The 48,866-nt window shown below is 68.1% G+C and carries 44 protein-coding genes, 1 other RNA gene and 1 pseudogene; 22 read left to right on the top strand and 24 right to left on the bottom strand.

Annotation, left to right across the window (positions count from 1 at the left end; translation table 11 throughout):
* On the top strand, positions 1–3,276 hold a 3,276-nt coding region (locus NG1_RS30705), incomplete at its 5' end, for a non-ribosomal peptide synthetase (protein ID WP_157114333.1).
* A 7-nt stretch (positions 3,277–3,283) separates the two neighbouring features.
* Here NG1_RS30705 and NG1_RS30700 read toward each other — a convergent pair.
* On the bottom strand, positions 3,284–4,099 hold the full coding sequence (locus NG1_RS30700; RefSeq protein WP_062976664.1) for a helix-turn-helix domain-containing protein: 816 nt from the start codon (positions 4,097–4,099) through the stop codon (positions 3,284–3,286).
* Between the two features lie 129 nt (positions 4,100–4,228).
* Between NG1_RS30700 and NG1_RS30695 the strand changes: the two genes are divergently transcribed.
* The 3 genes from NG1_RS30695 (at position 4,229) to NG1_RS30685 (ending at position 6,256) form a co-directional block, all read left to right on the top strand.
* Positions 4,229–4,636 (top strand): hypothetical protein, encoded by a 408-nt coding sequence (locus tag NG1_RS30695; RefSeq protein ID WP_062976663.1) that lies wholly within the window; start codon positions 4,229–4,231, stop codon positions 4,634–4,636.
* 322 nt (positions 4,637–4,958) lie between these two features.
* Positions 4,959–5,534: a GNAT family N-acetyltransferase gene (locus NG1_RS30690; protein WP_062976661.1), complete on the top strand. Its 576-nt coding sequence runs from the start codon at positions 4,959–4,961 to the stop codon at positions 5,532–5,534.
* Positions 5,531–6,256, top strand: coding sequence for a hypothetical protein (locus tag NG1_RS30685; protein WP_062976659.1), 726 nt, complete (start codon positions 5,531–5,533; stop codon positions 6,254–6,256). The genes NG1_RS30690 and NG1_RS30685 overlap by 4 nt, the downstream gene beginning before the upstream one ends.
* A 6-nt stretch (positions 6,257–6,262) precedes the next feature.
* Here NG1_RS30685 and NG1_RS30680 read toward each other — a convergent pair whose 3' ends face one another.
* The 3 genes from NG1_RS30680 to NG1_RS30670 form a co-directional block, all read right to left on the bottom strand.
* The gene (locus tag NG1_RS30680) at positions 6,263–6,724 is read right to left on the bottom strand and encodes a GNAT family N-acetyltransferase (RefSeq protein ID WP_062976657.1); all 462 of its coding nucleotides are present in this window, start codon (positions 6,722–6,724) and stop codon (positions 6,263–6,265) included.
* Positions 6,725–6,772: 48 nt separating this feature from the next.
* Positions 6,773–7,342 carry an NUDIX hydrolase gene (locus NG1_RS30675; RefSeq protein WP_062976656.1) on the bottom strand — a complete coding sequence of 190 codons (570 nt, stop codon included), beginning with the start codon at positions 7,340–7,342 and terminating at the stop codon, positions 6,773–6,775.
* A 173-nt stretch (positions 7,343–7,515) separates the two neighbouring features.
* Entirely contained in the window at positions 7,516–8,403 is an 888-nt protein-coding gene (locus NG1_RS30670; RefSeq protein WP_062976673.1) for an alpha/beta hydrolase, read from the bottom strand.
* A 36-nt stretch (positions 8,404–8,439) separates the two neighbouring features.
* Here NG1_RS30670 and rnpB point away from each other — a divergent pair.
* Positions 8,440–8,855: RNase P RNA component class A (gene rnpB, locus NG1_RS30665), an RNA gene on the top strand.
* Positions 8,856–8,904: 49 nt separating this feature from the next.
* Here the strand turns inward: rnpB and NG1_RS30660 are convergent.
* Positions 8,905–9,300 (bottom strand): hypothetical protein, encoded by a 396-nt coding sequence (locus NG1_RS30660; RefSeq protein WP_062976654.1) that lies wholly within the window; start codon positions 9,298–9,300, stop codon positions 8,905–8,907.
* Positions 9,301–9,753: 453 nt separating this feature from the next.
* Between NG1_RS30660 and NG1_RS30655 the strand changes: the two genes are divergently transcribed.
* Both NG1_RS30655 and NG1_RS30650 read left to right on the top strand, forming a co-directional pair.
* Positions 9,754–10,068, top strand: a complete 315-nt coding sequence (locus NG1_RS30655) for a hypothetical protein (RefSeq protein WP_245660131.1) — start codon at positions 9,754–9,756, stop codon at positions 10,066–10,068.
* 15 nt (positions 10,069–10,083) lie between these two features.
* The gene (locus NG1_RS30650) at positions 10,084–11,535 is read left to right on the top strand and encodes an RNB domain-containing ribonuclease (RefSeq protein ID WP_174315420.1); all 1,452 of its coding nucleotides are present in this window, start codon (positions 10,084–10,086) and stop codon (positions 11,533–11,535) included.
* Between the two features lie 16 nt (positions 11,536–11,551).
* Here NG1_RS30650 and NG1_RS38595 read toward each other — a convergent pair whose 3' ends face one another.
* The 5 genes and pseudogenes from NG1_RS38595 to panB form a co-directional block, all read right to left on the bottom strand.
* The gene (locus NG1_RS38595; RefSeq protein ID WP_168434114.1) at positions 11,552–12,412 is read right to left on the bottom strand and encodes a CHAD domain-containing protein; all 861 of its coding nucleotides are present in this window, start codon (positions 12,410–12,412) and stop codon (positions 11,552–11,554) included.
* 21 nt (positions 12,413–12,433) lie between these two features.
* Positions 12,434–13,381, bottom strand: a pseudogene (gene pip, locus NG1_RS38590) (prolyl aminopeptidase); the annotation flags it as partial.
* Between the two features lie 13 nt (positions 13,382–13,394).
* Complete coding sequence (locus NG1_RS30640; RefSeq protein ID WP_062976650.1) at positions 13,395–13,844, bottom strand: hypothetical protein; 450 nt, start codon at positions 13,842–13,844, stop codon at positions 13,395–13,397.
* Between the two features lie 91 nt (positions 13,845–13,935).
* Positions 13,936–14,733, bottom strand: a complete 798-nt coding sequence (locus NG1_RS30635) for a phosphotransferase (RefSeq protein ID WP_062976648.1) — start codon at positions 14,731–14,733, stop codon at positions 13,936–13,938.
* Between the two features lie 77 nt (positions 14,734–14,810).
* On the bottom strand, positions 14,811–15,668 hold the full coding sequence (gene panB, locus NG1_RS30630; protein WP_062976669.1) for a 3-methyl-2-oxobutanoate hydroxymethyltransferase: 858 nt from the start codon (positions 15,666–15,668) through the stop codon (positions 14,811–14,813).
* A 182-nt stretch (positions 15,669–15,850) separates the two neighbouring features.
* Here panB and NG1_RS30625 point away from each other — a divergent pair, with 182 nt between their 5' ends.
* From NG1_RS30625 to NG1_RS30615, 3 genes are all read left to right on the top strand, one after another.
* The gene (locus NG1_RS30625) at positions 15,851–17,395 is read left to right on the top strand and encodes an alpha/beta hydrolase (RefSeq protein ID WP_084499319.1); all 1,545 of its coding nucleotides are present in this window, start codon (positions 15,851–15,853) and stop codon (positions 17,393–17,395) included.
* A gap of 165 nt (positions 17,396–17,560) precedes the next feature.
* On the top strand, positions 17,561–18,898 hold the full coding sequence (locus NG1_RS30620; RefSeq protein WP_062976646.1) for a glutamine synthetase family protein: 1,338 nt from the start codon (positions 17,561–17,563) through the stop codon (positions 18,896–18,898).
* 57 nt (positions 18,899–18,955) lie between these two features.
* Entirely contained in the window at positions 18,956–22,018 is a 3,063-nt protein-coding gene (locus NG1_RS30615; RefSeq protein WP_062976644.1) for a bifunctional [glutamine synthetase] adenylyltransferase/[glutamine synthetase]-adenylyl-L-tyrosine phosphorylase, read from the top strand.
* A 33-nt stretch (positions 22,019–22,051) separates the two neighbouring features.
* Here NG1_RS30615 and NG1_RS30610 read toward each other — a convergent pair whose 3' ends face one another.
* Entirely contained in the window at positions 22,052–22,387 is a 336-nt protein-coding gene (locus NG1_RS30610) for a winged helix-turn-helix transcriptional regulator (RefSeq protein WP_040865767.1), read from the bottom strand.
* A gap of 106 nt (positions 22,388–22,493) precedes the next feature.
* Here NG1_RS30610 and NG1_RS30605 point away from each other — a divergent pair, with 106 nt between their 5' ends.
* Together NG1_RS30605 and NG1_RS30600 are read left to right on the top strand one after the other, a co-directional pair.
* The gene (locus tag NG1_RS30605) at positions 22,494–22,820 is read left to right on the top strand and encodes a YciI family protein (protein WP_062976642.1); all 327 of its coding nucleotides are present in this window, start codon (positions 22,494–22,496) and stop codon (positions 22,818–22,820) included.
* A 2-nt stretch (positions 22,821–22,822) separates the two neighbouring features.
* Entirely contained in the window at positions 22,823–23,470 is a 648-nt protein-coding gene (locus NG1_RS30600; RefSeq protein WP_062976641.1) for a cysteine hydrolase family protein, read from the top strand.
* Positions 23,471–23,546: 76 nt separating this feature from the next.
* Here the strand turns inward: NG1_RS30600 and NG1_RS30595 are convergent, their stop codons facing one another.
* A complete protein-coding gene (locus NG1_RS30595; RefSeq protein WP_157114332.1) occupies positions 23,547–23,936 on the bottom strand; it encodes a hypothetical protein in 390 nt (129 codons plus the stop codon).
* Between the two features lie 47 nt (positions 23,937–23,983).
* On the opposite strand from NG1_RS30595, the gene NG1_RS30590 reads away from it, so the two are divergent.
* Positions 23,984–24,928, top strand: coding sequence for an endonuclease/exonuclease/phosphatase family protein (locus NG1_RS30590; protein ID WP_063910480.1), 945 nt, complete (start codon positions 23,984–23,986; stop codon positions 24,926–24,928).
* 151 nt (positions 24,929–25,079) lie between these two features.
* The gene (locus NG1_RS30585; RefSeq protein ID WP_062976635.1) at positions 25,080–26,519 is read left to right on the top strand and encodes a neutral zinc metallopeptidase; all 1,440 of its coding nucleotides are present in this window, start codon (positions 25,080–25,082) and stop codon (positions 26,517–26,519) included.
* Between the two features lie 3 nt (positions 26,520–26,522).
* Here the strand turns inward: NG1_RS30585 and NG1_RS30580 are convergent, their stop codons facing one another.
* From NG1_RS30580 to NG1_RS37195, 5 genes are all read right to left on the bottom strand, one after another.
* Positions 26,523–26,975, bottom strand: coding sequence for a 6,7-dimethyl-8-ribityllumazine synthase (locus NG1_RS30580; RefSeq protein ID WP_040865773.1), 453 nt, complete (start codon positions 26,973–26,975; stop codon positions 26,523–26,525).
* Between the two features lie 9 nt (positions 26,976–26,984).
* Positions 26,985–27,872, bottom strand: coding sequence for an alpha/beta hydrolase (locus tag NG1_RS30575; protein WP_062976633.1), 888 nt, complete (start codon positions 27,870–27,872; stop codon positions 26,985–26,987).
* The gene (locus tag NG1_RS30570) at positions 27,869–29,239 is read right to left on the bottom strand and encodes a M20 family peptidase (RefSeq protein WP_062976629.1); all 1,371 of its coding nucleotides are present in this window, start codon (positions 29,237–29,239) and stop codon (positions 27,869–27,871) included. The genes NG1_RS30575 and NG1_RS30570 overlap by 4 nt, the downstream gene beginning before the upstream one ends.
* Positions 29,236–30,900, bottom strand: a complete 1,665-nt coding sequence (locus NG1_RS30565) for a CocE/NonD family hydrolase (RefSeq protein WP_062976627.1) — start codon at positions 30,898–30,900, stop codon at positions 29,236–29,238. The genes NG1_RS30570 and NG1_RS30565 overlap by 4 nt, the downstream gene beginning before the upstream one ends.
* Positions 30,901–31,026: 126 nt before the next feature.
* Entirely contained in the window at positions 31,027–31,164 is a 138-nt protein-coding gene (locus NG1_RS37195) for a hypothetical protein (protein ID WP_157114331.1), read from the bottom strand.
* 413 nt (positions 31,165–31,577) lie between these two features.
* On the opposite strand from NG1_RS37195, the gene NG1_RS30560 reads away from it, so the two are divergent.
* Entirely contained in the window at positions 31,578–32,021 is a 444-nt protein-coding gene (locus NG1_RS30560; RefSeq protein ID WP_062976625.1) for a TY-Chap domain-containing protein, read from the top strand.
* Between the two features lie 61 nt (positions 32,022–32,082).
* Positions 32,083–32,817 carry a DUF4191 domain-containing protein gene (locus NG1_RS30555; protein ID WP_040865776.1) on the top strand — a complete coding sequence of 245 codons (735 nt, stop codon included), beginning with the start codon at positions 32,083–32,085 and terminating at the stop codon, positions 32,815–32,817.
* A gap of 62 nt (positions 32,818–32,879) precedes the next feature.
* Here the strand turns inward: NG1_RS30555 and NG1_RS30550 are convergent, their stop codons facing one another.
* Entirely contained in the window at positions 32,880–33,335 is a 456-nt protein-coding gene (locus NG1_RS30550; RefSeq protein WP_062976623.1) for an RDD family protein, read from the bottom strand.
* Between the two features lie 251 nt (positions 33,336–33,586).
* Between NG1_RS30550 and glnA the strand changes: the two genes are divergently transcribed.
* The 6 genes from glnA (at position 33,587) to NG1_RS30520 (ending at position 39,936) form a co-directional block, all read left to right on the top strand.
* A complete protein-coding gene (gene glnA / locus NG1_RS30545) occupies positions 33,587–35,023 on the top strand; it encodes a type I glutamate--ammonia ligase (protein WP_062976621.1) in 1,437 nt (478 codons plus the stop codon).
* A gap of 309 nt (positions 35,024–35,332) precedes the next feature.
* Positions 35,333–35,674: a hypothetical protein gene (locus NG1_RS30540; protein WP_157114330.1), complete on the top strand. Its 342-nt coding sequence runs from the start codon at positions 35,333–35,335 to the stop codon at positions 35,672–35,674.
* A gap of 37 nt (positions 35,675–35,711) precedes the next feature.
* On the top strand, positions 35,712–36,059 hold the full coding sequence (locus tag NG1_RS30535) for a hypothetical protein (protein ID WP_245660130.1): 348 nt from the start codon (positions 35,712–35,714) through the stop codon (positions 36,057–36,059).
* Between the two features lie 125 nt (positions 36,060–36,184).
* Entirely contained in the window at positions 36,185–36,502 is a 318-nt protein-coding gene (locus tag NG1_RS30530; RefSeq protein WP_062976614.1) for a hypothetical protein, read from the top strand.
* Positions 36,503–36,599: 97 nt separating this feature from the next.
* Complete coding sequence (locus NG1_RS37190) at positions 36,600–38,906, top strand: hypothetical protein (protein ID WP_157114329.1); 2,307 nt, start codon at positions 36,600–36,602, stop codon at positions 38,904–38,906.
* 115 nt (positions 38,907–39,021) lie between these two features.
* The gene (locus NG1_RS30520; protein WP_157114328.1) at positions 39,022–39,936 is read left to right on the top strand and encodes a hypothetical protein; all 915 of its coding nucleotides are present in this window, start codon (positions 39,022–39,024) and stop codon (positions 39,934–39,936) included.
* A gap of 15 nt (positions 39,937–39,951) precedes the next feature.
* Here NG1_RS30520 and NG1_RS30515 read toward each other — a convergent pair whose 3' ends face one another.
* The 6 genes from NG1_RS30515 to NG1_RS37625 all read right to left on the bottom strand — a co-directional run.
* Complete coding sequence (locus tag NG1_RS30515) at positions 39,952–40,689, bottom strand: hypothetical protein (protein WP_062976608.1); 738 nt, start codon at positions 40,687–40,689, stop codon at positions 39,952–39,954.
* A gap of 86 nt (positions 40,690–40,775) precedes the next feature.
* Positions 40,776–42,971, bottom strand: coding sequence for an elongation factor G-like protein EF-G2 (locus NG1_RS30510; RefSeq protein ID WP_062976606.1), 2,196 nt, complete (start codon positions 42,969–42,971; stop codon positions 40,776–40,778).
* 614 nt (positions 42,972–43,585) lie between these two features.
* The gene (locus NG1_RS30505) at positions 43,586–45,010 is read right to left on the bottom strand and encodes a WGR domain-containing protein (protein ID WP_062976604.1); all 1,425 of its coding nucleotides are present in this window, start codon (positions 45,008–45,010) and stop codon (positions 43,586–43,588) included.
* 255 nt (positions 45,011–45,265) lie between these two features.
* Complete coding sequence (locus NG1_RS30500; protein ID WP_157114327.1) at positions 45,266–45,616, bottom strand: hypothetical protein; 351 nt, start codon at positions 45,614–45,616, stop codon at positions 45,266–45,268.
* Positions 45,617–45,698: 82 nt separating this feature from the next.
* Positions 45,699–46,826, bottom strand: coding sequence for a DUF6301 family protein (locus NG1_RS30495; protein ID WP_062976600.1), 1,128 nt, complete (start codon positions 46,824–46,826; stop codon positions 45,699–45,701).
* A gap of 43 nt (positions 46,827–46,869) precedes the next feature.
* The coding region (locus NG1_RS37625; protein ID WP_169812352.1) for a hypothetical protein at positions 46,870–48,866 on the bottom strand (1,997 nt) is incomplete at its 5' end.

Genomic DNA, 48,866 nt, shown 5'->3' with positions numbered 1-48,866 from the left:
AGGCTGGCCGCACGGGTCTCCGCGTTCGCCGCGCGCCACCAGGTGCCGGAGAAGGCGGTCTATCTGGCCGCGCACTGCCTGGCGCTGCGGGCGCTCACCGGCCGCACGGACGTCACCACCGGCGTGGTGAGCCACGGTCGCCCGGACCGCGCCGGCGCCGAACGCGTGGCGGGGCTGTTCCTCAACACGCTGCCGATCCGGCTGGACAGCACCGCGACCACGTGGCGCGCCGCGGTGGAGCAGCTCGCGCGACGCGAACGTGAGGCCTATCCGTTCCGTCGCTACCCGCTGCGATCGATCCTCGCCGACGGCGGGCCGGTCTTCGAGACGGCGTTCAACTTCGTCAACTATCACGTCTTCCAGCCCATGCTGGTGCTGGACGGCGTGCGCCTGCTGGACTTCGACGCCCGCGAGGAGACCAACTTCCAGCTGCTGGTGACCGCGGCGACCGACCCGCGCGACGGCCGGATGTGGTTGCGGGTCGACGGTGATCACACGCTGACCGCCGAACAGTGCGAGACCGTGGCGCTCACCCAGCTGCGCATGCTGGCGGGAATCGTCACCGACCCCGACGCGGTGATCGACCGCGGCGCAGGCCCCGCGACCGCCCGCGACGTGGGCACGCTGGTGGCCGAGGCGGCGGCGCTCCATCCCGCCCGCGTCGCTCTGGCCGGCGACGACGAATCGGTCAGCTACGACGAGATGATCGAAAGCTCCGATCGGCTGGCCCGGCGCCTGGCCGCACTCGGCGTGGCACCGGGCGACCGGGTCGGCATCCTCATGGGGCGTCGTCCGCGACTGGTGTTGCTCGTGCTCGCCCTGACCAGGATCGGGGCCGCGTGCGTCCCGCTGGACGTCAGTTACCCGCGGGCCAGGCTGAACCTGATGATCGACCGCGCCCGCCCGCACCGGGTGATCGCCGATGGCGCCTACCGCGACATCGTCGACGACGCCGCCTTGGTCCTGGACAGCGCCGCGCTCTTCGACGACTCCGCGCCCGAGCCGGAAGTGGAACTGCCCGATCACGTTTCGCCCGACGCGGTGGCCTATGTGCTGTTCACCTCCGGGTCGACCGGTGAGCCCAAGGGTGTCGCGATGCCGCATCGCGGCCTGACCTCCCTGGTGGACTGGCAGAATCGCGCGGCCACCGGCACCGGTCTGCTGAGCACACTCCAGTTGGCGCCGTTGAGTTTCGACGTGTCGTTCCAGGAGATCTTCACCACCCTCGCGGCCGGCTCCACCCTGCGGGTGAGTTCGGCCGATCTGCGATCGAACGTCGAGCAATTGCTGAACACCGTCGTGGAGGAGGGCATCGAACGGCTGTTCCTGCCGTACGTGGCCTTGCAGGCGTTCGCCGAGGCCGCCGTGGGACACCGGATGTTTCCGACCGAACTGAAGGTGCTGATCTCCTCCGGCGAACAGTTGCGCATCACCGACGAGATCCGCGCGCTGTGCAAAGTGGTTCCGGGCCTGGTGCTGGAGAACCAGTACGGTCCCACCGAATCCCACGTCGCGACCAAGTTCACGCTCACCGGTCCGGCCGACGAGTTCCCCGCGCTGCCGCCCATCGGCCGCGCCGTCGACGGTGACACCGTGGAACTGCTCGACAGCGCGCTGCGGCCGGTGCCGGACGGCGTGATCGGCGAGATCTATCTCGGCGGCCGCAGCATCGCCCGCGGCTACGAGGGCAGGCCCGCGCTCACCGCACAGCGGTTCGTCGCCACGCACGCGGGCGGAATCCGGTACCGCACCGGCGACCTCGGTGTCCGGCTGTTCTCCGGCGACATCGTCTGCCTGGGCCGCAGCGACAGCCAGGTCAAGATCCGCGGGTTCCGGGTGGAGCCCGCCGAAGTCGAGCTGTGCATCCTGAGCCTGGCGGAGAAGTTCCCCGGCATCACCGAGGCCGCCGTGGTGGCCCGCGGTTTCGGCGGTATCGACGGCTCGCTGATCGCGTTCTTGGTCGGCGCGGCCGAACAGACCGACCTCGCCGCACTGCGGCACGACCTGCGCTCGATGCTGCCCGCGCACATGGTGCCGTCGCGATTCGCCTGGCTCGACGAACTGCCTCGCACGCCGAGCGGCAAACGCGACGACGCGACGCTGCGCGCCTACGGTGCGGATGCCGCGGAGTCGGTGTCGGCGCGGCGAGAGCCCGCCGACGACTACGAGCGGTCGGCGGTCGAACTACTGGCCGAGTACGCGGGCCTGCGCTCGATCGGCGTGGACGACGACTTCTTCGCGGCGGGCGGCACCTCGATCGGGGCGATGCGCGTGGTGATGGCGCTGTCGCGTCGATGGGGCGTCGAGGTGCCGCTGGACGCGTTCATCGGCGCGCCCACCGCCGCCGGGCTCGCCACGCTGGTGCGCGCGGGCGCCGTGCAGCGCACGTTCGACCCGCTGGTGCCGATCAGCGTCGCCGGGGTCAAGCCGCCGCTGTTCCTGGTGCACCCGATCGGCGGCAACGTGCTGTGCTACCTGGCTCTCGCGCGTCACCTGGATCCGGACCGCCCGGTGTACGGGCTGCAGGCGGCGGGCGCGGATTCGGGCAGCGCGCCGGAGAAGTCCATTCCCGCGATGGCGGAGTCGTACCTGGAGGCGGTGCGGCGAGTGCATCCGACCGGCACGTATCACTTGGCGGGCTGGTCGTTCGGCGGCTATGTCGCCTTGGAGATGGCCCGCAGGCTCCCCGAGGACGAGGTGTCCAGTGTGACGCTGCTGGACACGATGGCGCTGCGCGCGCGGACGCGAACACCGATCCCGGAGGAGAAACTCATCCGGTGGTTCTTCCTGGAACTGCTGTGGTACGCGCGCGGAAGCCAGTCGGCGCTGGTCGATTTCGAGCCCGACGTGCACAATTCCGAGGATTTGTTCGCGGCGATGCTGGCGGAGTCGGTGCGCTCGGGCATCCTGCCCGCCGACAGCTCCCCGCAGGCGATCCGGCGGCTCTACGAGGTGTTCTTCGCCAACTACTCATCGATGCTGGAGTACAAACTCGAGCCGTACGACCGCGACATCACGCTGTTGCGCGCGACCGAGGGACTGCCGCCGGGCGTCGACCTGGCGCACAAGACCGTCGGCAGCATGTTCGACAGCGCCGACAACGGGTGGAAACAGTACGCGGCGCGCCGGTTCACGGTGATCGACGTTCCTGGCGATCACCTGAACATGATGTCAGAGCCGAACATCGGCGAACTCGGCTTGCGGCTGGACGAGGTGCTGTCGGCCGCCGACCCCGATCTGGACCGTGAGTGGGACGAATCCATGCTGGACGCCTGAGGTCCGCTCACGCCTTCGCCGCGGCCGCCCCGCGCAGCACGGCCGCGGTGAAATCATCCAAGGGATAGAACAATTCGATGGCCAGCTCCGACAGCGTCACGTCGGCGGGTGCGCCGAAGGTGGCCATCGTGCTGAACATCGACAGTTCGCCGGCCGGAGTGCGGATCCGGATCGGCACCTCAAACGGGCCGGGCGGTGCTCCCGCTCCCGCTTCCGACCCGTCGATTCCGGCCGGCTCGGGATAGGCCGCCACCTCGTCGTGCAGCGCGGCCAGTTCCGCGTCGCCGCTCGCGCTGACCTGCCTGCCGAGCCGCTCCAGGAACAGGGCTCGGACTTGGGCGAGGTTGGCCAACCGGCCCGCGAGCCCGTCGGGGTGCAGCACCAGCCGGTAGACGTTGAGCCGCGGCGCCCGCACGTGTTCGGGAACGCCGTCCATCAGCACGCTCATCGCCGCGTTGCCCGTCACCACGTTCCACAGCCGATCGATGACCACCGCCGGGTACGGTTCGTGCGACGTCAGCATGGTGTTCAGCGCGGTGCGGACCGTCGCGAGATGGGCATCGTCGAGGCCGCTCTCCAGATAAGCGGGGGCGAAGCCGGCTGCCACCAGCAGGGTGTTGCGTTCGCGCAGCGGCACCTCCAGCGCGTCGCACAGCCGCAGCACCATCGCCCGGCTGGGCGCGGCGCGGCCGGTCTCCAGGTACGACAGGTGACGCGCCGAACTGTCCGCGGCCAGCGCCAGATCGAGCTGGCTCAGCCTGCGCCGTTGCCGCCATTCACGGAGCAGGATGCCCGCTCTCGATGGTGTCCGCACCGCTGTCATTCGACCAGCTAAGCACTCGGTCGTGCGGTGCGGCCATGACCTCCGAGGTCATTGCGACGCCGACCTCCGGCCAGGAGGGTTGGCGGCGGGAGTCGAAAGGCCCCGCCGGATCGATGAACGGAGTGCGATATGAGACCAGCCACCCTGGCCCGCCGCGAGGGGAGCGCCGTGTTCCTGCGAACCGCGCTGCGCGTGGACGGCTGGAGCACCGGGATCTTCGGCGGGGTGCTGCTGGCCGGAGCAGGAGTGCTGCGCGACCCGCTCGGGCTGCCGGTCGGCTGGTGCATCGCGTTCGGAGTGGTCATGGTCGGCGGCGCGCTCGCACTGCTGACGCTCGCACGACGCCCCGTGGTGTCCGCGCGCCACGCGCGGGCGGTCGTCGCGGTCAACGCGCTGTCGGCAGCGGGGATGATCGGACTGGCCGGTGCGAACGTCCTCGCACTGACCGGTCCGGGCGTGGCTTTCCTGCTCGTCGGCGCGGCAGCGGTCGCGATCTTCGCCGGACTGGAATCCGCCGGGCTGCGCAGGCTCGGGTGAGCGCCCACCGTACCGACCGATCCCGCCTCGCCGACGAGTCCGGCCTCGGCCGCTTGCTCGACGCGCGAATCGCCGTGGCCGGGTGATGCGGTAACGGCATTCGGTCCCCTCGCGGAACTGGTGACCAGCAGCGGCCGCGGCTGGTCAGGGACAGCGACGAGTGCCGTCCGGATCAGGACGGTCGTACGGCAGGCCCGACGGTGGCTGCTCACCCCGTCCCGGAGTCACGGGTGAGCGGGCACTCCGCGTCCTCGACGGCTCATCGGAATTCCGTTGTGCCCGACTCCGCCGACCGGGTAGAGACATGCGGATGGACCTCTCTATGCCCGAGATCAGATTGCTCGTGCCCGAGGACTGGGCGGTATTCCGGCGTATCAGGCTCGCGGCGCTGACCGACGCGCCGCAGTTCTTCGGTAGCACCCTCGCCGAGGCCCAGGCCCGGACCGAGAGCGACTGGCGGCGCGCGCTGTCGGATCGAGCGCAGTTCCTGGCCCAGCGGGACGGCACCGAAGTGGGCACCGTCGCGGGCATGCCCGACCCGGAACGCGGCGGGGTGCACCTGATCTCGATGTGGGTGGCGCCGTCGGCGCGGGGCACCGGGGTGTCCGACCGGCTGGTGCGCGCGGTGCTCGACTGGGCGGTCGAGGGCGGGCACGACGTCGTCCACCTGGAGTTCGCCGAGCACAATGCCTTCGCCGAGCGGCTGTATCTGCGCAACGGCTTCGTGCGGACCGGGGGCAGCGGGCCGATCGTCCCGGGCGATCCGCGCCGGGAATTCGAGATGGCCTGGCGGCCGCCCACGCCCGGTTTGCCCGCCCACCCGCAGGGTATCCGGGCCGCGACGGCATCCGAGACATCCGTCCCGCACCGCGACGCCGAGCACAGGAGGCAGCCATGACCGATCGCAATTCCGCGGACAAGGGGACCGACGACGTGCGGGGCGCCGGTGGTGTGCCTGCCGAAACCGGGCAGCCGTCCAAGGGCGCGGCGGTGCGCGGCGGAGTCTCCGGAGCGGACCGGGATGCGGAGCCGGGCGCCGCACAGCGTCCCGCGAACACGTCCGGCGAGTCACGCGGTGACGTTGCGGAAGTGCGGAAGGCCGAGTCGGATACGCGTAGCGCGGCTGCCGCGGCGGGAGGCGAGACCGAGTCGGTGAGTTCGGCTCAGGTCTCGGAGGGCGCGTCCGCGCAGGCGGGTGGTACCGCCGGTGCGGGAGGGAAGACGGAGTCGGTGAGTTCGGCCCAGATCTCGGAGGATGTGCCCGCGACAGCGGGCGCTGCCGGCGCTACGGGCAAACCGGAGACGGTGGCCTCGACGCAGGCACCGGAAGGCGCGGGCACGACGGAAAATGCGGATCCGGAAGCCGTGCGGCATTCGGCCGCGGAGGGCAGCCCGAAGGAAACACCGATATACGAGTCGGTGCGCCGCGCCGCCGAACGCGCCGAGCAGGTGCAGGCGGACGCCGCCACCGCCGCCGAACGCGGCGCCGCGGGAATCCCCGGACCGGTGAGCCGCCCCGGCCGCACGCTTCTGGAAATGCTTCGCGACAAGCCCATCCTCGCCGCGATCCCGGCGTCCACCCTCGCCTTCATCCTCTGGCGCGCGTTCCACCGGCGCTGACCCGGTTCACACGCGCCGTCGATAGACCTGCCGGGATCCACCCTCCGGCCCGGGAGCCGCCTCCTCCGCGGGGTGGAAACCCAACTTCTCGTAGAACGCGCGCGCACCGCCGACGACCCCGCCGGGGTGATCGGGCCCGAAGGTGACCACTTCCAGCGTCCCCGGCGCAGGCACGTACCGGCGAACCGCGTCCGCGATGAGCGCCCGGCCGATGCCGTGCCCGCGAGCCTGTTCCGCGACGACCAGCCAGCGCACCCGGTAGACCGGCGGGTTCGACCCGAACAGGATGCCGCCGAGCACCTCCGCCCCCGCGGACCGAGCGACGAGCGCCGTCCCGCGCCCGATGTGCCGCAGCACCGCGGCACGAAACTCGGCATCCTCGGCGGACGCCCCGAACCAGTGCTCGACCTGCCCCGCCAGTTCGAGAAAACCGGCGAGGTCGTCCTCTCGCGCAAGCCTGACAATCATCCGCGCCATCGTGACAGCATCGGTCGGCCGCGTCGACTCGAAGCGACCTCAGCTTGCGGCGGCTCGCAGAGCGGTGTCCAGTTTGGCGCGGAAACGCGCGAAGTGGGGATCGGTGTCGGGAAGGTCGAAACCGGCCACGTCCCACCAATGTTCACCGTCGAACTCACGCGGGTCGAGGGCGTGGCCGCGGGCGCGGTCACCGCGGATCACGTACCAGAGGCTGACGTCTTCGTGCGCGTCGGAGCCGACGGTGGTGGTGACGGTGAGGAACAGCGGGTCGGGCCCCACGACGTCGAACCGTGCCTCGACGCCGATCTCCTCGGCCGCTTCCCGCCGCGCCGCGTCGAGCGGATGCTCGCCGGGATCGACGTGCCCTCCGGTCGGCAGCCACAGCCCGGCGAGGCGATGCCTGCCGAGCAGCACCGCCCGCGCCGCCGGATCGACCAGCACGGCATAGGCGACCAGGTGTCGCGGCGGCGTGGCCGGTTTGGCCCGCCGGAAGATGTCGTCGGTCGAGGCGAGCCAATCCAGCGTCGTGTCGACGTGCTGTCGCTCGAGCTCGTCGAGCGGCGTGATCCGCCGCACGACATCGGCGACCGCGGCGGTGGCGGAGTGCATGGCAGGGACTGTAGCGCCGGGCCCCGACAGGTTCAGCCGTCCAGTACCACCGGTTCGAGCCGGGTGGTGTACGTCGCGGCGCGGTCGAGCGCGTCGGCGGCCGCGGCGAGTTCTCGATCTACCGAGCGCGGCTGTTCTCGTGCGGCCCGGCGCACGGCCGGGCCGCGGACGATTCACGGGCGCAGCACCGACACCAGGAATTCGGTCTGGTCGTACACGGTCTTCTCGAAGACCTCGTCGAAATAGATATCGAAATGTCCTGCGGGATATCGCTTCACCACCGCGTGCTTGGTGCGTTCGGCGGCGCGCAGCGCCGATTTCACCGGCGCGACGGAGTCGTCGTCGCACAGGGCGTACAGCACCGGCATCTTCAGGGCCTTCGCGCGTCGCCCCGGCGCGTCGAACAGTGCGGAGAATGCGACGCGGGCGGCCACTTTCGGCTCGTAGGTCTCGCTCTCGTCGGTCAGTCTGCGGAAGCCGTCCGGCACGTCCGGCGCGCTCATCAGCGCCGCGGCCCGCTTGCGCCCGGCGAGCCGGATGCGGACCGGCTTACGCCGGATCGGCCCGAGCAGCAGGTCGGCGGCCGCGATGGTGGAGACCTTGATCAGGCTGATCGGCCCCTTCGCCAGCGCCGAGGACAGTCCGCTGGTGAACGGCACCTGCGCGACCACGGCAGCGATGTAGGCGTCGTCCGGCGCGACCGAGAGCACGTGCCCGCCGCCGAACGACGTGCCCCACAGCGCGATCCGGGTCGCGTCGATGCCGCGCAGCGTGCGCGCGTACGCGATGGCGGCGTGCCAGTCCTCGCGTTGCCGCGCGATGCTCAGCAACTGGCGCGGCGTGCCCTGACTGGCGCCGAAATGCCGATAGTCGAATACCAGGACCGCCATTCCCGCGGCCGCGAAACGCCGCGCGTACCGATCCAGTCCCATTTCCCGATTGGCCCCCAGGCCGTGTCCCATCACCACTAGCGGGCGGGGTTTGGGTGCGCCGTCCGGGCGATATAGCCACGCCGCGCACTGTTCGCTTCCGGATGGGAAGCCGACCTCGACACGTTCCATGGCCACCAACCGTACCCAGTATCCTGGGACGGCGGACGAGTTGGTCGGGCGGCCGCGGCGCTGGGAACGGGCACGGTTGTGCCGCCGCCCGGCGCCGAGGAAAGTCCGGACTCCACAGAGCAGGGCGGTTGCTAACGGCAACCCGGGGTGACCCGCGGGAAAGTGCCACAGAAAACAGACCGCCCACGGCCTCCGGGCCGTGCGGTGAGGGTGAAACGGTGCGGTAAGAGCGCACCAGCGCCCCGGGTGACCGGGGCGGCTGGGTAAACCCCGCCCGGAGCAAGGTCGAAGGTCGCACCGTTCGCGGTGCGGCTGCGCAGGCGCTCGAGGGCTGCTCGCCCGAGCCTGCGGGTGGACCGCTCGAGGTACCCGGCGACGGAGTGCCCAGATGGATGGTCGCCTCCCGGCCCCAGGGCCGGGGACAGGATCCGGCTTACAGACCAACTCGTCCGCCCGCCGGGCGTGCTTCACAAGTGCGAAGCACGCCTGCGCGGAGCAGGGTCAGCACATGAGTTTGGCCATCTGATAGATCGCCTTGGCCTCTTCGGAGCTGGGCCGGGTGGCGCCGCCAGCCCGCTTGGTGATGTTCGCGACGACGTCGTCCTCCGATTTACCGGCTTTGATGTCCCCGCATGTCTCGGTCAGGATGCTCGCGATCTTCGCGTCGTCCTTGCCTTCGGACAGCTTGGGGAACGCGCCGCGGAAGCTGACGAGGAACGCGCCCGCCTTCACGCTGTCGACCTGCGCGGCGGCCTGCGTCGCCGTGGTGGTGGCCTGCGAGCCGGCATCGTTGGTCTTGTCGTCCCCGCAACCGGTGAGGAGCAGGGCGAAGAGGGTGGCGCCTGCCGCGAACGCGGCCGTGGTTCTGGCCGCGAGCGCGGCGGTAGTTCTGGTCACGCAGCGGCATGCTAGCGGCCTGTAACGACCGTCGCCTCCCGTCAGGTGAACGGGAGGCGACGAGTAGTGGGAGAAAAGAAACGCGCGGTCAGATCGGGTTGATCACGAAAACCTGCGCCCAATAGGCGGCCTGCTCCGGGCCGAGCAGAGGCAACAGGTAGTCGAACAAAATCGATGACATAGGTATGGAGCTCCCAAATTGTCGACGTGCGGGACATTTCGAAGGCGCGGGCGAACCCGACGCCCGTCACGGCGGGCCACGTTAGCAGCGCGGGCGCGCTCGTGTCTCGGGGCGAGAATTTCCGCTGCCCGATTCCTACGGAACTGGCCCTGATCGTGATCGACGTCATAAAGTAGTCGCCGTTGGCAAGGCCCGGCGCAGGGCAGCACCGGGCCATTCATACTTCGATCGCGGGAAAGCAGGTCTCAACACATATGCGAGTAGTTCGCTCCATGGTCGCAGGCGCATTGGTCGCAGGCGCCGCTTCGGTTTTCGCGGTGCTGGGTGCGGGTTCCGCAAGCGCCGTCGCGGTGACCCCGCTGCAGGGTGGGGTTCAGGTCGACCTGAGTCCCGCCGACACGGTGTGGGTGCACCAGAATCACGTCGGCCTGGCTCTCGCCGGGTTGCCGCATCCGTCCGCCGCCTCCTTCGGCGAGGCGCTGGACGCCGCGGCCGGGGTCTCGTCCTCGGTGCCCGGTGGCCGGGTCACCTTCACCGTCTACGGTCCGTTCGATCAGTTGAACGGCACCATGCTGGCGCTCCAGTAGGACCGGCGCCTCAGCGTGGAACTCCACCCGCGGATCGTGTCGGCGCCGGTCGATTTCGGCGCCATACGTTCCGAGTTCGGCCTGGCCTCGGCGTACCCCGCCGAGGCCAGCGCGGAAGCCCGCGACGCGGTGGACGCGTTCGCGGGCATCCGGGTCGATCGCACGGACATCCCGTTCGTGACGATCGACCCGCCCGGGGCCATGGATCTGGATCAGGCCCTGCACATCGAACGCACCTCCGGCGGCTTCATCGTGCATTACGCCATCGCCGATGTAGGCGCCGTGATCACCCCCGACGGCGCGCTGGCCGAAGAGTCCGGCGCCAGGGGACAGACCTTCTATCTTCCCGACGGCACCGTGCCGCTGCACCCGCCCGCCTTGTCGGAAGGCTCCGCGAGCCTGCTTCCCGAGCGGACGCGCCCGGCCGCGCTGTGGACCGTCGAACTCGACGAGCAGGCCGAACCGGTGCGGTTCTCGGTGGTCCGTGCCCTGGTGCGCTCGCGGGCCCGGTTCGACTACTTCCGCGTGCAGGCCGACGCCCAGGCCGGTCGGCTGCACCCCTCCATCGCGGCCCTGCCGGATTTCGGCACGCGGCGCATCGAGGCCGGGCTGGCGCGCGGCGCGATCGGGCTGCGGTTGCCCGCGCAAGCCGTGGTCGAGGACGAGCACGCCGACGGGCACTGGCGGCTGGTGGTGGAACCGCGCACCGCCGCCGACGACTGGAACGAACAGGTCTCGCTGCTGACGGGCATATGCGCGGCGCGGATCATGCTGGACGCGGACGCGCCCGCCACGGAGCGGCTCGCGCTGCTGCGCACCATGCCGCCACCGTCGGAATCCGCGATCGATTCGATGCGCCGCACCGCGCAGGCGCTGGGCGTGGCGTGGTCCGACGGCGAATCGGTCGGGCGGATGCTGGCCGGGCTGGATACCCGCACGCCCGCGGCACTGGTCCTCATGTCCGAGGCGACAACGCTGCTGCGCGGCGCCTCCTACACCGTGGTCGACGGGGTGTCAGGTGAACCGCCCGCGCCGGAAAATCTGCGGCACAGTGCGATCGGCGCCCCGTACGCGCATGTCACCGCCCCGCTGCGGCGGTTGTCGGACCGGTTCACGACCGAGATCTGCCTGGCCAGGTGCGCGGGAACCGAGGTGCCGCGCTGGGTGCGCGAGGGGCTGGCGGGCGCGGCCGACGCCATGCGGCGCAGCGACAACGTCGCGGGCAAGATCGAACGGGCCTGTATCGACCTGACCGAGTCGAGCCTGCTGGCGCCGCGGACCGGCGCGGAGTTCGACGCCGTGGTGGTGCGCGAGGCCAACGGCAACCGGCCCGCCGTGGTCTTCGTTCCCGACCCGCCGGTGCTCGGGCCGTGCGTGGGGAATCCGCCGGAAGGCAAGACGGTGCGGGTGCGGCTGCTGTCGGCCGACCCGGTGGAGCGGAAAGTGTCGTTCGAGTACCCGGCGTGAAGCGCCGGGAGTCCGCTTATCCGAACAGCGTGGCGGCGGTGGCCGGATAGCGGCTCAGCTCGCGACCTGCCGCCGCGTCCTCCGCGGCCGCGAGAATCTCGTAGAGACCGGCATCCTCGCCCGCGGCGGCGGCCTCGGCCGCGCGGTGCAGGATCGCCTCGTGCGACTCCACCGCGTCCCGATGATCGCCGAGCACGGTCTGGAGCTTCTTCGCACGGCTGCCGCGCTCGGCGGCCTCGTCCCCGATCACCTGCTCCGCCGCCTCACACGCGTACCGCAGCCGCTTGGCGCTCTTGCGGATGTCGTGCAGCAACTCCACCCGGTGCAGCGGGTCGACGGTGGCCTCGGCGCGGACCAGGGACTGCACCCGGTCGAGGTCGCGCCGCAGCACCTCTCCGAAGACGTCCGTCGCGGACGCGGCGGCGCGGGAGTGGCGCAGCGGCGGATCGGTGCGCCACCCGGACAGTTCGTCGCGCAGCTCGCGGTAGCGCGCGCCGTCCAGCGCGGCCAGCACCTCGTCGTGCGCCGCACGATAGCGATCGCGCTCGGTGTCGACCAGACGCTCGGTTACGGCGTCGAGGCCGGCCCGCTCGGCATGCTCGGTGAGCAATTCGGCGAACCGGTCGGCGCGCACCTCCGCGTCTCGCGCCGCGCCGAGCAATCCGGCCAGCCACTTGAGTTCCGCGCCCATCGCTGCGGCGGGTTTCTTCGTGAGCAGTCGGCCGTAGGACCGCAGCACGCTGCGCAGCCTGCGGGTGGCCACCCGCATCTGATGGACCGAATCCGGTGCGTCGGCGCGGACCTCGGGCTCGGCGGCCAAGAGCCGGTCGATGTCCTCGCGCAACGCGTCGACCAGTGCGTTCCCGGCCGTGACCACCGGGCGGACCCCTGCTTTCGCGAATCGGTCGGTCGCTTCGATCAGGTGATGGGTGATCCCGGGTTCGCTCGCCGCGTGCCCGGCGTCGTCGACGATGTGCAGGACCGAGCCGGGCCAGGCGCGATGCAGATCCCACGCGCTGACCGCCGGGCAGACGATGTCGTGACGGCCCTGCACGATCACGGCGGGAATGTGGGTGATGGCGCCGATATCGCGCAGCAGCTGGCCCTCGTCGAGGAATCCGCCGTTGCGGAAGTAATGGTTCTCGATGCGCGCGAACGCGAGGGCGAATCGGGGATCCGACGTCTCGGCCACCCGATCCGGATGCGGCAGCAGCGAACTCGTCGCGCCCTCCCAGCTGGACCAGGCGATCGCGGCCGTGCGGGCGAGCTGCTCGTCGGGTGCGTGCAGCAGGCGGTGGTAGACCTCGACAAGGTCGCCGTCGCGTTCGTCCTCGGGCACCGGCGCGAGGAACTTCTCCCACTCGTCGGGATAGACGTAGCCGGCGGCGCCGTTGTAGTACCAGTCGATTTCCTTGCGCCGCAACAGGAAGATCCCGCGCAGCACCATTTCGGTGACGCGGTCGGGATGCCGCTGCGCGTAGGCCAGCGCGAGCGTGGACCCCCACGAGCCGCCGAACACCTGCCAGCGATCGATGCCGAGATGTTCGCGCAACGCCTCGATATCGGAGATCAGATGGCCGGTGGTGTTGTACTCCAGACTCGCGCCGTCGGCCAGGTGCGGGGTGGATCGGCCGCACCCGCGCTGGTCGAACAGCACGATCCGATAGGCGGCCGGATCGAAGAACTGCCGATGGAACGGCGCGGTCCCGCCGCCGGGGCCACCGTGCAGGAACACCACCGGCTTGCCCTGCGGGTTGCCGCTGACTTCCCAGTACACCGACTGGCCGTCGCCGACCGCCAGCATGCCGGAGTCGTACGGCTCGATCGCGGGATAGCGGGTGCGCATCCGACCGCCCGGCTCAGAACGCCAGACCGGAGGCCAGATCCGGGATGCCGAGTGCCTCCACGGCCTGCTGACGCACGTCCGGGCAGCTCTTGGTGGTGAGGCGGTCGACGATCGGTTTGTCGGCCAGCACCGCGCCGTTGATGCCGCCGTTGCGCAGCGCCCACTCGTGCACCAGGGCGTTGAGCCCGATCTTGCCCAGGGTGCCGCCCTGGATTCGCCAGTTGGACAGCTCCGGCCGGATCATGTCGCACAGCTGGGCCGCGGCCGCGTCGGAGATCTCCGGGGCCGTCGGCGTGACGCGGCCGGAAGTCGCGCCCGGCGCGCCGGTGGCCGACACCGTGGTCGAACTCGAGCTGCCGGTGGGGGCCGTGTCCGAGTCGCTGCCGCAAGCGGTCAACGCCCCGGCGGCGAATACGCCCGCCACCAGCAGGGTGCTGCGTGAAATCCAACGGCTGTACGGCATGGGTACCTCTGGTCGTGTCGGTAATGTCGGCATCGAGTCTGCCATTGATTTCGGCGACCGGCCCGAACCGGCCGTTTTCGGTGGGAATAGGTCAGCGGAAGTGCGCGCGGAGCTCGTCGAGCAGATCCTGGCGTACCCGATCGAAGGCCGGCTCGGCGCTTTCCACGGTCCGCCACGGATGCAGGGCGACCAATGGAGCCAGGCGGTCGGCCGCGGCGATCTCGGCCTCGGATACGTCCCCCGCCTGTCGCCAGCGGGCGAAATACTCCGCGCGATAGGGACTGTGCAGCACGCGGTGGGACAGGAACGGGTGGGTGATCACGGCATCGCCCCAGTCGAAGAGCAGGCCGGGCCCCGCACCACGCGCGAAGACGTTGCCCGGGTGCAGATCGTTGTGCTCGATGCCGAGCAGGCCGGATGCGGTCAGCACGGTGGCGGCCGCTTCGATGCCGCCGCCGAGCCCCGGCACGCGCGGCTCGAAATGGCGGTAGACGCTGATCAATTCGCCCGGCGGCAAGTACGGTGTGCCGGTGGCGCGCAGGTCTTCCACGTGCGTGCCGAGCGAGCGCTGGAGATCGGCATAGTGGCGGATCAAAGCGGGCCATCCTGCGTCGAAGCCGTCGGCGGTGGCGCCGCCGTCCGGGCTGAGCAGCCAGCCGTTGTCCGGGTGCACCGCGAGCGGTTCCAGCACGCTGCCGGGACGCAGGTGGGCCAGCAGACGCAACAGCGGTCCCTCGTGGGCGAAGGCGCGCGCGTTGGCCTTCACCCACATCGGACCGGCATCGGTGGGAATACGGGCGAGTAGCGACCATGCTCGCCGCTTGGTCTCCACCGCGATGCCGGTGACTTCGACGCCGTGGGCGCGCAGGATGGTGCGCGCCCAGCTCACCAGGGGTTCCAGCGGTTGGCCGAGCAGCGTGCGGGGTGCGTGCGCTGCCCGGCCGGTGCCGGCCTGGGAATCGCCGGTCAGAAGCTGTGTTCCGGCCCTGGAAAGCTGCCCCGGCGCACTTCGTCGGCGTAGGCCGCGGCGGCGGCCCGCAATTCGTCACCGACGTTGCCGAAGCGCTTGACGAATTTCGCGGTCTTGCCGCTGGTGTAGCCGGCCATGTCCTGCCAGACCAGCACCTGCGCGTCGGTGTCCGCGCCCGCGCCGATGCCGACGGTGGGAATGGTCAGTTTGCGGGTGACCTGCCCCGCCAGCTCGGCCGGGACCATCTCCATGACCACGGAGAACGCGCCCGCCTCCTGGACCGCGATGGCGTCGGCGATCAGTTGCTCGGCGCCGTCGCCGCGGCCCTGCACCCGGAATCCGCCCAGCGTGTTCACGCTCTGCGGGGTGAAGCCGATGTGCGCCATGACCGGGATGCCCGCCGCGCTGATGAGCGCGATCTGCTCGGCGACGCGCTCGCCGCCTTCCAGCTTCACCGCGTGCGCCCCGCCCTCCTTCATGAACCGGGTCGCGGTGGCCAGCGCCTGCTGCGGGGAGGACTCGTAGGTGCCGAACGGCAGGTCGGCCACCACCAGGGCGTGCGGCGCGCCGCGCACCACGCCGCGCACCAGCGGGATGAGTTCGTCCACGGTGATCGGCACGGTGGTGTCGTAGCCGTACACGACATTGGCCGCGGAGTCGCCCACCAGCAGAACCGGAATGCCTGCTTCTTCGAAAAGCCGCGCCGAGGAATAGTCGTAGGCGGTCAGCATCGCCCAGCGTTCGCCGTCGGCTTTCATCTGCTGCAAGTGGTGCACCCGAGTCTTGCGCACGACCTTCGCGGTCTTGCCGGGCACCGCACCGTAGGCAGGGGTTTCCGAATCGGATACGGACATCATCGTCCCTTTCGTCTGTGTCGCCTCGGGGCCCGTCCGGGTCCCCGGGATTGTTTGACGAGAACCAGTGTGCCACTCGCCACCGAGACGGATTAAGGCCGATGACCGGTGCAATTGGTCACAGCGCGGGTCGGGTTCGCCCGGGGCGGTGCCCGCGGCGGCTCGATGGCAATATCGAGGGCATGTCGACGGTGCGAAGTGGGCGCGGAGCGTTCCCGGTGGCGGTGCTGGCCTCGGTCGCTGTCCTGATGTCGGGGTGCGCCGTCACCCGCACCGAATCGGGGCAGCCGACGACGGCGCCGCCCACTGGCCTGGAGAAGTTCTACGGGCAGACGGTGCAGTGGGGCGACTGCACCGGATTCGGCGGCCCCGACGACCGGCTCCCGCCGAGCACCGAGTGCGCGCGGGTCACCGTGCCGGTGGACTACGCGGCGCCCGACGGACCGACCGCGCAGATCGCGGTCTCCCGGATCCGGGCGACCGGGCGGCGGGTCGGTTCGCTGGTGATGAACCCGGGCGGGCCGGGGGAGTCCGGCCTCGGCCTGTCGTCGCTGGGTAACAAGACGGAGTTGGCCGAGCGCTTCGACCGGGTCGGTTTCGACCCGCGCGGTGTCGGCTCCTCCACCCCCGTGATCGTCTGCCAGACGCCGCAGGAGCAGGATGCCGAGCGCGCCGAGCCGGAGGAGGACTACACCCCGTCCGGTATCGCCGACGCGGAGGCCGACAACCGCCGGTACGCCGACCGTTGCGCCGAACGCACCGGAAAGGACTTCCTCGCCCATGTCGGCACCCGCGAGGTCGTCCAAGACCTCGACGTCATGCGCGCCGCGCTGGGCGACGCGAAGCTGACCTACGTGGGGTACTCCTACGGCACCAAGATCGGTTCGGCCTACGCGGAGAAGTTTCCCGACCGGGTGCGCGCGATGGTGCTGGACGGCGCCATCGACTCCTCCCAGGACCCGGTGCAGGAGTCGCTGCGGCAGGCGGCGGGCTTCCAGAAGGTGTTCGACGCCTACGCCGCGGACTGTGCGCAGCAGCCGGACTGCCCGCTGGGCGCCGATCCGGCGCAGGCGGTGCCGCGGTTCCGCGCGCTGGTGAACCCGCTGTGGGACAAGCCCGCGCAGACCACCGATCCGCGCGGGCTGACCTACGGTGACGCGCTCACCGGCGTGCGCCAGGCGCTCTACACCGACGAGTTGTGGAAGGTGCTCACGCTGGGGCTGTCGGAGTTGCGCGACGGGCGCGGCGATACGTTGCTGGCGCTGGCCGACCTCTACGACGGCCGCCGCGACGACGGCAGCTACGCCAACACCACCGACGCGTTCAACGCGATTCGCTGCGTGGACGATCCGCGCGTCACCGATCGCGAGGTGACCGGACGCCAGGACGCGCAATACCGCAAAGCGGCCCCGTTCCTGGACGACGGCCACGCCACCGGCGCCGCGCCGCTGGAGTTGTGCACCGCCTGGCCGGTGCCGAACACGAGCGAACCGCACCGCATCTCCGTGCCCGGGCTGCCGAAGACGGTGGTGGTCTCGACGACCGAGGATCCGGCGACGCCGTACCAGGCCGGAGTCGACCTGGCCGGGCAGCTGGGCGCCGCGCTGATCACCTACCAGGGCAACCGGCACACGGTGGCGCTGGCAGGCGGCGTGCCCTGCGTGGACGACGCGGTCATCGCCTATCTGGTCGACCTGACCGAACCCGCTCCCGGTCTTACCTGCTGAGCCGGGCGGGCGCGGTTGCTGGTCGGTGACATCGTCCGGCCCGGTCCGGAGAAAACTCACAAACGGGACGATCCGGTTGTGCGGAGTCTTCCGAAAACATCCAGCTCAGCAATCTTAAGCGTGTATGTAACACAGATTTAACGCCGGATGCTTACGCTCGCGGGCATGGATCGCCAGAAGGAATTCGTGCTGCGGACGCTCGAAGAGCGGGACATCCGCTTCGTACGTCTCTGGTTCACCGACGTCTTGGGCTACCTGAAGTCCGTCGCGATCGCGCCCGCCGAACTGGAAGGCGCGTTCGAAGAGGGTATCGGCTTCGACGGCTCGGCCATCGAGGGCTTCGCCCGGGTCTCCGAGGCCGACATGGTCGCCCGGCCCGATCCGTCGACCTTCCAGGTGCTGCCCTGGGCCACCAGCAAAGGCCACCAGCACTCCGCGCGCATGTTCTGCGACATCACCATGCCGGACGGCTCGCCGTCCTGGGCCGACCCGCGCCACGTGCTGCGCCGCCAGCTGAACAAGGCGGGCGACGTCGGCTTCAGCTGCTACGTGCACCCCGAGATCGAGTTCTTCCTGCTGGAGAACGGTCCGCACGGCGGCGTGCCGGTGCCCGCCGACAGCGGCGGCTTCTTCGACCAGGCCGTGCACGATTCGGCGCCGAACTTCCGCCGCCACGCCATCGACGCGCTGGAGTCCATGGGCATCTCCGTGGAGTTCAGCCACCACGAGGGCGCTCCCGGCCAGCAGGAGATCGACCTGCGCTACGCCGACGCGCTGTCCATGGCCGACAACGTGATGACCTTCCGCTACCTGATCAAGGAAGTGGCCATCGACGAGGGCGTGCGCGCGACCTTCATGCCCAAGCCGTTCGCCGAATACCCGGGCTCGGCGATGCACACGCACATGAGCCTGTTCGAGGGCGAGACCAACGCCTTCCACGACCCGGACGACCCGATGAACCTGTCGGAGACGGCACGCGCGTTCATCGCGGGCATCCTCGAGCACGCGCCGGAGATCAGCGCGGTCACCAACCAGTGGGTGAACTCCTACAAGCGCCTCATCCACGGCGGCGAGGCTCCCACCGCCGCCTCGTGGGGCCGGTCCAACCGCTCGGCCCTGGTGCGCGTGCCGATGTACACGCCGAACAAGTCGTCCTCGCGCCGCGTCGAGATCCGCAGCCCCGATTCCGCGTGCAACCCCTACCTGACCTTCGCCGTGCTGCTCGCGGCCGGTTTGCGGGGCATCGAGAAGGGCTACACGCTGCCGCCGGAGGCGGAGGACGACGTGTTCGCGTTGACCGTCGCGGAGCGGCGCGCGATGGGCTTCCGGGAGCTGCCGGGCACGCTGGACGAGGCGCTGCAGGCGATGGAGCGCTCCGAACTGGTCGCCGAGACGCTCGGCGAGCACGTGTTCGACTTCTTCCTGCGCAACAAGCGCCGGGAGTGGGCGGATTACCGCAGCCAGGTCACGCCGTTCGAGCTCAAGGAATACCTGGGGTTGTGATCCGGGCGATGTCCGGGGGCGGCGTGCCCCCGGTCGCGGCCATGTAATTTGAGAACCATGGTCCGGCCCCCGTCTGCGCGCTCCGCCGTCCCCGGTGTCGGCCGGCTCGGATTGCTCGAGCCGTCCGCCGCCGCGTCGCTGCGCGAATTGGGCTGGGACAACGTCGAGAGCATTCCCGTGCTGTGGGCACTGTCCCGCGCGCCGGACGCCGACCTCGCGTTGAGCACGCTGATGCGGTTGCGCGAGAGTATCGCCGACGGCTGGGACGCCATCGATTCGGCGATCCGCACCGATAGCTCCCTGCGGGGCAGGCTGTTCGCGCTGCTCGGCTCGTCCAGCGCGATGGGCGATCATCTCGTGGCGGCGCCGTCGGCGTGGGAGGTCTTGCGTCGCAAGGAGTTACCCGACCGCGACGAACTGATCGCCGACCTGCTCGCGGTGGTCGAGGCCGAGCCCGCGCAAGGACCCCGCGCAGCCGAGACGGCGTCGCATCGCGACTCGATCGCGGGTGGCGGTCGGGAGGCGGGCGAGCTGCTGTTTCGCGCCGGGCTCTCGGGACCCGATGTGGTGGCGTCGTTGCGCAAGCGGTACCGCGACCAGTTGATGCTGCTGGCCGCGCTGGATCTGGCGGCAACGGTGGAGAACGAGCCCGTGCTGCCCTACCAGGTGGTCGGCCGTCACCTCACCGACCTGGCCGATGCCGCCCTGACCGCGGCGCTGGCGGTCGCGGTGGCGCGGGTCTGCAAGGACGAGCCGGTGCCGGTGCGGTTGGGCGTGATCGCGATGGGCAAGTGCGGCGCGCGCGAGCTGAACTATGTCAGCGACGTCGACGTGGTGTTCGTCGCCGAGCCCGCCGACGCCACCGCCACGCGCTTGGCCGCGGAGATGATGAGCGTAGCGAGCCAGGCGTTCTTCGAGGTCGACGCGGCGCTGCGCCCGGAGGGCAAAGCCGGTGCCCTGGTGCGAACGCTGGATTCGCACATCGCCTACTACAAGCGGTGGGCCCGCACCTGGGAGTTCCAGGCGCTGTTGAAGAACCGTCCGGCCACGGGTGATCTCGCGCTCGGCGAGCAGTACCGTGCCGCGCTGATGCCGATGGTGTGGTCGGCGTCGGAGCGTCCCGATTTCGTCGCCGACGTCCAGGCGATGCGCCGCCGCGTGGAAGATCTGGTGCCCGCCGATCTGCGCGAACGCGAACTCAAGCTCGGGCGCGGCAGCCTCCGGGACGTCGAGTTCGCCGTGCAGCTCCTGCAATTGGTGCACGGGCGGGTGGACGAGACACTGCACGTGCAGGGCACCGTCGAGGCGCTCGGCGCGCTGGCCGCGGGAGGATACGTCGGCCGCGACGACGCGGCCAATCTCACCGCGTCCTACGAATTCCTGCGGCTGCTGGAGCACCGGCTGCAACTCCAGCGGCTGCGTCGCACCCATACGCTGCCCGCCGCCGACGACGAGGAGGGCATGCGCTGGCTGGCCCGTGCCGCGCACATCCGCCCCGACGGCAGGCAGGACGCGGTGGGCGTGCTGGACAGCGAGATCCGCCGGAACGCGGTGCGCGTCCGGCGATTACACGCCAAGCTGTTCTACCGGCCGCTGCTGGAGTCGGTGGCGCGACTGGACTCCGCCGCGCTGCGCCTGAGCCCCGAGGCCGCTATCCGGCAGCTGGCCGCGCTCGGTTACGCGGCGCCCGAACACGCCCTCGGCCACCTCAAGGCGCTGACCGGCGGTGTGTCCCGCAAAGGCCGCATCCAAGCCCTGTTGCTGCCGACACTGCTGGAATGGCTCGGCGACACACCGAATCCCGATGCGGGCCTTCTGGCCTACCGCCGCGTGTCGGAGGGGCTGGCCGATCAGATCTGGTTCCTGCGCGAACTCCGCGACGAGGGCGCGATCGCGCAGCGGCTCATGATCGTGCTCGGCTCCTCGGAGTATCTGCCCGATCTGCTGATCAACGCGCCCGAGACGATCCGGATGTACGCCGACGGGCCCGGTGGTCCGCTGCTGCTCGGCCCACAGCCCGACGAGGTGGCTCGCGGCATCCTCACCGCCGCCGCGCGCTACGACGACCCGAAACGCGCGGTAGCCGCGGCGCGTTCGCTGCGCAGGCACGAACTCGCGCGGGTGGCGTCGGCCGATCTGCTCGGCATGCTCGAAGTGCCGCAGGTGTGCCGGGCGTTGTCGTCGGTGTGGGTCGCGGTGCTCGATGCGTCGTTGCTCGCGGTGATCCGGGCGAGTGAGGCGGAGCGGGGTGCGCCCGCGCCCGCCGACATCGCGGTGATCGGCATGGGCAGGCTCGGCGGCATGGAACTCGGCTACGGCTCGGACGCGGACGTGCTGTTCGTCTGCGACCCGCGGCCGGGGGAGGACGAGACCAAGGCCGTCAAATGGGCGATCGGGGTGGCCGACCGGGTGCAGCAGCTGCTCGGTGCGCCGAGCACCGACCCGCCGCTGCACGTGGACGCCGGGTTGCGTCCGGAGGGGCGCAACGGCGCGCTGGTGCGCACGCTGGCCGCCTACGCCGCGTACTACGAGCAGTGGGCCCAGCCCTGGGAGGTGCAGGCGCTGCTGCGCGCCAACCAGGTGGCCGGTGACGAGGAACTCGGGGTGCGATTCCTGCACGTCATCGACAAGGTGCGGTACCCGGCGGGCGGGGTGTCGGCCGAGGCGGTGCGCGAGATCCGGCGGATCAAGGCCAGGGTGGACGCCGAGCGGCTGCCCCGCGGCGCCGATCCTGCCACGCACACCAAGCTGGGACGCGGGGGGCTGGCCGACATCGAGTGGACGGTCCAGCTCGTGCAGCTGCGGCATGCCCACGAGGTGCCAGGTCTGCACAACACCTCCACGCTCGAAGCGCTGGACGTGATCGAGCAGACCGGCCTGCTGGACGGGCAGGACGTGGCGCTGCTGCGCGACGCGTGGCTGACCGCCACCAACGCCCGCAACGCCTTGGTGCTGGTGCGCGGCAAGCCGACCGATCAGCTTCCGGGGCCCGGCCGCCTCCTATCCGCCGTCGCACGCGTCGCGGGGTGGCCCAACGACGACGGCAGCGAATTCCTCGATCACTACATGCGCGTCACCCGGCGTGCCAAGGCCGTCGTCGAACGAGTCTTCGGTGCGTGAGCGGCTCCCGCGCGGGCTCTCAATCGGCCGGTGTCACGAACCGAGGGTGAGGCCGGTGCGGGCCGCGCGTTGTTCGCCCCAGTCGTAGAGCGCGGTGAGGACGGGCACGAGGGTGTGGCCTTCGTCGGTGAGGGTGTATTCGACCTGCGGCGGCACCGTGTCGAAGACGGTACGCCGGACCAGGCCGTCGGATTCCAGTTCGCGCAATTGCTGGACCAGCATCTTCTCGCTGGTCGTCGGCATCCGCCTGCGCAGCTCGCCGTAGCGGTGCACGCCCTCCTTCAGGTGAGCGAGGATCACCGGCTTCCACTTGCCGCCGATCAGGTCGACGGTCACCTCCACGGCGCAGTGGTAGCGCTTGTCGGGCACATGTCCTCCGGGTACTCACTGAAAAGTGCGTTCTTGTAACACTGTAATCATCACGATTCCATGGATGCCGTTCAGAGGAACCATCGCGGACATGGAGTGAAATTCTATGAAGGTCATCGTTTTCGACCGATTCAAGCCCGGCGTCACACTGGAGACGATCAACCCCTATCTGCCCGAGGAGGTCGCCAACGTGTGGCGGCTGTGGAAGGCGGGCATCGTCCGGGAGAACTACGCCCGCGCCGACGAGCCCGGCGTGGTCATCGTCTTCGAGGTCGACAGCGTCGAGCAGGCGCGCGAGTACGTCGCGGACTTCCCGCTGACCAAGGCCGGGTACCTGGAGTGGACCTACGTGCCGGTGCAGGCGCCGCTGCCGCTGGAGGCGCTGATGGACCCGGCCGTCGACGTCGCCGAGCCCTACGACCGGACCGCGTGAGCATGCGACACGCCTTCGGCCTGAGCATCCCGGGGACCGTAGCCGAGGCCTGCGATCCCGCGCGGATGGCGCTGCTCATCTACGACATGCAGGTCGGCATCGTGCGGCAGATCCCGGAGGGCGAGAAGATCGTGCGCGCCTGCGTGCGACTGCGCGACGCCGCGCGGGCGGGCGGTTTCCGCGTCTTCTACACCCGGCACATGTCGCTACCGGTCGCGGCCTCGGGCGTCGCCCAGTTGCGCACCGCCATGTCCTGGCAGCGCGTGGACGACCCCGCCGAGCTGCGCTCCAGCTTCCCGCAGGGCTCCGCGCAGTTCCAGCTGGTACCCGAGCTGACGCCCGGGCCGGACGAGGTGGTGTTCGACAAGATCACCATGTCGGCGTTCGCGGCGACCCCGCTGGATTTCGCGCTGCGCGACTGCGGCATCGACACCTACGCCGTGGCGGGCATCGCCATGGAGGTCGGCATCGAGCCGACCGTCCGGCACAGCCTCGATCTGGGTTATCTGCCGATCGTCGTCACCGACGCGTGCGGTGCCGGGCATCCGGAAGCGGCCGAAAGATCGTTTGCCACATTGCGATTCGCGGGTGGCTCGCTCACAACGGACACCGCTGTACTCATCGAGTCGATGAGTCGGCCCTCCCGCTGACGCCGTCGAACCGCTGCGCGCCGCCCGCCGGTCCAGGTTCGTGGCCGTAAGCTCGCTCGCCCGGTCGCATTTCGGCTCATCGTTGCCTGTGGGTGAGTCCGCCTTGCGGTCGGGTGCTCGCAGCACCGGTCAAGGACTGGAAACGGTCGACGAACTGGCGGATCGCCGACCGGTCCTCGTCACCGAGCCCGTTCGCGGCCGTGACGGTGACCATGGTGCCGGAGTCGATTCGCAGGACGTCCCAGGCCACCGGCAGGACGGGCGCGTGCACGCTGCGCCCGTTACCGCTGACCGTGATGGACGAACGGCAGACACCCGGAATCCAGGCCAGCTCATGGGCGATCTCGGCCGTGAGCGGCCCCTGCGCGGGAAATTCCTCGACGTACATCCTCGACCTCGTCACGTCGCCGACGGTGGTGAGCCAGTGTAGCCGGGCCGGAATCCGCTCGGACCACACAGAACGCACACCTGCGCTCCGTCGCGTCTTCGCGGAGCTTGCCTAGGCTCGACCACATGCGTGAATGGATGGGCCGGGCATTGCTCGGTGTGGGGTGGTGCGCTGTCGCTGCGGGCGCCATCGGACTGGTGCTGCATTTCGGCGCGTGGCAGCGGCGCGGGCTGGTGCTGCTCGCCTCGGGGGCGACGTACTTGATGATCGGCGCCATCGCGGGTGTGGTGCTGCTGCTGATCGCGCGTGGGTGGCGCAGTGCGGCCGCCGCCGGGGTGCTGGCGGCGGCCGTGCTGTGGACGCTGGTGCCCGCGTTCGTACCGGAAGGGCGGGCCGCGAACGGCCCACAACTCAGCGTCATGCAGTCGAATCTGCTGTTCGGCGGCGCCGATCCGGCCGCTGTGGTGCGCGCGGTGCGGGACAACCACGTCGACGTGCTGACGGTCGACGAACTGACCGATGCCGCGGTCGAGCGGCTGGGGGACGCGGGCCTGCTCGGCGAATTGCCCTATCACTACACCGAGCCCACCCGCGACGGCGGTGGCGGCACAGGCATCTACAGCCGATACCCGCTGCGGGACAACAGAAAGTACGACGGCTACATCCTCAACAATGTCTCCGCGACGATGGATCATCCCGAGCGCGGGCCGATCACCGTCTTCGCGTTCCATCCCGTTCCGCCGCCGTTCGATTTCCCGGCGTGGCAAGCGGAAATGCGCAGAACCCGCGAAATCCTCGACGCGCATCGAGGTCCCGCCATCGTGGGCGCCGACTTCAACGCGACTCGCGACCACGCGGCCTACCGTGACCTCTTGCGCGGCCGCTTCGCCTCGGCCGCCGACCAGACCGGCGCCGGCCTGCTGCCCACCTTTCCCGAGGACCGCGTCTGGGGCCCGGTGATCGGTATCGATCACATCCTCCTGGCCGACGCCACCGCCGAGGAGTTGCGGACGCTCTCCATCCCCGGCTCGGATCATCGAGCGCTGGTCTCTCGCATCCGCCTGCGCTGACCGGGAGCTCGCACCCACCTGCGCGAAGACGTTGCGGGCCTTGCGAAGCCGGCGACGATCGTGGCCGCCATGATGCGCGAAGCCGGTTCGCGGCGATTACGATGTGAGCGCTCGGCGGGCCCGAGACGCGGTACTCGGGGAGGCGAGTTCGATGACGAAGAACAGGCGATTCGGCGCGGTGGCCGTGCTCGCGGTGGTGACCGCCGTGCTCGCCGGTTGCGCAGCGGGAACGAATGATCGTGCGGCGCAGCATGTCTCGCCGCCCGTCGACACCTGGGAGCTGGCCGGATCCATGACGGCCGCCGGCCCCAACGGCCCGCGCAAGGGCGTGGCGGACGCGCCGCTCACGGCGGAGAACGGCGACGGCGGCGCCATGGACAAGCTGGCCCTCAATGCCATCGCCGACGTTCAGGACTTCTGGGCCGCCGAGTACCCCGAGTACTTCCCCGGCACGCTCGAGCCGGTGACCAGGTACATCTCCTGGGACGCCAAGGCGCCGAAGGCCCAGTCGGTCAAGTTCTGCAAGTCCGACACCTACCAGGTGGTGAACGCCGCCTACTGCGGCGGCGACCACACCATCGGGTGGGATCGGGGCGTCCTGCTGCCGAAACTGGTGCAGAAGTACGGCGAGATGGCGGTGGTGATGGTGCTGGCCCACGAGTACGGGCACGCCATCCAAGGGCAGGCGAAGCTGGCGGGTCTGCTGACCCCGCCGCTCGTGCAGGAACAGCAGGCCGATTGCCTCGCCGGTGTCTTCCTGCGCCACGTAGCCGAGGGGAATTCGGCGCACTTCGCGCTCAACACCACCGACGGCCTCAACGCCGTGCTCGGCGCCACGGTGGCCGTGCGCGACCGGGACCCGAACGATCCGGAGAATGTGCACGGCTCGGCCTTCGAGCGGGTGACCGCGGTGCAGATCGGCTATACCGACGGCGCCGACGGATGCAAGAAGATCTCCAGGAAGGAGATCGCGCAGCGCCGCGGCAATCTGCCCACCACCTTCGAGCCCGGCGAGGAGCAGGCCCAGCTCCCGGTGGATGCCGCCGCGCTGACCAGTCTCGGCCAGGCGCTGACCGGGATCTTCCCGGTTACGCGGCCGCCGCAATTCGACTACTCCGGTGTCGGTCGCGGCTGCTCGGACGTCACCGTCACCCGGCCGGTGTCGTACTGCCCTGCCGCCAACCGGATCGGCACCGACGTCCCCGCCCTGGCTCGGCGTGGCGGACCGATGGCGGGCGACGACCCGCTGTCGGCGGTGGTGGACGGCGACTACAACGCGTTCGTCGTCTTCGTGTCGCGGTATGTGCTCGCGGTGCAACAGGATCGCAAGCTGTCGCTGACCGGCGCGGAGACGGCCGGTCTGCGCACCGCCTGCCTCAGCGGCGTGGTGACCACCATGCTGAGCCGGCCGGGCAGCGATCCGCACCTGTCCGCGGGCGATCTGGACGAAGCGGTCTCCGGCCTGCTCGCCGACGGCGCGGCGGCCGCCGATGTGAACGGCAAGGTCGTGCCGAGCGGCTACCAGCGGCTGGAAGCTTTCCGCACCGGCGTCCTGGACGGCGAGAGCGCCTGCCTGGCCCGGTTCCGGTAGGCGCTACACCGGCAGCGACCGCAGCGAGCTGAGCGTGCCCGCCAGCGCGCGGGCCGCCTCGGCGCCCTTGGTCAGGAAGTGCTCGGTGAAGTAAGTGACGTGCTCGCTGTGCTCGTGGAAGTGGTGCGGGGTGAGCACGACCGAGAACACCGGCACGTCGGTGTCCAGCTGCACTCGCATCAGCCCGTCGATCACCGCCGACGCCACGAAGTCGTGCCGGTAGATGCCGCCGTCCACCACCAGCGCGGACGCGACGATCGCCGCGTACCGGCCGGAGTGCGCGAGGCGCTTGGCGTGCAGCGGGATCTCGAAGGCGCCCGGCACCTCGTAGACGTCGATGCCTGCGGGATCGAAACCGAGATCGGTGTATTCGGTGCGGAAGCCCTCGTAGGCCTTGCCGACTATCGAGCTGTGCCAGCTGGCGCGGATGAACGCGATGGATCCGGTTGTACTCATGTCGAGATACTACTTTCCGGTAAGGTGCGCTTCCAGCCAGCCGACCACGTCGTCGAGGACCTTCTGCTGCTCGGGCTCGTTGAACACCTCGTGGTACAGGCCCTCGTAGCGGATCACCGTGAGATCCTCCGACCCCGCGCCCCGCTCGATGAGATCGGAGCTGGACGGCGCGGCGATCGCGTCGGCGGTGCCGTGCAGCACCAGCACCGGCACGGTGAGCCGCGCCAGTCGCTGCTTGACCGAATCCGTCGCGCTCAGCATCTCGGCGCCGGTGCGGGCGGGCAGCTTGCCCCGGTAGACCAGCGGATCGCTGTCGTAGGCCGCGACCACCGCCGGGTCGCGGCTGATCTGCGACGAATCCAGCTTCAGCACACCGAGATTCGGAGTGAACCGGCTCAACACCGGTGCCAGCCCGCGCTGCACCGGATTGCCCACCGGGATGTCCAGCGGCGGGGCGGACAGCACGATGCCCGCGACGTCGATCGGCTCGCGGGTGGCCAGAGACAGGGTGATCAGGCTGCCCATCGAGTGCGCGACCACGAAGCGCGGCACGCCGGGCTGCGCACGGCTCGCGATGGCCAGCATGGCGGCGACGTTGTCGGCGGCAGCCGCCATGGAGCCGATGTTGGCCTTGCCGCCCGCGGACTTCCCGTGCCCGATGTGGTCGAGGGCGTAGACCGCGAAACCCGCGCCGACCAGCCGCCGGCCGACGTGGGTGTAGCGGCCGGAATGCTCGGCCACGCCGTGCACCAGGACGATCACGCCCCGCGCGGCGCCCTCCGGCAGCCACGCGCGCCAGGCGACCGCGCCGTCCGCTCCGTCGAACTCACCGGACTCGGTGCGGATCGCGGGCGGCTCGGTGGGCGTGGCGTCGCCCGCCGTCGGCTCGGTCGTCATGCCTGGGCTCCTGACGTTTCTGGCGCGCCGACCGTCGCGAAATGCTCGATCAGCCGCCGGTTGAACTCGATGAGTCGAGCGTAGTTGACGCGGGAGAGGCGCTCGTCGGTTCCGTGGATAGAGGCCAGATCGCCCGCTTCCAGCACGATCGGCGCGAAATTGCACCGGGTGCCCGCCAAGTCGTCGTAGTGCCTGGAGTCGGTCGCGCCGGGAACGATGCCGGTGGTCACCGCGATACCGGGGACGACGGCACGGGCGATACCGGCGATCAGCTCGAAGGAGGGGCCGGCCCCCGTGATCCGCGACGGCTCCGACGACATACCGATCAGCTCGAAATCGATCCCTTTGTCGCGCACCACTTTCCGGCAGTGCGCAAGCACCGAGGCGACAGTGTCGCCGGGCAGGATGCGGAAGTTCACCATGGCCTCGGCCCGCTGGGGCAGCACATTCGCCCGCACGCCGCCGCGGATCACCGTCGGCGCCGTGGTGGTGCGCACCATCGCCTCGGTCTGTGGCTGGGCCGCCATCACCCGGGTGATCACCGGCGCGGCGACGCCCGCCAGGCCGAGCAGCCGCCGCCGCGGGCCCGGCATGACCTGGCGCATCCTGGCCAGCATGTCCGCGATCACCGGCGTCAGGCGCAGTGGCATCGGATTGTCCTGGATGCGGGCCACGGCTCGCGCGATCCGGCCGACCGCCGTCTGCTTGCCCGGCATGGACGAATGCCCGCCCACCTCGGTGACCGACAACCGCACCGTCGCGTAGCCCTTCTCGCCGAGCATGACCGTCGCCACCGGCTGGCGCACGCCGTCGACGATGCCCGAGGTGATCACCCCGCCCTCGTCCAGCAGCAGATCCGCGCGCACGCCCGCCTGTCGCAGGTGGTCGGCCATCCGCTCGGCGCCGTCGCCGCCGAAGACCTCCTCGTCGTGCCCGAAGGCCAGGTACACAGTGTGCCGGGGCCGCAGGCCCGCGGCGAGCGCCGACTCGACCGCCTCCAGGATGGCCAGCACCCGGCTCTTGTCGTCGATCGCGCCACGGCCCCAGATGTATTCCTCGTCGACCACGCCGGCGAACGGCGGGTGGGTCCAGCGCTCGAGGTCGTCCACCGGCACTACGTCCTGGTGCGCGAGCAGGATGGCGGCCACCCGGTCCGGTTCGACGCCCGGCCAGCGGTAGAGCCTGCTGTGCGCGAACCGCCGCAGTTCGAGTTCGGCGTGCACCCGGGGGAACGATGCCCGCAGGTGCGCGTCGAGGCGTTCGAACGCCGCGCTGTCGGCGTCACGCGGGTCGTCGGTGGACACCGTCGCGCACCGCAGCGCGGCGGCGAGGCGTTCGGCGGTCAGGTCGTCGACCGGTTCCGTCATCGGTCACCGGTGCGGTCGGGCAGATTCATGGACACCGTTGCATTGTTCAACATGCTCGGGTCCAGGGCGATCGTCTTCTCGTTTCGCCACTTCACGATGCCTTCGGTGAGCCCACCCGGCAGATCGGGACGGCGCGTTCCGGTCAGCAGGGGCAGTTCGATGCGCGCGGACGTCACCGTGACGGAGGCGAAGGCGGGGGAGTGCGACCACACGTCGTCGACCACGTCGGTGACCCGCACGCCGATGCGGTGACCGGCCGCGATCGGCCAATCCTGAGCCAGCAAGCGGACCTCGGCGACGTCGCGGACGGGGGCGATCCCGCGGGTGATCACGGTCGCGCGCAGGTCGGGTGCGATGTCGTAGAGCTCGACCGCGACCGTCGCGCTCGCCGGGCCGCTCAGCCGCAGGGTCGCGGTGGGGATGCCGGACAGGTGCTGGTCCCCGGTCAGCGGCGCGGAGACCGACCACAGTTCCCGGTCGGGCCCGGGTATCAGGCCTCGGTCGGTGTACTCGCCGGTTCGAAGTTCGACCGGGACTCGCCGCGCGTCGGCGGGCGGCCACGCGGTCTCCGCGCGCCAGCGGCCGTCGAATTGGCCGACGGTGATCCGCGGTCCGGGAACCACCACGTCACGACCCGCGACGTGCTTGTCGAAGAACGCGAGCAACTCGGTGTCGAAGTGGGGTGTGCCGCATTTGTCGTGGCAGGTGCGGTGTCCCCACTGACCGAACCAGGCCCGGTGCTCGCCCGGCCCTAGGCCGTTCCACAGGTCGAACACCCGGTAGGCCCGGGTGTTGTAGTCGACGAAGCCCTGACCGAGGAACAGCGGGATCGTGTTGCCGCGCAGTCGCGCGACGAGGTCGCGGTCGCGCCAGAAGGCGCTGCCCGGATCGTGGTCGCCGATCTCGGCCAGGTACTGCCGATAGCACTGCCACGGCAATTGCGTCGCGTTCGCCTGGTATTCGCCGGAGTCCTCCGGGCGCGGTGGGGTCGACGCGATGAGCAGGTGCTCGAGCCCCGCGAAGTCGGCGGGGCGCACACCGCTCTCGGTGATCGGCTTGCCGGAGAACTTCCATGAGACGCCCTGCATGTACAGGTAGGAGTACGGGTCGACGACCGGCTCGAACGCGCCCACCGCGGCGAGACCCTCCGGGGCCGCGGCCGAGCCCATGAGTCCGGTCCATGCTTCGTAGGACGTGCCGAACAACCCGACCTTCCCGGTGGACCAGGGCTGACCCGCCGCCCACTCCACGGCGGCGGCGACATCCGCGCGTTCCCCGGGGCCGCCGAAGTCCGGGCAGCCGTCGGAGCCGCCGAACCCGCGCAGGTCGACGATGACGTAGGTGTAGCCCGCGTTCAGGAACAGTTCGGCGGTGAGATTGTCGGTGGACGGGCCCCCGGTCAGGCGCGGCTCACTCAGGTACGCCAGGTGCGCGCGATACGGGCTGACGGTGAGGATCACCGGTGTGCGCGTGTCGTCGGAGACACCGGCCGGGCGCAGGATGTCCGCGTGCAGCCGGGTGCCGTCCTTGCCGTCGATGAACGTCTGCTTCCACTGAGGCACCGGCAGCGGCTCGGCGGCGGCGGTCACCGGAGTGAACGCGGCCAGCAGCAACAGCAGGCCGCACACGGCACGCGACAGGACGGCTCGTTCGGTCACCATAGGACTATCGAGTGTGCCCGGACAGCCGTCCAGCCCCCGGAACCAGGGTGGTCGCCGGACGGCCGTCCGCCGTTCCCGGGCGGACCGGCATCCGGTGGCCCTTCCGGACGTGCGGCTTCACGGTTGTCACACACGGAGGGCTTCGGCGGTCGTACCGATGACGCCGTGGCCGAACGCGACCGCCATCCGCACATCAGGGCCTGCGAAGGAGTGGACGATGGCGGAGAACGCCGAGCCGGGATATCCGGCGTATGTGCGGACCATTCTCGGATTTCGGAGATTCTCGGCGCGATGGCGATCGCGCCACCACGTATCCGGCTGGTGAAGGAATGGGCTGTGCCGGTGCGTTTTCGAACTCACCGGTGCATTCATCTCGCATATGGGCGCACGGATCGGCGGGCGTCCATCATTTCTACCCGGAATCTTTCGCGGCTCGAGTGGTCGCCTCCTGGGCGTTGCGCCCGGCGAGCGGCAAGCCGAGCGTGCCGGTGTCCGTGCGATACGGGCAGGTCACGTGGGTGGGGGAGGCGCAACGGGATGCGGCGGCGGCGTAATATCGAGGCAGGCCATGGCGAATGGCTATGGCTGGGTCCAACTCATCGGTGGCACAAGGTAATCCATCCGGTGTCCGATGGGGTCGGCGTATGATCATGCCGGTGCGAATACCCGGGGGAAGAATGAACGAGCCGCCCACCGCGGACTGGGAACAGTTCGTGCAAGCGCTGGCGCACTGTCTTTCGGAGTTGCCCTCGCGGGCGACCCTGATCATCGCCGCCCCCGGAAATCGCTATGTCCAATTTGTCCAATACGACATCAAATTGTCCGCTGAACTGGCCGGGAACCATTACCTGAGCAACCCCATACCGGAGCTCGCCGCGCAGGAGTTACGCGCACTGGGCTGGCACGAGCCCGTCGTGCGGCGCGACGCGGACAACTGGACCAGGACCCTGTTCTGGCCCATCGCGCCGAACAGCCTGGTCGAGTTCGCCCGCTCGGTCGTCGTCGGCCTGCGCGACGCCCTCGGGGTGGCGACCCCCGTCGAGTTACGCGCGATGGGCTGGACCGAGGCGTCGGGCGACCTGGATCTCACGGTGCTCGGCCCGATCGCCCGGCGCGGGTAGAACCGACCAGGCCGCTGTCCCACGGCAAAGCCGCGACTACCTGGGCACTATCCTGAGAGACATGGCAGCAGGCAAGCCCACCAAGGAAGCGAAGGCCGCGGCGAAAGCGGCCCGCAAGCAGCAGTCGAGAGAACGCCGCAAACAGCTGTGGCAGGCGTTCCAGATGCAGCGCAAGGAAGACAAGCTGCTGCTGCCGCTGATGATCGGCGCCTTGGTCGGCATCACCGCCGTCTTCGTCGTGATCGGCCTCGTCTTCGGGCTGACCTGGTTCCTGGTTCCGCTGGGCGTGGTGCTGGGGGCGCTGGTGGCGTTCATCATCTTCGGCAGGCGGGTGCAGAAGAGCGTCTACCGCAAGGCCGAGGGCCAGGCGGGCGCCGCGGCCTGGGTGCTGGACAACCTCCAGGGCAAGTGGCGGGTGAGCAACGGCATCGCCGCCACCACCCAGTTGGACGCGGTGCACCGGGTGATCGGCCTGCCCGGCGTGGTGCTGGTCGCCGAAGGCTCCCCGCAACGGGTCAAGTCGCTGCTCGCCCAGGAGAAGAAGCGCACCGCCCGGCTGATCGGCGATACCCCGATCTACGACGTCGTCATCGGGAACGACGAGGGCCAGGTTCCGCTCAAGGACCTGCAGCGCTACCTCACCAAGCTGCCGCGCAACATCGACACCAAGCGGATAGACCTCATCGAAGGCCGGTTGTCCGCCCTCAGCGCGCGCGGCGGGCCCGCCTTGCCGAAGGGGCCGATGCCCGCGGGCGCCAAGATGCGCGGCGTGCAGCGGACCATCCGCCGCCGCTGATCCTGCGACTGTGATCGTCGCTTCAGCCGCGCCGGGTTCGCGCTACCGGCCGAAACCGGCGCTCAGCGCGAACGCACCAGCGCCGTGCCGGTCGCTCGGTCGTGCATGCCGCGCCCGTCGGCGTCGGTGAACAGCGCGGGCACCACGAACAGCAGCAGGACCTGCCTGGCCAGCGCCCGGACGAACCCGACCGGCGCGTCCGCGTCGATGCGCACCGTCCGCAACCGCAGGAAATACTGCCCCGGCGTGAACCCGAACAGCGTGACCGCGCCGACGCCGATGACGAACCAGATGAGCAACGTCACACTCGACGCCGAACTGCCGCGAACGATCAGCGCCGCGATGCCGAGCGCGATCATCCAGTCCACGAACAGGGCGGCGATGCGGCGCCCCATACCGGCCAGCGAGCCCGCCCCGGTCTTCGGCAGGCCGAGTTCGGCACCCGGGAACTCGGGGGTTGCCGGGCCGCCGGAGTCGGCCGGGGGTCCGGAGAGCCAGGAGCCGGTGATGCGTGCCATGCCCCCAGAATAGGCGCGACCGGACCGGCGCCCGGGATCGCATAAGCGGAGTTCAGCGTCGGCGAGCATGTCGGCGGGGGCAGGACTACCATGCAAATCGAGTCCGGGTGGTCATCACCACGCGGCCAGACGCACGTGTAACACCGGCGAAACACATCCTTGACTACGGGGAAACACGGCATCCATAGCGTCTGGTCGCGACGAACCCATGCAAGCGACACTGGCTGGGAACCGATCCGTAAGGAGAACAAGTGACGTTCAGCACGGCCGACGAGGTCATCAAATTCATCGCTGACGAGGACATCGAGTACGTCGACATCCGGTTCAGCGACCTGCCCGGTGTGCAGCAGCACTTCTCGATCCCGGGGAAGGCCTTCACCACCGACCTCGCCGAGGAAGGGCTAGCGTTCGACGGCTCCTCCGTTCGTGGGTTCCAGTCCATCGACGAGTCGGACATGCTCCTGCTGCCCGACTTCTCCACCGCGCGCGTCGACCCGTTCCGCGCCGCCAAGACGCTGAACCTCAACTTCTTCGTGCACGACCCGTTCACCCGTGAGGCCTACTCCCGCGACCCGCGCAACATCGCGCGCAAGGCGGAGGAGTACCTGCGCTCCACCGGTATCGCCGACACCGCGTACTTCGGCGCCGAGGCGGAGTTCTACATCTTCGACTCGATCCGCTACGACTCGTCCATGAACGGCGCCTTCTACGAGATCGAATCGGTCTCCGGTTCCTGGAACACCGGTGCCGAGTTCAACCCGGACGGCACCCTGAACCGCGGCTACAAGGTGCGCAACAAGGGCGGTTACTTCCCCGTCGCGCCGTACGACCACTACGTGGACCTGCGCGACAAGATCGCGACCAACCTGCAGAACGCGGGCTTCGAGCTCGAGCGCGGCCACCACGAGGTCGGCACCGCCGGTCAGGCCGAGATCAACTACAGGTTCAACACCCTGCTCGGCGCGGCCGACGACCTGCAGCTGTTCAAGTACATCGTGAAGAACACCGCGTGGGCCGAGGGCAAGACCGTCACCTTCATGCCGAAGCCCCTCTTCGGTGACAACGGCTCGGGCATGCACGCGCACCAGTCGCTGTGGAAGGACGGCAAGCCGCTGTTCCACGACGAGGCCGGCTACGGTGGCCTGTCCGACATCGCCCGCCACTACATCGGCGGCATCCTGCACCACGCGCCGTCGCTGCTGGCGTTCACCAACCCGACCGTGAACTCCTACCACCGTCTGGTGCCGGGCTACGAGGCCCCCATCAACCTGGTGTACTCGCAGCGCAACCGCTCCGCCGCGGTCCGCATCCCGGTCACCGGCAACAACCCGAAGGCCAAGCGCATCGAGTTCCGCGCACCGGACTCCTCGGGCAACCCGTACCTGGCCTTCGCCGCCATGCTGATGGCGGGCCTGGACGGCATCAAGAAGAAGATCGAGCCGCTGGCCCCGGTCGACAAGGACCTCTACGAGCTCCCGCCGGAGGAGGCCAAGAACATCCCCCAGGCCCCCACCAGCCTGGCGTCGGTCATCGACCGCCTCGAGCAGGACCACGACTACCTCACCGAAGGCAACGTCTTCACCGAGGACCTGATCGAGACCTGGATCACCCTCAAGCGCGAGGGCGAGATCGCCCCGGTGAACCTGCGGCCGCACCCGTACGAGTTCGAGCTGTACTTCGACGTGTAAGCCGTCACCGGTTCGTCGGTAGTAGTAGTCAGCGAGTCCACCTGTTCTGTGACCCTCGGCGGTCGCGAACAGGTGGACTTGTCTGCGTTTCAGGCGTACGCGGGCCTTCCCGGGCATGGGAAGTGTGTCGGGGACCGAGAAGAATGGCCCCGTAGCATTGACGGGTGGAGGTGGCATGCGTAGAGAGCTGAGTGCCGTTCCGAGTTCACGTCCGACAGCTTCGCTGCAGGACGTGCTTGTTCGAGCGGTGTCGGTCCCGTGCCTTGTTGCCGCGGAGATGGTTCGTCACCTCTCCGAGGAGGGGTGATCGTGGCGGACATCTGGCCCCGCGATATGCATCCTGAAACGGTGTCGGCGGTGCAGTCCGGTCGGAACGTGGTGAACACGATCGATGACATGCTGGAACGAATCGACCGTATCCGCGCCCGGCGACCTTCGCCCAGTGCCCGAGTGATTCCGGAAGTGGACGGGATGGGCAGGCTCACCGATATGTACATCGCGCCCGGGACGATCGCGAGTGCCGCGAGTGGCCAGGAGATCGCCGCCGACATCATGGCGGCGATTCGGGACAGCACTGTCGACGCCCTGCGGCAGCACAAAATCGCCATCCAGGAAACGGCCCTGCCGAAGGTGCCGTGGCCGCAGCCCTGACTCGCCGGTGCGGTCGACGATACCCAGGAGTGATGCCGTGACAGATCTCGATATGCCGGGCGCTGCGGGAGTGGAGGCCGCGCCCGATTGGCGCAATCTGGTCTACGAGGTGTTCAACCCGGACTATTCCGTCGGCGTGGCCTGCGACCGCAGCGGCATGATCGTCGGTCTGCACCTCGGTGACGAAGTGCTCGACCATCCCGACAGCTGGCTCGCCGAGGAGGTTCTGCGCGTCGCTCGGCTGGCCCGCCAGAAGTCCCGCGTAGGCCGCCGCGCCGAGTTGCTGTATCAAGGCGGATTGCCCCATTTCGCCGACTCGTTGGAGCTGCCTACCGAGGCCGATTACAACCTCATGGAGAAGGCCGAGTTCGCTCGAGATCATTGATCGCGAACTAGGCGGAACCGGACTGTCACGGCTACGCCGGTGTCCGGGCTATTCCTCCGACCCCAGTCCCCAGTGATGGGGATGCCCGAGAATGAGGGGGAGCCGGTGGGAATGGAGTCGTCGATATGGTCGAGAAATTTGTTCAAGATCCGCAGGAACTGCGCAGGCTGGGTGACGCCAACCGCGCCGCCAGCGCTCCCGCGTATGCACGGGCCGAGGGAGATCCCGAATGGGAGGCCGAGTTCGAGGCGCAGTACGGCAAGGCGGCCAACGCGTACCGGGTGTTCGCGGTCCGATACGGCGTCGAGCGGGGCATCGGCTGGACGCAGGTGGGCGATGGCCGCAATACGACCGGTGACAACTCGACGACAGCCGGGAACACATTCGAGGTCACAGATATCGATGGCGGCGTGCACGTGCGACGGACGAACCCGGAGGTCTGAGGCCGAGGCGTCGAGGATTTCGGGTAGGAGGATTTGGAATGGCTGTTCCCGGTTCACAAGCAGTTCGTAATCACATGTGTGATCGGGGGTGGAACTGATGGGTGACATCGAGGGTGGCATCCTCAATCGGGAACAGAGAATCAAAGAGGGAGAGTGGCTCTACTCCCCGAACAAGCAGTACCGCATGGGCATGCGGGACGGCCAGATGGTCATCGAGCATGTCCCCACCGGCAATGTCATCGATCGATACGGCGATACGGGCAGTGGAGCCAACCAGATCAGATTCGAAGATCAGGGGGGTGATGGTAGCGAGACCCGGCTCGAACTCCACGACAAAGATGACGATGAAATCAAAGCGATTTCCGAGCCCGGCGATAAAAAGCACGAAGGTGGCGCGGCCACTGATGACTGGGACGATGAAGACGACGGGGTCGGGCAATATGTTCTGACCAACGACGGACAGTTGGTCGCCGTCAAAGACAAAGTCGGCGACAACTGGGACGGCAATCGCCCGGCGGACGGCAACATCGTCTGGTTCAACGAGCTTCCTGCCGATGTCGCCAAGCGAAAGTTCCTCGGCCAGGACGCCGATGAGAACGATATCACCGACGGCAAAAAGATCTCTGATTTCAAGCTGGAAATCAGAACGCCGCCGGGTAAAGTATCGCCCGAACTCAAGGCGTTCATCGATGTGGCCAATTCTCAGCTGCTCTATCTGATGGCTCAGATGGGCAACGGGAAGCCGGAGAAGCCCAAATTCCTGGTTTCTCCCAAAGAGGGCAAAGACGACAACTGGCGCGACGACAACCTCGCCGACTCCTTTATTCAGCAACTCGAACATCGGGGTCAAGGTTCCGGCTACACCGAAGAAGCATACAATTCTGCCGTCTTCTATCTCAACGGCCTGGCGGACCAATGGCAGAGTGGGGACCTCAAGTTCGAGCAGACGACCGAGGAGCTTTCTCGCACCAATTATTCGTACTACCGCAGTATGTACAACAAGATCCAGGACACCCACGACAAGATATGGGACAAGCTCAACGACGGTGTCGAGGGTCAGGGCCCGGGGCAAGGCCGGATGTACGCGGAAGACGGCCTCCAGAATGTCGCCGAAGAAGCACCGCTCTACGGTCTGATCCGGGATGCGGTGAAGCATTGCACCGACCAGGTCATCGCGTACGCGGATAGGGCCGCGCAGCTTCCGTTTCCGATCGGCTCGAGTTCAGGCTCTGGTTCGGGCTCGGGTTCCGGGTCCGGCTCGGGATCGGGATCGGGATCGGCTTCGAACTCCGGCTCCGGTTCCACGTCGGGCAATACCAGTCATAGCTCGGCCACCCAGCACACGAGCACCAGTCAGCCGTACACACCCCCGTATACCCCGCCGTACACGCCTCCTGCGACGACATCTCAGTCCCCGGCCGCTACCGCTCAGCCGGTCAGTACGAGCCAGGATTTCAGTTCCACATACGACGACCTGCTCACGTCGGGTACGGACACCACCGGTTCGGTGGACAGCACCCAGCCGACCTTGGGCACCGGTAGCGGCGACACCGCGTCCAGCACGGATCTCGGTTCCGTGGTGACCGCGTCGATGCCGACCGGCACCGGAACCGGGACCGGAACCGGGACAACCGCACCCACTGCCAATACCACCGCACCGGCCGCCAACACCGGGAGCAATGCGTCCGATCTGATGGGGCAGATGGCGCTGATGAACGCTCTCGGTCAAGCGACTCAGCAGCCTCGCGTTCAGGCCGATGACAGAGGCTACGACGAGCGGGACTCGCGTGAGGAGCGAGATCGGGAACGAGAACGGGAACGGGCCCGGGAGCAGAACCGCGCCCAGCAAACAGCGAACACCCAACAAACTGGTCAACCGTCTCCTACCGGCGTGACGGCACCGGTGTACGCGGGTGCTCCGCCGGCGGTGACGACGCCGGGCACAACGGTCGACGTCCCCATCGACAATACGAATGTGAAGGCGTCCCCACCGGTGGCAGAAGCCTTGCAGAAGCAGGTGCAGAACGTCGCCCTCGACGCGATGTCCGCGTATAAGGGAACTGCGGGCGAGTTGACGGCGGATCATCCGCCTGCGGTGGTCAACGGTCCCGGCGAGCTGAAAACGGGCGATATTCTCCAATGGGAGCGGCACAGCGCCCTGGTCGTCAGGGATGAGGAGCACAACAAACTGTTCGTTCTCGACGGCGGTCATCTCGTTCCCCTCGACCCCAATAACCCTCCACTGAAAGAAAAGTACGGTGACTTCGCGGGTTACCTGCATCCGACCGGTTTGGATACCGGCAATGCCGATCTGGGGACTACGGCGGCACCGCCGCCGACCGTGAGCCAGGCCCAGCCGACGGCTCCGCCCCCTGTGGCGCCACCGCCACCGCAACAGACCTGAGCGGGCCGAAGGCGTGGCTACGAAAAAGGACATCGTCATCGGAGCGGCAGCGGGTTACGAGTGGCCCGCTGTCGAGCCGTGGGCCAGGAGCCTGGTCGCGAGCGGTTTCGCCGGTGTGGGCGCGGTCATCGTGTACGACCGCGACGACCGCGGCGACGCCATAGCCGAACATCTGGACGCGCTGGGTTTGTATGCGGTCCGGATGCCGCCTCGGGACAGCGTGTACAACGGGCGATTCGAAGATATCGCCCATGTGCTGCGTATGTTCGCGTCTTCGCTCCGATTCGCGATCGTCACCGATGTGCGCGATGTGTACTTCCAGTCGGACCCGATCACGTGGTTGGAAGCCCGCTTGCGATGCCCCTTTCTCGCTGTCAGCGAGGGGGTGCGGTATTCCGACGAAGAGTGGAACCGGGCCAATCTGCAACGAAGTTTTCCGGCACATGTGCAGCGCCTGTGGTCGAAAGCGGTCTGCAACGTCGGGGTCATCGCTGGGGAGGCGGGGGTGATGGCGGATTTGTGCTTGGCCATCTCCTTGGTCGCGGCGTCGTCCGGGGTGTCGATCGCCGATCAGAGCGGGTACAACCTGTTGCTCGATATGGAGCCGTATCGGTCGGCCGTGCAATTCGTGACGTCCGAGGAGGGGTTTGCCTGTCAAGCAGGCACATTTGCGGACCCGGGCAAGCTCGGCGCTTTGCGCCCATTTCTCTTGGAGCCCGAGCCGACCTTGATCGGGGAGTGTGTACACACCTCCACAGGGATGCCGTATCCGATCGTGCATCAATACGATCGGGTGCCCGCGTGGAAACAGGCGCTGTCGAACAGGCTGCGATCGGCCCCAGCGGTGGGTGTATCCGCTCCGCGCCCCGGCCTGGCCCGAGTTCTCGGTGACGCCGACGGCGCATCTGTTCTGCAGACGGCGCAACGCTTCGGGGTGCCGCGCCAACAGTCCTCGATCAGCTTGTTTTCAGCCGCTTCCAGCGATCTCGTGCATGCTGACGGCTCACCCTCTCCGGAGGGCACGGCCTGATCTGCTGAGCTTCCGTCAGTGGGACTGCTCGACGGCTTCCTCCGCATCAGCATCCGTAGCCCGTTGCCTGAAACTGAACTCGTAACTGCTGTAGCGGTATTTGCCGCTACCTGCGTCTTCCCACGTGAATCCGTACTTGCCGATGTGCTCCAGACGGATACGAGTGTCGGCGTAGATGCTGAAGCCACTGCGTCGAGCACGTTCGGAGAACGCGTAATCTTCACCCAGATACCATTGGTTCTCGCCATCCGGGACGATCATCGGCAAGAAGTACGGCACGTTGGCGCGCCCGAACTGCAAGTTGCAGACAGGCAGTTCCTCTTTCTCCGCGATCGTCTCGTAAACGCCGCGTTTGGTGAGCAGGAATCCGCCGGCTGCGTAACGGATCTCCACTGTGCCGCCGCCATCGCCGAAGATTATCTTCTCGGTACCGGGTAGCAGACTGCAGACCAGTTCGCGCGTCATCTTCTTGGCGTAGATACCGCAGACCACCGGCAGATCGTGGGACCGCAGCATACTTACCGCATCGGGATCGAAGCGCACATCCGCGTCGATCCACATCAACTCTTCGAAACCTTGCGCCAAAGCGTCGGTGGCGATTTGGCTGCGGGCCTGATCGATCGCGGAGCAACCGTAGACGCGCCAAACCGGGTAGCCGCGCCGTTCGAGTTCCGCCAGCCCCTCTGAGCAACCGGGTTCGATGTAGTCGTGCACCGGCACCAGCACGACGCAACGCGCGGGGTCCTTTTCCATTTCTCCACCTACCAAGGCTCGAATACGAGCCCAACTGTACCCGGCAGCCCGAGATCAACAGCCAGTGGGAAGGCGGCTCGATGTGGTTACGCACGTGCCTTTTCCCCGCGCATCGACGCGGCGATCTGATTGGGCATCGGTTCGTGGCGGGCATAGGCGCGGGTGAAATCTCCGGTGCCGTGCGAGATCGAGCGCAGATCGATGGCGTAGCGGCTGAGTTCGAGTTCGGGGACCTCGGCGTGGACGCGGGTGCGGCCGGTGCCGTGCGGCTCGGTACCGAGGACGCGGCCGCGGCGGCTGGACAGGTCGCTGAGGACCGGGCCGACGTAGTCGTCGGAGACAAGGACCCAGACTTCGGCGAGCGGCTCCAGCACTCTGATCCCCGCGGTCGCCGCTGCCTCGCGCAGGGCGAGGGCGCCCGCGGTCTGGAACGCGGCGTCGGAGGAGTCGACGGAGTGGGCTTTGCCGTCGAACAGGGTGACGCGCACGTCCACCAGGGGATATCCGGCGGTCAACCCACGGGAGGCCTGCGCTCGAACGCCCTTTTCCACCGACGGAATGAACTGGCGCGGAACAACTCCACCGACCACTTTGTCCACGAACTCGATCCCTGCCCCTTCGGGCAGCGGTTCGACCTCGATCTCGCACACCGCGTACTGCCCGTGCCCGCCGGACTGTTTGACGTGCCTGCCGCGTCCGGTGGCCTTGCCCGCGAACGTCTCCCGCAACGCCACCTGGTGATCGGTCACGTCGACCTGCACGCCGAACCGGGTCCGCAACCGTTCCAGGGCGACGTCGCGATGCGCTTCGCCGAGACACCAGAGCACCAGCTGATGGGTCTGCGCGTTGTGCTCGAGTCGCAGTGCCGGATCTTCGGCGGCCAGGCGGGCAAGGCTTTGGGACAGCTTGTCCTCGTCGGTTTTGCTGTGCGCGCGAATGGCGATGGGCAGCAGCGGGTCCGGCATCGGCCACGGCTCGATCCGCAGGGGGCTGTCGGTGGACGACAGCGTGTCGCCGGTTTCGGCGTGCCCTAGTTTGGTGACGTAGGCGATGTCGCCCGCGATCGCCTGCCGCAGCGGGCGTTGCTGCTTGCCGAAGGGTGCCGAGATCGCGCCGACTCGCTCGTCCAGCTCGTGGCTCTCGTGGCCCCGATCCTCCAGGCCGTGTCCGCTGACGTGCACCGTATCGTCGGCATGCAAGGTGCCGGAGAAGACGCGGACCATGCAGACCCGCCCGACGTACGGGTCGGATGCGGTGCGGATTACCTCCGCGGCCAGCTCTCCGTCCGGGTCGCAGCGCAGCGGATGCGGTTCGGCGCCGTTGCTGGCGGTGATGGCGTGCTCGGCCGGTGTCGGAAAGCCGCCGGTGATCAACTCGAGCAGCTCCACTGTGCCGAGGCCTTGCTTGGCCCCCTCCGGCGCGGGCGCGGCGAACAGCACCGGATGGAAGCTGGCGCGAGCCACCGCACGTTCCAGGTCGGCGACAAGGGTCGCCAGGCTGATCTCCTCGCCCTCGAGGTAGCGCTCCATCAGGCTCTCGTCTTCGCTCTCCGCGATGATGCCTTCGATGAGGCGGTTGCGCGCTTCCTCCAGAGCGGTTACCTGATCGGGCGAAGGGTCGCCCTGCACCTCCTCCCCGGAGGAGTAGTCGCCCACGCAGTGTGGCAACAGCTCCACCATGCCGGTGACCGGCCGGTGGCCGTCCGGATTCTTCGGCCCGTAGACGGGCAGATGCAGGGGCAGGATATTCTCCGACGATCCGCCGCCCAGCACCGTCCGGCAGGTCTCGGTCATCACGTCGAACTCGTCGCGCGCCGTGTCCAGGTGGGTGATCACGATCGCGCGCGGCATCCCGACGGCGGCGCACTCCTCCCACAGCGCCCTGGTCGCGCCCGCGATTCCGTCCGCGCCCTCGGCCGCCGAGATGACGAACAGCGCCGCGTCGGCCGCCCGCAGCCCCGCCCGCAGCTCGCCCACGAAGTCCGCGTATCCGGGGGTGTCGACCAAGTTGACCTTCATCCCGGCCCATGCCACCGGCACGACCGACAGCTGCACCGACCGGTGCTGGCGATGCTCGATCTCGTCGTAGTCCGACAGCGAGGTGCCGTCCTCCACCCGTCCGGCGCGGTTGACCGCCCGCGCGGTGAGCGCCATGGCGTCGACGAGCGTGGTCTTGCCCGACCCGCTGTGCCCGACCAGGACGACGTTGCGGATCTGCTCGGGCCGGTCCGCGGTCACCACGCCGCCGTTGCCCGCGGCAGCTCCGTTGGTCTTGTCCACCATGTGTCTCGCTCCTTTGCTGACACCTGCCGTGCATCCACCTTCCCACCGGGCGTGGCGTTCCGCCGACGAATCGGCAGATCAGGGGTGTGTGCGGTCGAATGCGCAGGCCGGGGGAGCGCTCGCCTGCGCGAGGATCGTCGGGCACGCCCAGCCTGGGCGATAGGCCACGAGCCGTTCGCCCGTCGGTCCCCGCGCGGGAACGCAGCCGGGCGCGGCATCCCCGGCTCGGTCCGTCACGCGAGACGAACGGCACGATGCTCGGTAACCGGTCTTCCGGCCTGGGGGACGTCACGGGCGCGATGCGCTGACCGGGCCCGGTGGCGGTCACCTCGGGACCGAGCAACTGCCGGCGCCACACGCGCGATCAACTTCGGGTCCGCGTCGTCGGCGAGCCGCAGTGGCTGCACAGCCGCCGGAACCGCCGGGCCGAGCGTCTTCTGCAACCAAGTGCTGCCCGGTCGGGAGCCCTCGCTCGTGTCCGGGCAATCTCGCGTTCGCCGCAAGGCCGATCAGCGAGCCACTCTGCCGAGCCCGCGGGAAGCCGAGGTCCCAGCGGAGACGTTCTCCGCACACGATGTGCGAAGAACGCTCTCTCGAAGACCTGGTGGGTGCGATCAGGACAGCCGGCGGATGTCGCCGCGGACGCGGTAGAAGCCGCCGCGTGCCGACTCGGCGATGCCGTCGACCACGTAGCGGGCACCGGCACGGCGAATGTCTTTGGGAAACTGCACATTCCATCCCTGGTGGAATCCGGGGGAGACGACACGCACGCGCAGGGAACTGCCGTGGCTCACGCATTCCACGATGACGCCGGTGCCCGCGTCGGAAGTGATTTCGACGGTGTCGCTGGGCACCACCGCTGAGATCTCGGGGGCTTTCACCGACACCGTCTGCGGCAGCACGCCCTGCTCGGCATCGCGGATGGCGGCGTCGCCGACGTCGAGACAGGCCAGCGTGCCGGTCGTGGTGACGAGGTACAGCTTCTCGTCGTGATACTGCATGGAATAGGCCGAACCGCAGCCGGTGGCCAGCTTCCACACGCGGTTCCCCGCGGCGTCGAAGCAGTACACCGAGGAGTAGTTGTCACCGGCGAAGACGTAACGGCCGTCCGGCGAGGTGGCGCAGGAGAAGACCGCGGCATCGCACTGGTAGATGTGCTCGGCGCGGCCGTTCTTGGCCACCATGCGGACCTGGTTGCGGGAGGTGCCCGCGTAGACGGCGTCGGATTCCTGCCAGCCGAACAGGACGTCTCCTCCGGTGGCCGCTTGCCACAGGGGATTCCCGCTGTCCAGGTCGTATTTGGTGACGCCCGCGGAATGTCCGTGGTAGACACCGTGCGCGTCGATGCGCACCATCCAGCCCGAATTGCCGGTGCTGCGCCGGGTCCACAGCGACTCTTCCTCGTAATCGATCACGGTGATGCCGCCTTGGCGGTCGGAGACGCCGAGGATGCCGTCGTGGATGTCGAGCCAGTAGATGTCGACATCGGCCGCGATATCGTAGGCCGCCCGCGGCACCTTGCCCGACAAGTCGTAGACGCGGCCGTCGTCGCATCCGGCGTAGATCCAGAAGTCGTCGGCCACAATACATTTGACGGCGTCCGGCAGGCGGTACCGGCCGGTGACCACGCCCTCCGGGGTCAGGGTGAACACGTCACCGCTCTCGTTGCCCACCCAGCAGCGGCGCTCGTCGACGAAGATGCCGAAGGCGGCGGCGCCGGAGTCGAAACTCCACAGCACGGGCGCGGCCATCGCGGTCGAGCGACCGCTGCTGATCGCCCGCCTCGTCACCGGACGTCTGCCCCGCGCCCCCATCACGGCGGGCGCATAGCCCTTCCGCACCTTCTCGCCCACCTTCTTCGCAGCGGCCGCCTGCGCCTTCTCCTCGGTGGCGAACGAACTGACCTTCGTCTGCCCCTGCTCGCCGATGCGGCCGAAACGGACACTCACTTGCGTGCCCGCGACGATCACCTCGTAGAACTTGTGCGCGGTACCACTGTCCTCGGACAGTTCGAGATAGGTGGTTCCCCCGATTGTCATAGCGCCTCGCCTGTTTTCGTCAGATCAGAACGAAACGAAAGCTAGCAAGAGCCACCGACATTCAGCGGGTCCGTGCTGCATCGCAGGGCAAGCGTCCGACAGGCGCCGGTAGGGCAGCCGACGGCTGCGGGCCCTGCGCGAGGCGCGTGTCGGCGGTCATTACTCCTGTTCGGGCGTTCATCACGTAGCTCCCCGGGCCCTCGTTCGCGGTCTGCTGGGGACGCGGTCTGCTGGGGAGTTGAACCTCTGCCCTGATCAGCTGATCGTCTCTTCGGCGCTCAGAGGGTTTCCCTCGGTATCGACTTGTTCGTAGTCGATACTGAATTCGAGACCTGCGTTCCTGGAGAGATCTGCAAGGTCTCGAAGCCGAGTAGTAGCAGTATCGGGTGCGTCCTCGATGCGGCCCTCGAGAAGGAAGTAGAAAGGCGCTTCCGGGCCGCCGGCATCGTAACAGTAGAGTTCGAATCCGTCGGTCTCGTAGTGCATCTGGAACCCGCGATGCGGCTTCATCTGCAGATCGTTCTTCGACAGCCACGATCTCAGTATCTGTTCGATGATTTCCGGGCTCTCGGTATAGAAAGTTCCGTGGTACGAGGTAATGGCCATGATCATCCTTGGTTCGATGCAATAGATGTGGCTGGACCCGATGGCGTACGCCGGCCACTCGGCGGGAGCGAATTGGTCGATACTAGTCCCGCTCCACGTTTCGCTTGCGGCGAGCGCTTTCGGCTTCTCCATGGATCGTAGTGATTCCGAGGTTGAGGCGCACGATGATCCGGACGGTAGGGTGTCGGTAGGCGAGTGCTAGTGAATTTTCCGTTCCGGTCCATTGGATCTGCGGAGTCATTCCCCAGGAACGCGCGGTGGGTTCGCCGTAGGTTTCGATGAGTACCGCAGTCATTCGGGTGAAGGTATCGCTCGACGGTGTTCGGCAGTCGTCGCTATCGGACACGGTCGCGACCGGCAGGTCTATGGAATGGACGTCGCGGGCATTTCCGTCCACATAACACTCACCGGCCACATATCTGCTGGTGAATACGACCCGATCGGTTTCGTGTCTTTCTATCGACCAGAATCCGGCTCGTGCGCTGATGGTCATCAGGTCATCCATTCGCCACGACCAAATCAGATTGCGAAGTCCGGTGACGAGTTGGACCAGCTCTGTATCCGCCAATTCCGATCGATGGACTGGTGGCTGCAGTGGAGTGTACGGTGGCACGGCTTCGAGCTGCCGAATCGTTCTATCCATGAGGTCGGCGTCGTATTCAGGCGAGTCGGCCCACTCACTCGAGGGGCTGGTAGGCGATATTGTGCTGAGATCCAGCAGTGGGGTCGGCATCGGATGCGGGGCGGCAGCAAGCGCGGCACCAGCCGTTGACAGTTCATCGGTGGATTGGTCGATGCGAGCCGTCGGCGCCGGATCACCGATATCGGAGAGGGGCGTCGACGACGGCAGCTGTCGTTCGGCGATGGTGAGTCCTACTTCCTGGGCACTCATTTCGGCGAGGCGCTTCCATTCGGAGAAGTCGGTGCGCGGTATGGCGTCGAGCGTAACGGTCCATTCGTTGATGTCAGTGCGCAGTAAGGTCAGCACCATCGCTGTAATCGTCTGATATTGCGGGTGATATTGGAGGCGCTGTCCGAACCGGGTGCCGACCGGGTCGGTGGTGGAGCCGGTTGAGGACAGGCCGAGGTTGTCGCGCAACAGGTCGAGGTGAACTTGGTCGAGCGGGCCATGGAGGATGAGTGTCAGTTGCCGCTTCAGGAGGTTCACTTTGCGCCGCTCGGCATCGATCGATGTCAGCCACTCCATCATAGGAACACCATAGTCGCCTCTGCTATAGCATATCGCGCCACGTTCAACGGTCGCGTTCGGCACGGAGCTGCCGCGCACGTTCGAGTTCGAGCGCCCGTGCTCTGACTCGCGGTGAATTCTCGGGGCGCTCGCGGACAGCTTCCTCCGCTGCCGTAGCGTGCCCGATCGACCGTAGGAAATCAGCCTCGACCAATTGCGGGGAAAGTCCGCCTTGTATGGCTCTGACAGCCTGCGCGTACCGACGCTCCATCGAATCATGGAGGACATGGACGGGAGGTCGCCCTGGCGGCTCGTACACGTACACGCCCCTTGCATGATCGTAATTCGTCGGTGTGAGGTCCAGACACAGCGAATAAGTCTGTATATCCAAGCGCCTTGCCTGATCCTGGCTCAATTGCAGAACTCTACTCGGTCCAACGATCTCGTTATGGTGATGTCGCACAATTTCCTTGCCCAACGTATCCGCTGCTTTGCCCAATGTGCGGGCGCGGTCGGCATCGAGCGCCTGGCCAACCAGTCGCCGATGCGCTGGATCCAGACCCAATGATTCGATCCGGCGAGCCTCTATTGTCTGCTCCTGCCGGATAGCACGCTGTATTGCCTCGAAATGCCGCGTCACCTCACCGAGCTCCCGAGCCCGGCCGCGAGCAAGGGCCTGCGAGTATTCGCGTGCATTGTGCAGGTCGTGCTGGAGGGAAGGGGTACGCAGGTCTGGATGCTGGTCACGGAATTCCAGTACTTCCCGGGCGGCTACCTCGACGAGTTGTCGCTCGGTGATCTCCAGCCGGGTCGTGGTCGCGAGGTTGCGCTCGAGCACGTCGAGTTCGAGGATCTGCCCGACAACTTGCGTGTGCTCGCCTAACTGAAGTTCACGCAGCGCGTCGAGGCTGCTATGGAGTTCGAGTTGCTGCACTGTAGCCAAGCGGTCCCTCGCAAGTGCGATGTTTTTACTCACATCGGTCAGCGGCGCACCCCGTTCGAGCGCTTCCCGGATCCGATCGAGCGCATCGCGAGCCTGGATATGTCCTAGCGACTCCGCCGCGCTCTGCACTCGATTCATCTCGGCGAGATCTCTCGACAGCTGCACGACTTCCCGCATATGCGGGTCCAGCTCCGCCAGCAACTTCCCGCGTTGGCCGTCGATCCGGTCGCTCTGGAATTCGAATTCCCGCGCGGCGTGTAGTTGGCGAGTAAATTCTTGCGCGCGATCCTTGTCAGTAGTTTCGACGACGGGTAACTCGGGACTGGAATCGAAGTCGCTGCCAGGGACGATCAGTGAAATATCCTCGATGTTCAGCTCCGGATATTTGCTCTGGATCTCCTTGCCAGCCGCCTTGAGTGGTTTCGAAATATCGTGAGTTGATCGGATCACGCCTTTTCGTACAGCGTTGGCGAATGTATGCGCCTGATTATTGTAAGCCTTCGGATTTTGGTGGATCTTCTGGGCCAGCTCCTGGAGTTCGGACCGCGTGAGCCCTCTCAGGGTCAGAGCCCCGGGCGGTGCCGCATCGGTGGCCTTGGTCGCTATTCGTCCGTCGTAGCGCTCCACGAGAATTTCATGAAACCTGTCACGGTCGATGACGACAGCGATGTCGACGTCGTTGGCCTGGGGACTCCGCAGCGCCGATCCTTGAACGAAGACACCGTGGTCACCGAATCCGGCATCGTGGAGGATCCGATCGAGATCCCTGGCGAACGCGTTGAAGCGACCGGCGTCATCGAAGCGGTACGGGTAGCCGCGATCGGAAACCACGTTGGCCCAATTTTCCATGTTCTGGGCGAGCAGATCAGGGGTGATGGGCTTCGCGATACGGGAACCGATATGGATGAGGTCGGCGATGCCGCGATCATCGAGTCCCAGTCGACGTCCGTGCTCGATCAGCGCGTTGAGATCCCTCTCGCTGTAGCTGAGTTCGAATTTGGGATCCCGGGCAGCACGGTCGCGAACGCTGTCGACGAGCCTCTCGATAGACATCCGCCCCTGCTCATCGCGCACGCCAAGATCTCGGGAAAAGAGCTCGGTGCTTCGCTCGACGTGGG

It is taken from the genome of Nocardia gamkensis NBRC 108242 (genome assembly GCF_001612985.1).
In the GTDB taxonomy this organism is placed as follows: Bacteria; Actinomycetota; Actinomycetes; order Mycobacteriales; family Mycobacteriaceae; genus Nocardia; species Nocardia gamkensis.
Note: the sequence above shows the minus strand (reverse complement) of the source record. Positions and strands in the feature narration are given on the sequence as shown.

Bases quoted from the DNA above. Each gene is read 5' to 3' on its own strand.
- NG1_RS37190 (WP_157114329.1), top strand. From the start codon at position 36,600: ATGGGTGACATCGAGGGTGGCATCCTCAATCGGGAACAGAGAATCAAA.
- NG1_RS30580 (WP_040865773.1), bottom strand. From the start codon at position 26,975: ATGAGTACAACCGGATCCATCGCGTTCATCCGCGCCAGCTGGCACAGC.
- NG1_RS30600 (WP_062976641.1), top strand. From the start codon at position 22,823: ATGCGACACGCCTTCGGCCTGAGCATCCCGGGGACCGTAGCCGAGGCC.
- NG1_RS37195 (WP_157114331.1), bottom strand. From the start codon at position 31,164: ATGGTCCGCACATACGCCGGATATCCCGGCTCGGCGTTCTCCGCCATC.
- NG1_RS30575 (WP_062976633.1), bottom strand. From the start codon at position 27,872: ATGACGACCGAGCCGACGGCGGGCGACGCCACGCCCACCGAGCCGCCC.
- NG1_RS30700 (WP_062976664.1), bottom strand. From the start codon at position 4,099: ATGACAGCGGTGCGGACACCATCGAGAGCGGGCATCCTGCTCCGTGAA.
- NG1_RS30675 (WP_062976656.1), bottom strand. From the start codon at position 7,342: ATGCACTCCGCCACCGCCGCGGTCGCCGATGTCGTGCGGCGGATCACG.
- NG1_RS30685 (WP_062976659.1), top strand. From the start codon at position 5,531: ATGACCGATCGCAATTCCGCGGACAAGGGGACCGACGACGTGCGGGGC.
- NG1_RS30585 (WP_062976635.1), top strand. From the start codon at position 25,080: ATGACGAAGAACAGGCGATTCGGCGCGGTGGCCGTGCTCGCGGTGGTG.
- NG1_RS30505 (WP_062976604.1), bottom strand. From the start codon at position 45,010: ATGACAATCGGGGGAACCACCTATCTCGAACTGTCCGAGGACAGTGGT.
- NG1_RS30565 (WP_062976627.1), bottom strand. From the start codon at position 30,900: ATGGTGACCGAACGAGCCGTCCTGTCGCGTGCCGTGTGCGGCCTGCTG.
- panB (WP_062976669.1), bottom strand. From the start codon at position 15,668: ATGTCCGTATCCGATTCGGAAACCCCTGCCTACGGTGCGGTGCCCGGC.
- NG1_RS30640 (WP_062976650.1), bottom strand. From the start codon at position 13,844: ATGCCGTACAGCCGTTGGATTTCACGCAGCACCCTGCTGGTGGCGGGC.
- NG1_RS30570 (WP_062976629.1), bottom strand. From the start codon at position 29,239: ATGACGGAACCGGTCGACGACCTGACCGCCGAACGCCTCGCCGCCGCG.
- NG1_RS30690 (WP_062976661.1), top strand. From the start codon at position 4,959: ATGCCCGAGATCAGATTGCTCGTGCCCGAGGACTGGGCGGTATTCCGG.
- NG1_RS30695 (WP_062976663.1), top strand. From the start codon at position 4,229: ATGAGACCAGCCACCCTGGCCCGCCGCGAGGGGAGCGCCGTGTTCCTG.
- NG1_RS30625 (WP_084499319.1), top strand. From the start codon at position 15,851: ATGTCGACGGTGCGAAGTGGGCGCGGAGCGTTCCCGGTGGCGGTGCTG.
- NG1_RS30590 (WP_063910480.1), top strand. From the start codon at position 23,984: ATGCGTGAATGGATGGGCCGGGCATTGCTCGGTGTGGGGTGGTGCGCT.
- NG1_RS30615 (WP_062976644.1), top strand. From the start codon at position 18,956: ATGGTCCGGCCCCCGTCTGCGCGCTCCGCCGTCCCCGGTGTCGGCCGG.
- NG1_RS30655 (WP_245660131.1), top strand. From the start codon at position 9,754: ATGGTCGCAGGCGCATTGGTCGCAGGCGCCGCTTCGGTTTTCGCGGTG.
- NG1_RS30555 (WP_040865776.1), top strand. From the start codon at position 32,083: ATGGCAGCAGGCAAGCCCACCAAGGAAGCGAAGGCCGCGGCGAAAGCG.
- NG1_RS30680 (WP_062976657.1), bottom strand. From the start codon at position 6,724: ATGATTGTCAGGCTTGCGCGAGAGGACGACCTCGCCGGTTTTCTCGAA.
- NG1_RS30495 (WP_062976600.1), bottom strand. From the start codon at position 46,826: ATGATGGAGTGGCTGACATCGATCGATGCCGAGCGGCGCAAAGTGAAC.
- NG1_RS30605 (WP_062976642.1), top strand. From the start codon at position 22,494: ATGAAGGTCATCGTTTTCGACCGATTCAAGCCCGGCGTCACACTGGAG.
- NG1_RS30560 (WP_062976625.1), top strand. From the start codon at position 31,578: ATGAACGAGCCGCCCACCGCGGACTGGGAACAGTTCGTGCAAGCGCTG.
- NG1_RS30500 (WP_157114327.1), bottom strand. From the start codon at position 45,616: ATGGCCATTACCTCGTACCACGGAACTTTCTATACCGAGAGCCCGGAA.
- NG1_RS30515 (WP_062976608.1), bottom strand. From the start codon at position 40,689: ATGGAAAAGGACCCCGCGCGTTGCGTCGTGCTGGTGCCGGTGCACGAC.
- NG1_RS30550 (WP_062976623.1), bottom strand. From the start codon at position 33,335: ATGGCACGCATCACCGGCTCCTGGCTCTCCGGACCCCCGGCCGACTCC.
- NG1_RS30530 (WP_062976614.1), top strand. From the start codon at position 36,185: ATGGTCGAGAAATTTGTTCAAGATCCGCAGGAACTGCGCAGGCTGGGT.
- NG1_RS30510 (WP_062976606.1), bottom strand. From the start codon at position 42,971: ATGGTGGACAAGACCAACGGAGCTGCCGCGGGCAACGGCGGCGTGGTG.
- NG1_RS30670 (WP_062976673.1), bottom strand. From the start codon at position 8,403: ATGGAACGTGTCGAGGTCGGCTTCCCATCCGGAAGCGAACAGTGCGCG.
- NG1_RS30620 (WP_062976646.1), top strand. From the start codon at position 17,561: ATGGATCGCCAGAAGGAATTCGTGCTGCGGACGCTCGAAGAGCGGGAC.